Annotated in this window: 55 protein-coding genes and 1 pseudogene (1 of these 56 cut by a window edge); 33 read left to right on the forward strand and 23 right to left on the reverse strand. The window is 69.2% G+C overall.

Translation table 11 applies throughout. The features are described 5' to 3' along the window. The first annotated feature begins 198 nt into the window (after positions 1-198). From ACFQS9_RS10265 to ACFQS9_RS10275, 3 genes are all read left to right on the forward strand, one after another. Positions 199-1041, forward strand: a complete 843-nt coding sequence (locus tag ACFQS9_RS10265; RefSeq protein WP_378404184.1) for an SMP-30/gluconolactonase/LRE family protein — start codon at positions 199-201, stop codon at positions 1039-1041. 115 nt (positions 1042-1156) lie between these two features. Then, entirely contained in the window at positions 1157-1684 is a 528-nt protein-coding gene (locus ACFQS9_RS10270) for a peptidase (RefSeq protein ID WP_378404185.1), read from the forward strand. A 283-nt stretch (positions 1685-1967) separates the two neighbouring features. Then, the gene (locus tag ACFQS9_RS10275) at positions 1968-2672 is read left to right on the forward strand and encodes a TMEM165/GDT1 family protein (protein WP_378404187.1); all 705 of its coding nucleotides are present in this window, start codon (positions 1968-1970) and stop codon (positions 2670-2672) included. A gap of 13 nt (positions 2673-2685) precedes the next feature. Here ACFQS9_RS10275 and ACFQS9_RS10280 read toward each other — a convergent pair whose 3' ends face one another. Continuing rightward, entirely contained in the window at positions 2686-3417 is a 732-nt protein-coding gene (locus ACFQS9_RS10280) for a hypothetical protein (protein WP_378404189.1), read from the reverse strand. Between the two features lie 425 nt (positions 3418-3842). Between ACFQS9_RS10280 and ACFQS9_RS10285 the strand changes: the two genes are divergently transcribed. Next, positions 3843-4889 (forward strand): FecCD family ABC transporter permease, encoded by a 1047-nt coding sequence (locus ACFQS9_RS10285; RefSeq protein WP_378404596.1) that lies wholly within the window; start codon positions 3843-3845, stop codon positions 4887-4889. Further along, the gene (locus ACFQS9_RS10290; RefSeq protein ID WP_378404192.1) at positions 4886-5683 is read left to right on the forward strand and encodes an ABC transporter ATP-binding protein; all 798 of its coding nucleotides are present in this window, start codon (positions 4886-4888) and stop codon (positions 5681-5683) included. Before ACFQS9_RS10285 ends, ACFQS9_RS10290 begins: the two co-directional genes overlap by 4 nt. Positions 5684-5694: 11 nt before the next feature. On the opposite strand, the gene ACFQS9_RS10295 is transcribed toward ACFQS9_RS10290, so the two are convergent. Then, complete coding sequence (locus tag ACFQS9_RS10295) at positions 5695-6747, reverse strand: ABC transporter substrate-binding protein (RefSeq protein WP_378404194.1); 1053 nt, start codon at positions 6745-6747, stop codon at positions 5695-5697. Positions 6748-6976: 229 nt separating this feature from the next. Here ACFQS9_RS10295 and ACFQS9_RS10300 point away from each other — a divergent pair, with 229 nt between their 5' ends. Beyond that, positions 6977-7324: a TraR/DksA family transcriptional regulator gene (locus tag ACFQS9_RS10300; protein ID WP_378404196.1), complete on the forward strand. Its 348-nt coding sequence runs from the start codon at positions 6977-6979 to the stop codon at positions 7322-7324. Positions 7325-7507: 183 nt separating this feature from the next. Here the strand turns inward: ACFQS9_RS10300 and ACFQS9_RS10305 are convergent, their stop codons facing one another. Further along, positions 7508-7861 carry a hypothetical protein gene (locus ACFQS9_RS10305; RefSeq protein ID WP_378404198.1) on the reverse strand — a complete coding sequence of 118 codons (354 nt, stop codon included), beginning with the start codon at positions 7859-7861 and terminating at the stop codon, positions 7508-7510. A 1085-nt stretch (positions 7862-8946) separates the two neighbouring features. Here ACFQS9_RS10305 and ACFQS9_RS10310 point away from each other — a divergent pair. Continuing rightward, positions 8947-9714: an SDR family NAD(P)-dependent oxidoreductase gene (locus ACFQS9_RS10310; RefSeq protein ID WP_378404200.1), complete on the forward strand. Its 768-nt coding sequence runs from the start codon at positions 8947-8949 to the stop codon at positions 9712-9714. 235 nt (positions 9715-9949) lie between these two features. Here ACFQS9_RS10310 and ACFQS9_RS10315 read toward each other — a convergent pair whose 3' ends face one another. Both ACFQS9_RS10315 and ACFQS9_RS10320 read right to left on the reverse strand, forming a co-directional pair. Beyond that, entirely contained in the window at positions 9950-10627 is a 678-nt protein-coding gene (locus ACFQS9_RS10315) for a hypothetical protein (RefSeq protein ID WP_378404202.1), read from the reverse strand. Positions 10628-10962: 335 nt separating this feature from the next. After that, positions 10963-12525, reverse strand: a complete 1563-nt coding sequence (locus tag ACFQS9_RS10320) for a TM0106 family RecB-like putative nuclease (protein ID WP_378404598.1) — start codon at positions 12523-12525, stop codon at positions 10963-10965. Between the two features lie 281 nt (positions 12526-12806). Here ACFQS9_RS10320 and ACFQS9_RS10325 point away from each other — a divergent pair, with 281 nt between their 5' ends. Genes ACFQS9_RS10325 through ACFQS9_RS10350 form a run of 6 tightly spaced genes read left to right on the forward strand, consistent with a single transcriptional unit; the run spans position 12807 to position 16587 of the window. Next, positions 12807-13424: a DUF6474 family protein gene (locus tag ACFQS9_RS10325; RefSeq protein ID WP_378404204.1), complete on the forward strand. Its 618-nt coding sequence runs from the start codon at positions 12807-12809 to the stop codon at positions 13422-13424. A 22-nt stretch (positions 13425-13446) separates the two neighbouring features. After that, entirely contained in the window at positions 13447-13980 is a 534-nt protein-coding gene (locus ACFQS9_RS10330) for a hypothetical protein (RefSeq protein WP_378404206.1), read from the forward strand. A gap of 55 nt (positions 13981-14035) precedes the next feature. Then, a complete protein-coding gene (locus ACFQS9_RS10335; protein ID WP_378404208.1) occupies positions 14036-14698 on the forward strand; it encodes a YcnI family copper-binding membrane protein in 663 nt (220 codons plus the stop codon). A gap of 29 nt (positions 14699-14727) precedes the next feature. Further along, positions 14728-15222, forward strand: a complete 495-nt coding sequence (locus ACFQS9_RS10340; protein WP_378404600.1) for a copper resistance CopC family protein — start codon at positions 14728-14730, stop codon at positions 15220-15222. Between the two features lie 5 nt (positions 15223-15227). Next, positions 15228-16190 carry a CopD family protein gene (locus tag ACFQS9_RS10345; RefSeq protein ID WP_378404210.1) on the forward strand — a complete coding sequence of 321 codons (963 nt, stop codon included), beginning with the start codon at positions 15228-15230 and terminating at the stop codon, positions 16188-16190. 37 nt (positions 16191-16227) lie between these two features. Further along, the gene (locus tag ACFQS9_RS10350; protein ID WP_378404212.1) at positions 16228-16587 is read left to right on the forward strand and encodes an MmcQ/YjbR family DNA-binding protein; all 360 of its coding nucleotides are present in this window, start codon (positions 16228-16230) and stop codon (positions 16585-16587) included. 19 nt (positions 16588-16606) lie between these two features. On the opposite strand, the gene ACFQS9_RS10355 is transcribed toward ACFQS9_RS10350, so the two are convergent. Continuing rightward, positions 16607-17533, reverse strand: coding sequence for a LysR family transcriptional regulator (locus tag ACFQS9_RS10355; protein ID WP_378404602.1), 927 nt, complete (start codon positions 17531-17533; stop codon positions 16607-16609). Between the two features lie 292 nt (positions 17534-17825). Between ACFQS9_RS10355 and ACFQS9_RS10360 the strand changes: the two genes are divergently transcribed. Then, positions 17826-18893, forward strand: a complete 1068-nt coding sequence (locus ACFQS9_RS10360; protein WP_378404214.1) for an FUSC family protein — start codon at positions 17826-17828, stop codon at positions 18891-18893. Positions 18894-18917: 24 nt separating this feature from the next. On the opposite strand, the gene ACFQS9_RS10365 is transcribed toward ACFQS9_RS10360, so the two are convergent. The 4 genes from ACFQS9_RS10365 to ACFQS9_RS10380 form a co-directional block, all read right to left on the reverse strand. Further along, on the reverse strand, positions 18918-20552 hold the full coding sequence (locus tag ACFQS9_RS10365; RefSeq protein WP_378404216.1) for a DHA2 family efflux MFS transporter permease subunit: 1635 nt from the start codon (positions 20550-20552) through the stop codon (positions 18918-18920). Between the two features lie 144 nt (positions 20553-20696). Beyond that, positions 20697-21140 (reverse strand): SRPBCC family protein, encoded by a 444-nt coding sequence (locus ACFQS9_RS10370; protein ID WP_378404218.1) that lies wholly within the window; start codon positions 21138-21140, stop codon positions 20697-20699. Positions 21141-21144: 4 nt separating this feature from the next. After that, positions 21145-22698 carry a succinic semialdehyde dehydrogenase gene (locus ACFQS9_RS10375; protein ID WP_378404219.1) on the reverse strand — a complete coding sequence of 518 codons (1554 nt, stop codon included), beginning with the start codon at positions 22696-22698 and terminating at the stop codon, positions 21145-21147. A 91-nt stretch (positions 22699-22789) separates the two neighbouring features. Further along, on the reverse strand, positions 22790-23641 hold the full coding sequence (locus ACFQS9_RS10380) for a class I SAM-dependent methyltransferase (protein ID WP_378404221.1): 852 nt from the start codon (positions 23639-23641) through the stop codon (positions 22790-22792). A gap of 47 nt (positions 23642-23688) precedes the next feature. On the opposite strand from ACFQS9_RS10380, the gene ACFQS9_RS10385 reads away from it, so the two are divergent. Next, positions 23689-24285: a helix-turn-helix domain-containing protein gene (locus ACFQS9_RS10385; RefSeq protein ID WP_378404223.1), complete on the forward strand. Its 597-nt coding sequence runs from the start codon at positions 23689-23691 to the stop codon at positions 24283-24285. 22 nt (positions 24286-24307) lie between these two features. Further along, positions 24308-25810: an adenylate/guanylate cyclase domain-containing protein gene (locus ACFQS9_RS10390; protein WP_378404225.1), complete on the forward strand. Its 1503-nt coding sequence runs from the start codon at positions 24308-24310 to the stop codon at positions 25808-25810. Between the two features lie 10 nt (positions 25811-25820). Here the strand turns inward: ACFQS9_RS10390 and ACFQS9_RS10395 are convergent, their stop codons facing one another. Genes ACFQS9_RS10395 through ACFQS9_RS10405 form a run of 3 tightly spaced genes read right to left on the reverse strand, consistent with a single transcriptional unit; the run spans position 25821 to position 28063 of the window. Further along, on the reverse strand, positions 25821-26102 hold the full coding sequence (locus ACFQS9_RS10395; protein ID WP_378404227.1) for a transposase: 282 nt from the start codon (positions 26100-26102) through the stop codon (positions 25821-25823). Between the two features lie 6 nt (positions 26103-26108). Continuing rightward, positions 26109-26849 carry a DUF8176 domain-containing protein gene (locus ACFQS9_RS10400; protein WP_378404229.1) on the reverse strand — a complete coding sequence of 247 codons (741 nt, stop codon included), beginning with the start codon at positions 26847-26849 and terminating at the stop codon, positions 26109-26111. Between the two features lie 44 nt (positions 26850-26893). After that, positions 26894-28063, reverse strand: a complete 1170-nt coding sequence (locus ACFQS9_RS10405; protein ID WP_378404231.1) for an insoluble domain protein — start codon at positions 28061-28063, stop codon at positions 26894-26896. Between the two features lie 507 nt (positions 28064-28570). On the opposite strand from ACFQS9_RS10405, the gene ACFQS9_RS10410 reads away from it, so the two are divergent. From ACFQS9_RS10410 to rraA, 3 genes are all read left to right on the forward strand, one after another. After that, positions 28571-28969 (forward strand): DUF5313 family protein, encoded by a 399-nt coding sequence (locus ACFQS9_RS10410; RefSeq protein WP_378404605.1) that lies wholly within the window; start codon positions 28571-28573, stop codon positions 28967-28969. 402 nt (positions 28970-29371) lie between these two features. Continuing rightward, positions 29372-30826: an RNA-guided endonuclease TnpB family protein gene (locus tag ACFQS9_RS10415; RefSeq protein WP_378404233.1), complete on the forward strand. Its 1455-nt coding sequence runs from the start codon at positions 29372-29374 to the stop codon at positions 30824-30826. A gap of 94 nt (positions 30827-30920) precedes the next feature. After that, positions 30921-31400: a ribonuclease E activity regulator RraA gene (gene rraA, locus ACFQS9_RS10420; RefSeq protein ID WP_378404235.1), complete on the forward strand. Its 480-nt coding sequence runs from the start codon at positions 30921-30923 to the stop codon at positions 31398-31400. A gap of 123 nt (positions 31401-31523) precedes the next feature. On the opposite strand, the pseudogene ACFQS9_RS10425 reads toward rraA, so the two are convergent. The 3 genes and pseudogenes from ACFQS9_RS10425 to ACFQS9_RS10435 all read right to left on the reverse strand — a co-directional run. Then, positions 31524-31943 (reverse strand): annotated as a pseudogene (locus ACFQS9_RS10425) (L,D-transpeptidase); the annotation flags it as partial. A 147-nt stretch (positions 31944-32090) separates the two neighbouring features. Then, on the reverse strand, positions 32091-33482 hold the full coding sequence (locus tag ACFQS9_RS10430) for a CitMHS family transporter (RefSeq protein WP_378404237.1): 1392 nt from the start codon (positions 33480-33482) through the stop codon (positions 32091-32093). An 86-nt stretch (positions 33483-33568) separates the two neighbouring features. Beyond that, a complete protein-coding gene (locus tag ACFQS9_RS10435; protein WP_378404239.1) occupies positions 33569-34537 on the reverse strand; it encodes a Bug family tripartite tricarboxylate transporter substrate binding protein in 969 nt (322 codons plus the stop codon). A gap of 200 nt (positions 34538-34737) precedes the next feature. Here ACFQS9_RS10435 and ACFQS9_RS10440 point away from each other — a divergent pair, with 200 nt between their 5' ends. Together ACFQS9_RS10440 and ACFQS9_RS10445 are read left to right on the forward strand one after the other, a co-directional pair. Then, positions 34738-36342 (forward strand): sensor histidine kinase, encoded by a 1605-nt coding sequence (locus tag ACFQS9_RS10440; RefSeq protein WP_378404240.1) that lies wholly within the window; start codon positions 34738-34740, stop codon positions 36340-36342. Further along, entirely contained in the window at positions 36339-37004 is a 666-nt protein-coding gene (locus ACFQS9_RS10445) for a response regulator (RefSeq protein ID WP_378404242.1), read from the forward strand. The genes ACFQS9_RS10440 and ACFQS9_RS10445 overlap by 4 nt, the downstream gene beginning before the upstream one ends. A 9-nt stretch (positions 37005-37013) precedes the next feature. Here ACFQS9_RS10445 and ACFQS9_RS10450 read toward each other — a convergent pair whose 3' ends face one another. Continuing rightward, on the reverse strand, positions 37014-37604 hold the full coding sequence (locus ACFQS9_RS10450) for a TetR/AcrR family transcriptional regulator (protein ID WP_378404244.1): 591 nt from the start codon (positions 37602-37604) through the stop codon (positions 37014-37016). 99 nt (positions 37605-37703) lie between these two features. Here ACFQS9_RS10450 and ACFQS9_RS10455 point away from each other — a divergent pair, with 99 nt between their 5' ends. From ACFQS9_RS10455 to ACFQS9_RS10480, 6 genes are all read left to right on the forward strand, one after another. Next, entirely contained in the window at positions 37704-38111 is a 408-nt protein-coding gene (locus ACFQS9_RS10455) for a VOC family protein (protein WP_378404246.1), read from the forward strand. Positions 38112-38354: 243 nt separating this feature from the next. Further along, complete coding sequence (locus tag ACFQS9_RS10460; protein ID WP_378404248.1) at positions 38355-39146, forward strand: phosphatidylethanolamine N-methyltransferase family domain-containing protein; 792 nt, start codon at positions 38355-38357, stop codon at positions 39144-39146. Positions 39147-39398: 252 nt separating this feature from the next. Beyond that, positions 39399-39839 carry a type II toxin-antitoxin system RatA family toxin gene (locus ACFQS9_RS10465; RefSeq protein WP_378404250.1) on the forward strand — a complete coding sequence of 147 codons (441 nt, stop codon included), beginning with the start codon at positions 39399-39401 and terminating at the stop codon, positions 39837-39839. Continuing rightward, complete coding sequence (locus tag ACFQS9_RS10470) at positions 39836-40108, forward strand: phosphopantetheine-binding protein (RefSeq protein WP_378404252.1); 273 nt, start codon at positions 39836-39838, stop codon at positions 40106-40108. Before ACFQS9_RS10465 ends, ACFQS9_RS10470 begins: the two co-directional genes overlap by 4 nt. Next, entirely contained in the window at positions 40108-40776 is a 669-nt protein-coding gene (locus ACFQS9_RS10475) for an isochorismatase family protein (protein WP_378404254.1), read from the forward strand. The genes ACFQS9_RS10470 and ACFQS9_RS10475 overlap by 1 nt, the downstream gene beginning before the upstream one ends. A gap of 32 nt (positions 40777-40808) precedes the next feature. Further along, a complete protein-coding gene (locus tag ACFQS9_RS10480) occupies positions 40809-42326 on the forward strand; it encodes an FAD-dependent monooxygenase (protein WP_378404607.1) in 1518 nt (505 codons plus the stop codon). A gap of 49 nt (positions 42327-42375) precedes the next feature. On the opposite strand, the gene ACFQS9_RS10485 is transcribed toward ACFQS9_RS10480, so the two are convergent. From ACFQS9_RS10485 to ACFQS9_RS10505, 5 genes are all read right to left on the reverse strand, one after another. Then, positions 42376-42951 (reverse strand): dihydrofolate reductase family protein, encoded by a 576-nt coding sequence (locus ACFQS9_RS10485; RefSeq protein WP_378404256.1) that lies wholly within the window; start codon positions 42949-42951, stop codon positions 42376-42378. Positions 42952-43079: 128 nt separating this feature from the next. Further along, positions 43080-43949 carry an SDR family NAD(P)-dependent oxidoreductase gene (locus ACFQS9_RS10490; protein WP_378404258.1) on the reverse strand — a complete coding sequence of 290 codons (870 nt, stop codon included), beginning with the start codon at positions 43947-43949 and terminating at the stop codon, positions 43080-43082. A 31-nt stretch (positions 43950-43980) separates the two neighbouring features. Further along, entirely contained in the window at positions 43981-44802 is an 822-nt protein-coding gene (locus ACFQS9_RS10495; protein WP_378404260.1) for an alpha/beta fold hydrolase, read from the reverse strand. A gap of 120 nt (positions 44803-44922) precedes the next feature. Further along, on the reverse strand, positions 44923-46164 hold the full coding sequence (locus ACFQS9_RS10500) for an aspartate aminotransferase family protein (RefSeq protein ID WP_378404262.1): 1242 nt from the start codon (positions 46162-46164) through the stop codon (positions 44923-44925). Next, the gene (locus ACFQS9_RS10505) at positions 46161-47231 is read right to left on the reverse strand and encodes an SDR family oxidoreductase (RefSeq protein ID WP_378404609.1); all 1071 of its coding nucleotides are present in this window, start codon (positions 47229-47231) and stop codon (positions 46161-46163) included. Before ACFQS9_RS10505 ends, ACFQS9_RS10500 begins: the two co-directional genes overlap by 4 nt. A gap of 325 nt (positions 47232-47556) precedes the next feature. On the opposite strand from ACFQS9_RS10505, the gene ACFQS9_RS10510 reads away from it, so the two are divergent. The 4 genes from ACFQS9_RS10510 to ACFQS9_RS10525 all read left to right on the forward strand — a co-directional run bounded on the left by ACFQS9_RS10510 (position 47557) and on the right by ACFQS9_RS10525 (position 51986). Further along, a complete protein-coding gene (locus tag ACFQS9_RS10510; protein ID WP_378404264.1) occupies positions 47557-48390 on the forward strand; it encodes a thioesterase II family protein in 834 nt (277 codons plus the stop codon). An 86-nt stretch (positions 48391-48476) separates the two neighbouring features. After that, positions 48477-49520, forward strand: coding sequence for an isochorismate synthase (locus ACFQS9_RS10515; RefSeq protein WP_378404266.1), 1044 nt, complete (start codon positions 48477-48479; stop codon positions 49518-49520). Next, positions 49480-50307 carry an SDR family oxidoreductase gene (locus tag ACFQS9_RS10520; RefSeq protein WP_378404268.1) on the forward strand — a complete coding sequence of 276 codons (828 nt, stop codon included), beginning with the start codon at positions 49480-49482 and terminating at the stop codon, positions 50305-50307. The genes ACFQS9_RS10515 and ACFQS9_RS10520 overlap by 41 nt, the downstream gene beginning before the upstream one ends. A 29-nt stretch (positions 50308-50336) precedes the next feature. After that, a complete protein-coding gene (locus tag ACFQS9_RS10525) occupies positions 50337-51986 on the forward strand; it encodes a (2,3-dihydroxybenzoyl)adenylate synthase (protein ID WP_378404270.1) in 1650 nt (549 codons plus the stop codon). 32 nt (positions 51987-52018) lie between these two features. On the opposite strand, the gene ACFQS9_RS10530 is transcribed toward ACFQS9_RS10525, so the two are convergent. Next, on the reverse strand, positions 52019-52243 hold the full coding sequence (locus ACFQS9_RS10530) for an RNA-binding S4 domain-containing protein (RefSeq protein ID WP_378404271.1): 225 nt from the start codon (positions 52241-52243) through the stop codon (positions 52019-52021). Between the two features lie 47 nt (positions 52244-52290). Here ACFQS9_RS10530 and lysX point away from each other — a divergent pair, with 47 nt between their 5' ends. Next, complete coding sequence (gene lysX / locus ACFQS9_RS10535; protein WP_378404273.1) at positions 52291-55647, forward strand: bifunctional lysylphosphatidylglycerol synthetase/lysine--tRNA ligase LysX; 3357 nt, start codon at positions 52291-52293, stop codon at positions 55645-55647. Continuing rightward, positions 55644-55759, forward strand: partial view of a DUF998 domain-containing protein gene (locus ACFQS9_RS10540; RefSeq protein ID WP_378404275.1) — the 5' end (the start) only. It continues 571 nt past the right edge of the window; 116 of the gene's 687 nt are visible here — the first part of the coding sequence; its start codon is at positions 55644-55646; its stop codon lies off the right edge, out of view. The genes lysX and ACFQS9_RS10540 overlap by 4 nt, the downstream gene beginning before the upstream one ends.

Below are 55759 nucleotides of genomic sequence, written 5' to 3' on the forward strand. Positions count from 1 at the left end.
TCAACTGGAACGACGTCGCCGCCCGCTTCGACCGCGCCCGCACCCAGACCGCCGGCCTGATCGTCTAAGCGGCCTCACCGAAGGTGCGCGATCCGTACCCCGACCGGGGTGAAGATCACGCACAGTCCGACCCTTCCGCCGCGCCCGATCATCGGGCGCGGCGGAGTCGTTTCCGGCAATCGGTCGTATCGTTGAGGGATGGACACCCTCGTCGAGGGTCTGACCTTTCCCGATGGGGCACGCTGGCACGACCGGCACCTGTGGTTCTCGGACACCCATGCCGGTGAGGTGTTGGCGTACGACCCGGTGACGGGCTCGCTCAACACCGTGGCCGAGGTTCCCGGCCGACCCGCCGGCCTGGGTTTTCTCCCCGACGGTCGGCTCCTGATCGTCTCCACCCGCGACCTGCTGGTGCTGCGGCGCGAATCGGACGGCACCCTGGTCGTGCACGCCGACCTCTCCGGCGTCGCCACCTGGTACCTGCGCGACATGTGCGTCGACCGGCTCGGCCGCGCCTACGTCGGCAACGACGGTGACGACAGCGATCCCCCGCGGCCGCCCCGCCCGGCCGACCTGGCGATGATCGAACCCGACGGCACCGTCCACGACGTCGCGACGTCGATGATGCTGGCCGGGGGCATGGTGGTGACCTCCGACGGGGGCACTCTCATCGTCGCGGAGACCCGGTCGACCCCGGGACGGCTGACCGGGTTCACGATCGAGCCCGATGGCAGCCTCGAACAACGGCGGGTGATCGCCGAGTTCGACGCCGCCGTTCACCCCGACGGACTCACGATCGACGCCGAGGACGGGGTCTGGGTGGCCTCCCCGTTCGGTGACGAGGTCTTCCGTGTCGACGCGGAGGGCGTCATCACGGACCGCTTGCCCGCACCGCACCCCTATTCGCTCGCACTGGGCGGCGCGGACGGCCGTGACCTGTTCGTCTGCACCTCCGGAACGTGGATACCGGAGGAGGCCGAGGAAGACCGCAGCGGCGCTGTGAGTCGCATCCGGGTGCGGGTCCCCGCCGCCCAGGCCTAGCGCATTCCCCCAGTTCGCTGGCACTCGATCCCGCTTGTCTGCCAGCCGGGTTCGGCGCATCCTGGAGTTGTCTCGGGAGGTCCTCCCGGGCCCCGTCGCGCGGAAGGAGACGGACATGACCCCGCACGGGCACATCGGCGTCTCGCCCTTCCATGCCGCGGGGGCCCTGCGCGGATTCATCATCTCCGGTCGTTGGCCGGACACCACCAAGGAATGGGCCCAGCTCCTGGTGCTCGCCGTGCGAATCGCCTGTGTCCCCGGATTACTACCCACCTCAACGGTTTTCGGGGCGCACGAGGATCTCCCCGAGGATCCGGAACCCGGCACCGTGGGACTGGTCGTCGCGGAAGGTCCGGTCTTGGGTGAATCTGCCGTCACGCCGGGATGTTTCGCGGAGCATCAACCCCCCGCCCTGCTGGTGTTGCATCCGCCGTCGGAGACGATGCCCTCCTTGCCGGAGTGCGCGGGTGCGGCCTCCGGCTGCCTGTTGTTACCGGGTGTCCCGCACCTGGGGTTGGACCACCGGGCCGCCTGGGTGGAGGCGGACGCGGACGGCACCGTGACGTCGATGGTCAGCCGGATGAGCCTCGATCCGAACACGGACCCCGACACCGCCGTTTTGGCCATGCTGCTGACCGCCTGAGGCGAACCGGAAGAACAAAGTTCGGCCTCCCAAACTTGTTGTGCGCTTTGCGATCTCGCGAGACTCGGGTACTCTTACGCTTAGCGAAGGGGAGTAGCCCCCAATCGAGCAGTCGACATACTGGTCAGCATCGGGAAATTGATGCGCCCGGCTGCCCGAACCGGCGCCGTCGTATACACGGCAGGCACCGGTGGGCGAGACCTTCGGCTGTCGACGTCCACACGTCGACGGCCGGAGGAACGTTCCCAACATCCTCCGAAACCAGATATCGGAGGAGGTCCGCATGCTCGCCGCGTTGCTGCTCAGCTTCGGCGTCATTTTCGTCGCCGAGCTCGGCGACAAGTCCCAGCTCATGGCGATGACCTTCGCCCTGCGCTACAAGTGGTGGGTCGTGATCGGCGGCATCACCGTCGCCACCACCGTCGTGCACCTGGTCTCCGTCGGCGTCGGCCACTCCCTGGGCGCGGCCATCCCCACGAACCTGATCAGCATCATCGGCGGCATCGCCTTCGTGATCTTCGGCCTGTGGACCCTGCGCGGCGACAGCCTCAGCGAGGACGAACAGAACAAGGCCGCCCGCGTCGGCACCTCGGCGTTCCTCGCGGTCGCCTCGGCCTTCTTCCTCGCCGAGCTCGGCGACAAGACCATGCTCGCCACCGTCACCCTGGCCGCGGACAACGACTGGGTCGGCGTCTGGATCGGCTCGACGGTCGGCATGGTCGCGGCCGATGCCCTCGCCATCGTGGTCGGCGCCGTCCTCGGCAAGCACCTGCCCGAGCGGCTCATCGCGGTCGGCGCCGCCATCCTGTTCTTCGTCTTCGGCGTGATGATGCTGCTCGAGGGCCTGTTCCCCGGGACCGCGGCCGGCCCGATCGCCGGCGGCGTGCTCCTGGCTGTCGCGGCGCTGGCCGGTGTCGTGCACTGGGCGCGGTCCCGCACCGCCGCCGCCGTACCGGTCGAGGAGACCCGCGAGCCCCTCGACCAGTAGGCGCGACCAGCGGTCAGGAACCGGTGCTCCCGGTACCACCCATCGGGGTGACCCGGGTATTCCCTGTCGCCAACCAGTCCTCCGACGCCGGGACTCCGGTGCCGGTGACCGTGACCCCGCTTGGGTTGTCAAGGCCGTACCCGCTCGCGCGATAACGCAAGTGGACCGACACATAACCGGACATGAAAGATATCTCCCCGGCTACCCCGGTGTACTCGCGAGACTTCGGGACAGCCCAGCCACCGACAGGCGGGGTGACGGTGACATCCCCGGTGACGGGATCTACCGCAACGGTCGAGTCCAGTGCCCAATGCGTGGATCCCTCCGGATACCAGCCGGGCTTCCCAGCGGAAACCGTGGCGTCCATGAATTCGAAGCCCCTCGGAGGGTGGTGGGTGACGCTCGAAACTACGACGTCCGGCACGGCCGGTTGGTACCCCCCCTCCCCGGCACTGCTGCTCGCATAGAAGGACACCACCTCACCCGATTTGACGTCCTTGGGACCGGTATAACTCATTCGGAGGTCGCCGGCCATCCCCTGGTCCGTGAAGGCATTTCTGTAGCACGGCCCCCCCGATGGCGTCCACTCGATGGTGCACGGAGGCCACAGATTTTGCTGTATCTCGTCCTCCCACCACGACTGCCCGGCCGCAGTTCCCGCACCCATCGTGATGCCGCTCGCGGCAATGGTCAGCGCCGCAAGTACCGACCCACCCGCGCGCACCAGCTGTCCAGCAATTGCCATTGACAAGATCTCCTTCGATCGCGGAGCGCCGACGAGCCCAGTGCCCACCCCGCCCCGTAGCCCGCCAAGAGTAAGGGGTGCGACGGGCACCCAGCATCGGAACCGCGATGCCACTTTGCGCAGGTCAAAGCGTTAAACACTGTCACGAACGCTCCGCCACCCGCGCGGGCACCACTCCCGAGTGCCGGGGAGCCGATCGACTGATCCGGCAGCCGGGATATGGTCGGCGCGGCCGTTCGTGCGGTCACGATCGGCGAGGGAACCCGGTGCGAATCCGGGACTGACGCGCAACGGTGACGGTCGCGACGACCGAAGTCCGATTGCTCACCGATCGGTTGGTGAAGTGCCGGCCCCGCGACTGGGCCCTGGACCAGGAGTTCCTCCCCATGCGCCTCCCCCTCCGGCCGGCCGCCGCCCGCGCCCCCATGACGGCGACCGTGAGCGCGACGAGGTTCGATTCCAAGCCGCTTTTCGCCGGGTTGTTGGCGAGCGGATTCGTGCTGCTCGCCCTCTCCATCGCGATCGCCATCACGTTCGGCCCGGCCAGCCTCTCCGTCGGCGACGTGTACGCGGTGGTCCTCGAGCACTGGGGCCTCGGGACGTCCGGGGTCAGCCGGATCAAGGACGGCATCGTCTGGGAGCTGCGGCTCCCGCGGACCCTCCTCGCCGCGATCTGCGGCGCCGGCCTGGCCCTGTGCGGCGCGATCATGCAGTCGCTGCTGCGCAACCCGCTCGCCGATCCGTTCGTGCTGGGCATCTCCTCCGGCGCCTCGACGGGCGCGGTCCTGGTGCTGGTGCTCGGGATCGGGGCAGGCTCCATCTCGCTGTCGATGGGCGCCTTCACCGGCGCCGTGCTGTCCTTCACCCTGGTCATGCTGCTCGCGGCGGGGGCGGGCGGCGGCACGGCTCGGGTGATCCTGGCCGGTGTCGCGGGCACCCAGCTGTTCTCGGCGCTGACCTCCTTCATCGTGATCTCCTCCGCCGACGCCGAGCAGACCCGGGGCGTGCTGTTCTGGCTGCTCGGCTCGCTCAGCGGGGCCGACTGGTCCGACGTGACGTTGTGCGGTGCCGCCACCGTGCTGGGGATCGTCGTCTGCCTCGCCCACGCCTCCGCCATGGACGCGTTCACCTTCGGCAACTCCGCCGCCGCCTCCCTCGGGGTCTCGGTGCGGCGGGTCCGGATCACCCTGCTCACCGTGACCGCGCTGATCACCGCGGCACTGGTCAGCGCGGCCGGGGCGATCGGCTTCGTCGGGCTGGTGCTGCCGCATGCCGCCCGGTTCCTGGTCGGTGCCCGGCACAGCCGCCTGCTGCCCGCGACGGCGCTGACCGGCGCGATCTTCATGGTCTGGGTGGACGCCATCGCGCGCACCCTGTTCGCACCTCAGGAGGTCCCCGTCGGCGTGGTCACCGCCCTCATCGGCGTCCCCGCGTTCGCCCTCATCCTCTTCCGAATGCGGAGCAGCCAATGAGCTTGCAGGCAAAGAACATCCAGTGGAGCAGGGGCGGGCACCTGGTCCTCGACGGGATCACCGTCGAGCCGGTCGCGGGTGAGACCATCGGGCTGCTCGGACCGAACGGCTCGGGCAAGTCGTCGCTCCTGAGCCTTCTCGCCGGCATCGCGACTCCCGACGTCGGTCGAATCCTCCTCGACGACACCGATATCCGGTCGCTGCGGCGACGGCAGGTCGCGCGACGGGTGGCGACGGTCGATCAGCACGCGGACACCGAGGTCGACATCACGGTGATCGACGTGGTGCGGCTCGGGCGGATCCCACATCGGGGGGTGTTCGGCGGCGACGAGGCCGCGGATGCCCGCGCCGTCGATCGGGCGCTCGCCCACACCGGCATGGCGTCGAACTCACACCGGCTCTGGCACACCCTCTCCGGCGGCGAACGCCAGCGGGCGCAGATCGCGAGGGCCCTGGCCCAGGAGCCGGCGGAGCTGCTGCTCGATGAGCCCACCAACCACCTCGACATCGCGCATCAGCTCGAGATCCTCTCGCTCGTCGCCGAGCTGCCCCTGACCAGCTACATCGCGCTGCACGACCTCAATCTGGCGGCGATGTTCTGCGACCGCGTCGTGGTGCTGGCGCAGGGCCGCATCGTGGCGGCGGGAACACCGGCCGAGGTGATCACCGAGGAGCTGGTCGAGCGGGTCTACCGGGTGCGGGCCACCGTCACCCTCGATGCGGTCGACGGCTATCCGTCGGTCAGTTACCGTCCCGGGTCGACCCGCGCGCGGGAGTCGTCGATCCCCGGCTGACATCCGTTGCGTCAGGCAGGGCCGGCCCGCAACCCGGCCGCCAGTTTCTCCACCGCGCCGACCTCGCGGATCCCGGGATCGAGTTCCGAACCGGTCAGCACGACGTACCGCCGGTTCTGCACGGCGGCGAGCTGCCGAGTCACCGGGTTGGACTCCAGGAAGGCGATCTTCGTCTCCAGCGCATCACCGTCCACGCGCTTGCGGCTCAGGTCTCCGAGCACCAGCACGTCCGGGTTCCGCTCCGCGACCGACTCCCAGTTGATCTCCGGCCAGTCGTCGCGCGAATCGGCGAACACGTTCACCGCTCCGGTCTCGGACGCGAACAATCCCGGCGCGGAGCAGCATCCGGCCATGTACGGGGCCTCGAGGCCGGAGAACCAGAAGGCCACCGTCTGCCCCGCCGCCCCGCCGCGCGCCGTGGCTGTCGCCGCGTCCTTCCGGGACTGCAGCTGCGCGACCAGGTCCGCGCCGCGCTGCTGGACGTCGAAGATCTGCGCGAGCTCGCGGATCTCCCGGTACAGGGTGTCGATGGTGAGCGGTCGGTCGCGGGTGACGGTCTCGCCGCTGATCGTGGTGTCCGTGCACACGGACGGCGACTGGTAGGTGGGGACGCCGAGCTGAGCGAACCGGGCGCGGTCGGCGACCACCGCCGGGGTGAAGGTGTGCGCGCTGGCGGACGTCACCAGGTCCGGCTCCGTGTCCAGGACGGTCTCGAGCGACGGGTCGTTGTCGGCTAGCCGGGGCACGGAGGCGTTGTCGGCCGCGAGGTCCTCGAGCACCGGGTCGAACCAGGTGGAGGTGCCCACCATCCGATCGGCGAGCCCGAGCGAGAGCAGGATCTCGGTCGAGCTCTGGTACAGCGAGACCGCGCGACGCGGCGCCGCGTCGAACGTGACCGTCGCACCGCAGTTCTCCAGGGTCAGCGGGTAGCTGGTGGGGCCGACCGCTGCGGATTCGATGGGCTGGGACGAAGCGGCGTCGGTCGACCCCGAACATCCCGTGACCAGGGCCGCGATGAGCAGGGTGGACACGACAAGCGCGCGCGGGGCCGGTGCTGTGGGCACGGACAACGTCCTTCGAAAGGGGGCTCTCTCGCGAAGCCCGTCGACAGGGGGCGACATCGTGGACGATGCCCGTCCGCGAGCGATCGGACTCGGGGCGTACCCCACACCGTTGCGCGTCAGTTCCGGATTCACACCGGATTCCCTCGCCGGACCGGCCGACTCTAACAGCCCCGTACAGATCGCTGCCGCAGCACGGAAGCAACGCTTCCGCCGCGGTGTTGTACCGGACATGACCGAGTCCACCGCTGCCACCGCCCGCGACCGGATCGCGGCGGAGCAGGCCGCGACCGAGCGCCGGATCGAATCGCTGAACGCCCGATTGAACGACATCCTCGACGGGTCGGAGCTGACCTCGAACGACGACGAACACGATCCGGAGGGCTCGACGATCGCGTTCGAACGGGCCCAGGTCGCCTCGCTGCTCGGGGACGCGCGGCAGGAGCTCGACGACCTCGAAGCCGCCCGGCGGCGTGTCGACGACGGCAGCTACGGGATCTGCGTGAAGTGCGGGCGACCCATCGGCACCGAGCGGCTCGACGTGCTGCCCGCGGTGTTGCGCTGCATCGACTGCTCCTGACACCCGGCGGCCGCCGACGCAACTCCGTCGCGATGGGAATCGTGGTGGTGGTCGCGAGGACCCGACAATCGGTACGGGAACCGCCCGCCCATGGGATAAGTGAGCGGGCGGCGCCGAACTCGATCTGGTTCTGCGATGGCGGCCGCTGCCGCAGCCCAGCCATCAGCGGAGTGATCCGCTTAGCTACCCCACCTGGAGTTCACCGGGAAAGGCGACATCCGGATCGATCCCCTGCAACCACGCCATGAAGATCTCCTTCTTGGTCGGCCAGGGGTCGGGGCAGCGCTCCGGAGCGCAGCCGATAAAGATGTCGTCCTCGTCGATCGACCCGGCGCTGACACCCCCAAACAGCAGCGCGGCGAAGCCGAGCTCCTCTACGGAGCCGACCGCGGCGCCCGGGAGGTCCTCGACGGAACCGGTAACACCGGCCGGGGGTTCCGCGGCCGTTGCCGTGCCCCCACCGAGGGCCAGTCCGCCGCCGAGCAGAGCGGTCGCAAAGAGGACAGACGCACCGCGGCGCGCCAGGGTTCGAGACATGAAGCTCCTTTCAAAATCCACGCGCGGTTATCTGGCACTCGCGACCACACTCGTCGGGCGACGACTCCTCATGACACGCTGAACCCGAACCAGCTCAGCGCGCCATCTCGGATACAGGGCCCGTTATCCAGGAACCTGGAAGTGTCATGGCAGGGACGTGGGTTCACAGCTTGGTTGATCAAGGCGATGAATCCCGGCGCGACATCGGCTGAGGAGAAGAAGAGCTCTTGTGACCCGGCCTCGACGGCCATCTCGGCGGAACCCGCCCCAGCCGGGGCCTCCGCGGCCGACGCCGTGCCCCCGCCGAAGCCCACAACCCCTCCCAGTACGGCCGCGGCGACAAGGACGGACGCGCCACGGCGCGCCAGAGTTCGAGACATGTGCAGATTCCTTCGTTCGAAGTAGTGATGACTGGGGCGGCCACCCCCGATCGGATGTCCCCGACCGCGGGGCCACTAGGGCGGACGCCTGCCTATCCGATGTTTACGACGGGGGTACGGCGGAACCCGGAGTGAGCTTGCTGAACCAGTCAGCCCAGGCGAGCGAACCGAACCCACTGAAATCCGATGGACAGTCGAGCGCACATCCAATCCATGCATTGCCGGGCTCTACGGAACCACCCGCTACCAGCACGGAATCCACCCCGATGAGTGCGTAAAGGAGGCCGAACTCGATCACGGCGGAGCCCCCGGGGTAGGACAGGGAAGATTCCTCTGCGGATGCCGTGCCTCCGCCGAGACCCAGACCACCGCCGAGCAGGGCCGCGGCGACGAGAACGGACGCGCCACGTCGCGCCAGAGTTCGAGACATGAAGATTCCTTCGATCGAGTGTGATGACGGGACGGCCACACCCATCGGACGCCCCCCGACCGCGCCAGAATAGGGGCGGTCGCGCGCCCGCACTGCCGAATTCGAGAATCGGCATCTTCGCAGGTCAAACGTTATACACAACGCCCGCGGACGGCCGGATCGGCAAGACCGGAGCACCGTTCGGTGAACCGTCGTTAACCAGACTCATATCGGGGCGCTATCGTTCAGGTCACTACCGGTCGGCCAACGGTGGCCGCCAGAAAAGGGGATCGACTGTGGAAATCCAGGGAACCGCGGCACTGGTCACCGGAGCTGCCTCCGGCCTCGGCGCTGCCACCGCCAAGCGCTTCGCGGACGCGGGCGCCACCGTCTTCGGGCTGGACCTGGCCCAGTCCATCGAGCGCGCGGGCGACAGCGTGCCGGCCGGCGTCACCCTCATCCCCACCGATGTGACCAGCGGCGACGAGGTTCAGGCCGCCGTCGACCAGATCGTCGCCTCCGGTGTGCCGCTGCGCACCGTCGTGAACTGCGCGGGCGTCGGCTGGGCCGGCCGCATCCTGTCCAAGAACGGCCCGCACGACCTGGAGCTGTTCCGCACGGTCATCACCGTCAACCTCCTCGGCACCTTCAACGTGATGCGCCTGGCCGCCGACGCGATCGCCAAGACCGACGCCGTCGACGAGTCCGGCCAGCGCGGCGTGGTCATCAACACCGCCTCGGTCGCGGCGTTCGAGGGCCAGATCGGCCAGATCGCCTACTCCGCCTCCAAGGGCGGCGTGCACGGCATGACCGTCCCCGCCGCTCGCGACCTGGCGCAGTTCGGCATCCGCGTCAACACGATCGCCCCCGGCATCATCGACACCCCGATGCTCGCCGGCGTCACCGACGAGTACCGCAAGGGCCTCGAGGCCGGCGTGCCGTTCCCGTCCCGGCTCGGCAACCCCTCCGAGTACGCGCAGCTCGCGCAGATGATCGTCGAGCACGACTACCTCAACGGCGAGACGATCCGGATGGACGGCGCGCTGCGGATGGCCCCGCGGTAGGAATGCGCAAGCGCAGTGGTGCGGTTGCGGGAGGCCATGGGGCTGTTGCGTTCTAGATGACGGGTCCGTGAGAGCCGTGCTGGGGTGGGTCGGGTTCCGATGGTTGGTGACCGACCCACCCCAGCTACGTTCCCCGCTCCGGCGAGGCTGGTGAGGATCTCCGGGCCAAATCGACTACGCGAACCGATGCTCCTCGACCGGCCCACCGAAAACGGCCGTCGGAGTGGCGAAGACGTCAGGAACCGTAACCCACGCTCCCGGTGCCCTCACCCCCGAGCACGTGAGTTTCCGCAGTGACCAGCGAGCCTTCGGCGGCGGGCGCACCTATGCCGGTGAAGGTGATACCGCTGGTGCTGCCGAGAGCCCGATCGGGGGCCCGATACATGAAGTCGAAGTACACCCTGTCGGTGCTGTCCGCAGCACCGACTTCGGTGTCGTACGGCCGCAGCTTCCAGCCTCCGGCGGGGGCGGTGACGGTGACGTCGCCGGTGATCTCGTCGATGTCGACGGCCTTGTTCAATTCGACCGCGACTGTTTCCCCGGGCAGCCACCCATGCACCGTCACACCGACGAAGTCGAAGCCCTTCGGCGGGCGGAAGGTGATGTCGGTCACGCCGACGCCGTCTGGGCCCGCACCGACGAACGCGGCGTCGTCCGCCCAGATACTCCCCTGAAAGGCGAACTGATTGCCCGGCCACATTTCCTTGGGAGTGTGGAAACTGATGCGATAGTCGCCGAGGCTAGCCGACTGGTGGTCAACATTGCGGTAGCAGGGATCAGGGTCATTCGGATGTTGTTCCCATCCGCTGCAGATGGGCCACGTGTTCGACTGGATCTCGTCGACCCACCACGGTGCCGCGGCGGCGGTGTCAACGTCCGAGGACTGCGCGCCTGCGCTGCCCACCCCCACCATGACCCCACCCGTGACAACCCCACCGACCACGATCGCGACGGCACCGATCATCGACGCACCCCGACGCACAATTTTCCTGCCCACGAAGGCACTCCCCGTTCTCCGAACGATGATGGGCACCCAACCGTTTGGACACCCCCGACGGCGGCACATTAGCGCCCACCGCCCCCACCTACACCGGATATCGAAGAATCACATACTCGCAGCTCAAGCGTCTAACGCAACCCTTTCGCATCCTCGGTGACCCCATCGACCCCGCAACGAAGATCGCCCTCCCCACCATCAGGGAGTTCTGCACACGGCGGGGCCGGGGCCACCCCGGAGCCCTCGTTCGACTACAGGTCCGCGGCCAGCGGGACCTCGGCCTCGGCGCGGTCGGTCATCCACTCCCGCAACACCCGCGTCGCCTGGACGTCGTCCTCGTTGTAGACGAACAGCCGCTCCCGCTGCCCGAGATCCGGCTCGTGGTCGTAGCCGACCGCCTCGCGATACCAGCTCATCGACGCCTCGCCGCCCGCGTCCGCGTCCCGCCAATGGAATCCGGCAACCGGCGCAATCTTCTTGAGCCCCTTGCCGTTCGGACAGATGAACTGCTCACTGACCGCCTGGTAGATGTCCACCCACTCGGGGCCGTCGATGAACGCACGGATCTGCGCGACCGTCGGGATGCCCGGCATCCCCGCGAACCGGGTCGCCGAGTCGAGCAGCCACTTGTCTTCGGCCGCACGCGAATAGCAGTAGGCCGCGAAGGTCTTCCCGTCGGCGACGGTCGCCTCCCGGACCCCCATCAGCCAGCCCCAGAACTCCGCGAAGGACCTGCCCTCGTCGGGGGTCGGCAGCGGGTCCCAGGTGACGAACGGCCGGTACGGCCGGGTGACGCCGTCCGCGGTCAGCAGCGTGCCCCACAGGTACGCGCCGTGCTCCTGATAGCTCTCCATGTCCACGTCGACCTCGACGTCGGCCCGGCGCACCGTGACCTCGGGCTGCCTGCGCACCAGCGGGATCCCGCCCAGCCAGGCCTTCGCGATCACCACCACGTCCTCGAACCCGTTGCCCTGCCACTCCTCCGGCGCCGGCCCGTCCCAGGCCGCCAGGTCGTCGATGGTGTAGACCCCGGCCGCGCGCAGTGCCTCGGCCCGCGAGCCCGTCGCCACCAGGCTGACGTCCCGCGCCGCCGTCAGGTTCTCCTTGCACCGCGACCACCAGGGGCAGGACCGGCACTCGCCGATCTGCGAGGGGGAGGTGAAGCGGTCCCCCCGCGCCACGGCCAGGCGGTCGGTGAACCGCTCGTCGTACACGTCCATCACGGTGGCCAGGTCGTGCACGAGGATGCGCTCGCCGCCGTACCCGATGGCGCCGCCGAGCATCGACGGGCTCGCGATGCCCTGCGTCTGCAGCATCCGGTGCAGGTGCGCGAGGCGGAGCTGATCGCGGAGCTGGGCGCGCACCTTTCGGTCCGGGTCGACAACCGGCGCCCACTCGTCCAGGCCGGAGGTGATCGCGCCGCTCCCGGGGTCGGTGACCTTGTGGTTCACCACGATGACCGGGATGTATCCGCCGCGCTCGGCGTCCCGGATCAACAGCTCGGCCCGCCCGCGCCTGCCGGTGTCGAACTCGAGCGGCAGCACCGCGCCCCAGACCCGGTCCACGCCCTCGGCACACGCCCGCAGCGTCGCGGCCGCCCGCTCGCGCGACGGGCCGGCCGGATCGATCAGCACCCAGCTGTGACCGCCGGGTGCCATCAACCTCCGGAGCATGGCCTCCCGGTGCGCCTGGGCCGATTCCCGGCGCTGCTGCACGCCGATGTCCTCCGGCACCGACGCGATCAGCTCCGGATACGCCGAATCGAGATGGACCCGGTGCCGGCACGACGTCAACGTCCTGGGATCGATGAGCACCGGCCGAGCGCCGTTTCGGCTCGGCTCGGCTGGCTGCTGCGGATCCCGCGGGTCCTGCGAATGGTTCACGATGTGGAGATTATGGTCCGTCGTGCCGACAACCCGCACCGCGCCACCGTGCGCGGAGCCTGCGGAGCGACCCGCCCGGGCCCGAGCGGAGCCGGCGGGGCGACCAGGGCCGGTCCGCGCCGGACTCGCCGCCCACCCCCCGTCCGGTCGCGGATAGGCTGTCGGAGACGGGTGTGCCGAAGCTCGAGCGCCAAGAATGAGGGGCCTTACGCATGGGTTTGTTCAGGAAACGTAAGACACGCGCGACCCGGCGTGCCGAGGCCAAGGCCCTCAAGCACAAGGCGAAGGTGGAGGCGAAGCTCGGCGCCCGCAACGACCGCAAGAAGATGCGCGCCGAGGCAAAGTCCGCGAAGAAGGTCGAGAAGGCACAGCTCGCGACGCTGAAGGCCCAGGAGAAGGCCGCCACCCGCGGCCGGATGAGCGTCGGCCAGGTCCGCAAGTACCTCGGCATCGCCCGGCTGCTGACCCCGGTGCTCGCCCCGCTCGTCTACCGTGGCGCGACGATGCTGCGCGCGCAGCTCGACCAGCAGCGCGCCAACAAGATGGGCATCGCCGCCGAGGAGCTCGGCACCTACACCGGGCACGGCGCCCAGCTCAGCGCCCGGATCGCCGGCGCCGAACGATCGGCCAACGCCATCACCGCCCAGTTCCCCGACGCCGAGACCACCCGGTTCACCGCCGCCGTCCTCGGCCGCTTGGCCGAGCTCAGCACGGCCGTGCGCGCCTCCGAGCAGATGCCTGCCGCGCGCCGCAGGTCCGCCCATCACGCGATCTCGGCCGAGCTCGACGGAGTCGAGGCCGACCTGCTCGCCCGCCTCGGCGTCCGCTGACGCCAGGCGCAACCGTTCCCCGATGCCGACCCCCCGCCCCGACCACACCGCCCGCATGCGCGGCGCGGCGGTCGGGGCGCTCACCGCGGCGCTCACCGTGGCGGGCCACGGGGTCGCGGGCGGTGGATACCCGACCTCCTCGGCGCTGACGCTGCTGGTGCTGTGCTGCGCCGCGGTCGGCGCACTCACCGGCAGCCTGCGCGGCGGCCGCATCGCGCTGCTCGGCGCACTGGCGGCCGGGCAGCTCATCGGACACCTCGCGCTGTCCGCGGCGCTGACCGCGCACCAGGCGCACGGCCCGGAGCTCTCGCCCCGCGGGCTGACCATGCTCGGCGCACATGCGGCCGCGACCATGATGTGCGCGGCACTGATCCTGTCCGCGGAGGCACTGTACGGACCGCTCACCCGCGTCGTTCGGGCCGTGCTGCGTCAGTGGAATCCCCTGCCGCGCACCGACTTCTCACACCGGACCGCGCCGGCCACCGGGACCCCGACGGCCGCGCTGCGCGACTTCAGCATCTCGAGACGAGGACCGCCCGCGGCGGCGTTCGCCTGAGCCGGCCCCGGCGACCCGGGCCCGCCCCCACCCCTCGAGAGAAACGAAAACCCACATGCCCAACCACATTTCGCGTGCCCTCATCACGGTCGGCGCCGCGGGCGGCGTCCTGCTGCTCGGCACCGGCATCGCGTCCGCACACGTCTCCGTCAGCGCCCCCGGCGCCGAGCAGGGCGGCTACACCGTCCTGACCTTCAAGGTGCCCACCGAATCCGAGACCGCGGGGACCACGAAGCTGACGGTGACGCTGCCGAACCTGAAGTCGGCGCGCACCGAGCCGATGCCCGGCTGGACCTCGCAGGTCACCAAGGACCCCGCCTCCGGCGAGGCCACCTCCGTCACCTGGACCGCCGATCCCGGCGTGAGCGTCGGCCCCGGCCAGTTCCAGCAGTTCGCGCTGTCCGCCGGGCCGCTGCCCGAGCAGGACGAGGTGTCCTTCGTCGCGGCCCAGACCTACAGCGACGGTCAGGTCGTGAACTGGGACCAGCAGCTCGGCGCCGACGGCAGCGAGCCCGAGAAGCCGGCGCCCGCCCTGGCGCTGGCCCCCGCGTCCGAGTCCGAGGACGGCAGCCACGGCGCCGCGACCGCCTCCGACACGACCACCGACAACGACAACGTCGACACCACCGCCCGGTGGCTCGGCGGGATCGGCCTGGTGCTCGGCGCCCTCGGCGCCGCGCTCGGCGTCGCTGCGACCGTCCGCGGTCGGCGCTCGTGAGCGCCCGGGTTCGCGTCCTCGTCGTGACGATGGTCGCGGCGGTGGCGGCGCTGCTCGGCGCGGGCGTCGCCGGGGCACACGCGACGGCGACCGGTTCCACCCCGGCGGACGGTTCGTCCGTCGCGGCGGGCCCGGACCAGGCCGTCATCACGTTCAACGAGCCGATGCAGTCCAGCTTCGCCACGCTCACCGTGGTCGGCCCGGACGGCAACCTGTGGTCGAAGGGCGCTCCCACCGTGCAGGGCACCACGGTCAGCGTCCCGCTCGGTGAGCTCGGGCCCACCGGGGTCTACACGATCGCGTACCGGGTCACGTCCGCGGACGGCCATCCCGTCAGCGGGACCCGCACCTTCACCCTCACCGAGGAGGGCTCGGGGACTCCCGGCCCGAAGCCGGGCGGCAACTCCGCCGCCGAGGACGGCGACTCGGACGGGCTGCCGATGTGGCCGTTCATCGTCGCGGGCGTGCTGGTGTTCGGCGGCGGCCTGGCGTTCGCGCTGCGCCGTCCCAGCGGCAAGAGCTGACCTCGGTGGCCTCGGCGGGCGTGCGGCGGCGGTGGCGGGTCTCGCCGCGATGGCTGCTGTTCGCCGCGCCCGCCGGCCTCGCCGGGGTCGGCACGGCCTGGCCGCTGGCGACCCCTGACGGGCCCGACCCGTCGAGCCTGATCCGGGTGCTCGCCATCCTCCTGGGTTCGACGGTCCTCGGACTCACCGCGCTCGAGTGGCTGCAGCGATCCGACCCACGGCCGGTGGTCGCCCGGGCCGAGTTGTGGCGGCCGATCGCGGCGCTGGCCGGGGCCTGGACCCTGGCCGAGCTCGCCCTGGTGGTCGCCGCGGCCGCGGCGACCACGGAGACCGGGGCGGGCACGCTGTCCTCGACCGCGTTCGGCCGTTTTCTCGGCGACGTGAGCGCGGGCCAGATCGGCGGCGCCACCGTGGCGTGCACGGCCGCGATCGCGGTGATCGCCGCGCTGGCGTTCCGGCGGCGCGCGGACTGGCCGATCACCTCCGTCGCGGTACTCGCCGCCGTCGCGCTCGCGGCGCGTCCCGTCACCGGTCACATGTCGGCGCAGGCCTTCGGTGCGTTGCTGGGCGCCGCGCACGCACTGTCCGCCGCGCTGTGGCTCGGACCGCTCGTCGCCATGGCGTTGCTGCTGCGGGCCCGGGGCGCGTGGGCCACCCTGCTGCCCCGCTACTCCGACCTCGCCACGCGCTGCGTCGCCGTGCTGGCGGTGACCGGGCTGATCGACGCCGCGGTCAAGCTCGGCGACCTGGGCGCGCTGATCGGCACGGGCTACGGGCGGATCGTGCTGGCCAAGGCCGCTGCGCTGCTCGCGCTCGGGGCGCTCGGCTGGTGGTGGCGCCGGACCTGGGTGTCCGCGGCGGGCGCGCACCGGGTGCAGGCCGACGACTCGCTGCGTCGCGCCGTGCTCGAGGTGCTCGCGATGGCCGTCGCGTTCGGGCTGGCCGCCGCGCTGGCCACCACCGCCTGAACCGGCGGGTGTCGGCCGGCGGGGCTATAACTGCCCCATGCCCTCCGAGCAGGATGTACGCACGCTGATGCTGGCCCTCCCCGAGGCGGAGGAGATCGTCGTCGACAACTGGGGCAACCAGCCGACCTTCCGGGTGCGCAAGAAGATGTTCGGCCTCGTCGGGTACGGCGCCCCGACGGCCTGCCTCAAGGCCACCCGCGACGATCAGGCCGCGCTGATCCAGGAGGACCCCGACACCTTCCTGGTGGCGCCGTTCTTCGGGCGCTGGGGCTGGATCGACGTCGTCCTCGACCGGGTGGATCCGCAGATCCTGGCCGAGCTGGTCGAGGAGGCCTGGCGCCTGACCGCGCCGAAGCGCGTGGTCGCCGCCTACGACCGGGAACGCGGGGAGCGCTGAGCGCGCCGCGGCGTGACCGTCAACCGCCCGCCCGGATCGACGGAATCCCGAACGCGTTGTCGATGCCCGCGCGGCGCGCCGTCGTCACCAAGGCCCGGGCCAGCACCGAGCCGGGCTCGATCGCGCTGGTGACGAGCGCGATCCGGGCGGTGACGGACGGATTGTCCAGGCGCAGCACCCGCGCACCGGCGGGTGGGCGCAGGGTGCGGATCCAGGTGTGCGGAACAATGGTCGCCCACCGTCCGGTGCCGACGTGCGCGAACAGAGCCACGACGGAGTCCGTCTCCAAACGCGGTGAGACCGAGAGGCCCCGCGTGGCCAACGCGTCGTCGACGAGCCGGCGGCCCCGCATTCCGGCGTTCAGCAGGCACATCGGGAGCTGGAGTGCGTCCGGCCAGCTGATGGCGTCCGTCTGGCCGGTGAGCAGCTCGCTGCCGGCCACGAGGACCTGCTGCTCCTCGTACAGCGGGATCACCTCGAGGTCGGCCGTGTCCTGCCGGTCCGGGTAGACGATCCCCGCGTCCAGCTCGAAACGGCGGATGCGTTCGGCGATGTCGGCCGAACGCAAGCTCGTCTCGAGCTGCACGCGCACCAACGGGTGCTCGGCACAGAACGGATCCGTGAGCAGGGCAACGGTGCTCGCCGCGGCCGGGATCACCCCGAGCCGGAGCTCGCCGGTGAGCCCGGCCTGCAGTGCCGCGACCTCCTGCTTGAGCGCATCGTGATCGGCGAGGATGCGCCGCGCCCACAGCACGAGCCGCTCGCCTTCGGGTGTCAGACCCTCGAACTTCTGCCCGCGGCGGACCAGCGGGACCTTCAGCTCGTGTTCGAGCTTGCGGATGGCCTCGGACAGCGCCGGTTGGGACACGTGGCAGGCGGCGGCGGCGCGGGCGAAGTGGCGTTCCCGGGCGAGTGCGACGAAGTACTCGAGCTGGCGGAACAACATGACCCATTCGACCACGCCCGATCCCGCCCGTGGTGCCGGTGATAGGCGCGGCCGATCACGTCGTCGGCATTTCCGCTTTGACCGGTGGGCGCCCGGTCGGGCAGCCTCTTCGTGGGCCGGATCAATCGCGGACGACGGAAGCCGGAGGGTCGTCCATCCTCGTGGTGACATCAATCTTGCTGCTGTGCATGGATTTTGGCCGAGTCTTGGCTTCGGCCGGTGGGCGGGCTCCGATGCCGCGGCGCCTCGCCGTCCACACCCCCTGCCCATCACCGACGATCGGAGAGCCGCCATGCACGGTGTCCGGGCACACGTGCGGCGCCTCGCCGTCGTCGGACCCGCAGTGAACGACCACCGGCACGCGCTGCGGGTCGCGGTCGGGCTGGCCGTCCCCGGCCTCGCGCTGGTGGTCAGCGGACACCCCGACCTGATCATCTACGCCGTCTTCGGCGCCGTCACCGGCATGTACGGTCGCGCGGAAGCGCACCGGCGCCGAATCGAGCATCAGGCGCAGGCGGCGGCGATCCTCGTCGCCGGCGTGGCCACGGGCGTCGCGCTGTCCGGCGTGCACGCCGGACCATGGGTCCTGGTGGTCGCGACGGTCGTGTTCGCCACCGTCGGATCGGTGGTGACCGATCATCTCGCGCTCAAACCCGAGGGGCCCTTCTTCGGCATCTTCGCGCTCGGCGCCGTCGCCGCGGTCCCGGCCGGCCGGGTCGCGCCCTGGGCCGCGGTGTCGATCTGCGCGGCAACGGCGCTGCTGTGCCTGCTGATCAGCTTCGCCGGCTCCTACCGAGGGCGTCTGCGCGACCCCGATGCCGTCTCCCCGGCGAGGGCCGCGACGCGACCTCGACCGTCGGACACGCTCGTCCATGCCGCCCGCTACGCGTCGGCCATCACGATCGCCGGCATCGGCGGCCTGTTCCTGGGGATCGACCACGCCAACTGGGCGATGGCCGCGGCCGCGGTGCCGTTGGCCGCGGCCGATCCGGTCAGCCGCGTCCACCGGGGTCTCCACCGCATCGTGGGCACGTTCGCCGGCCTCGCCGTCACCGCGGTGCTGCTGCTCCCCCGTCCGTCCGAGACGCTGCTGGGCATCTGCGTGATGGCCCTGCTGTTTCCCACCGAACTGTTCATGGCGCGCCACTACGCGCTCGCTCTGGGGTTCTTCACCCCGCTGATCATGGTGATGACGGATCTCGCCGCCCCCGGCGAACCGTGGGCGCTGCTCGCCGACCGCGGCATCGACACCGTGATCGGCGTCGGCGCCGGCATCGCGGTCGCCCTGATCATCCGCGGGCCAGGGCGCGGGCAGGACTCGGATCAGAACATCAAAGTCGCCGTGTACCCGGCCGCGTGAGCCGGGCTGCCGGTACCCCTGCCCCTACTCCCGGCGGGTGCGCGCGTTCAACGCCGTCGCGCTGACCAGTCCCAACGCGAGGAAGCCCGAGGCGACGAACAGGGCGGTGCGGGTCGCGTCGCCGAATCCCTCCGACAGCGCCGCGGTCACCTCGGGCCCGGACGGGCCGAGCTTGCCCTCGTCGCCCTGCTCGCGGATCCCCGAGATGGTGCCGCCCGCCGAGTCCCTGGTCGCCGTGACCAGCTGTTCCTGCACCGGCGGCGGCACCGCCGTGACCGGCTCGAGGCTGTCGGCGAGGTTCTGCGCCAACGAGATCGAGAGCACCGCGCCCAGCACCGCGGAACCGAGCGCGGCACCGAGCTGGCGCACGGTGCTCTGCGTCGCCGAGCCCTGGCCCGACTTCTCCGCCGGGATGTCGGCGAGCACGGTCCCGGTCAGCTGCGCCGACGCGAGACCCAGGCCGGCGCCGTACACCGCCAGCAGCACGGCGAGCAGCCACGGCGACACCGTGGCCGAGATGAACAGCGCCACCACGGCCACGCCCACCGCCTCGAGCGCGAGGCCGAGGATCACCGTCTTCGGCGCGCCGATCGCGCCGGCGACGTGCCGGGCCGCGGCGCCGGAGCCGAAGGCGCCCAGCGCCATCGCGGCCAGCACCAGGCCCGCGCCCATCGTGGTCAGGCCGAGCGCGTTCACGAGGAACAGCGGGAGCACCAGCAGCAGGCCGAACTCGCCGATCGCCACGGTCAGCGCGGTCAGGTTGCCCCAGCTGAACGTCGGGACCGAGAACAGGCTCAGGTCGAGGATCGCGGAGCGGTGGCTGCCGCGGGCCCGGTGCCGCTCCCAGACCACGAACAAGACGAGGGCGGCGAGGCCGATCGCGCCGACGACCGGGACCACCGACACCGGTGCGTCCGCGGGCCATTCGATCCCGAACACGCTGAACGGGGCGATCGGTGTCCACCAGCCGAGGCTCTGCCCCTCGATCAGCGCGAAGATGACACCGCCGAAGCCGATCGCGCTGAGCAGCAGCCCGTCCACGTCGAGGCCGGGCTCGGTGATGGTGGCCTTGGTCTCGCGGACCGCGTACAGGGCGCCGGCGATCACCGCGAGGCCGATCGGGATGTTCACCAGGAAGATCCACGGCCAGGTGAAGTAGGTGGTGAGCCAGCCGCCGAGCAACGGGCCGACCGCCGCCATGCCCGAGATCACCGCTCCCCACACGGCGAACGCCACGATCCGGTCCTTGCCGCGGAAGGTCGCGTTCACGCTGGAGAGGGTCGTCGGGAGCACGAAGGCGCCACCCACACCCTGGATGACGCGGGCGATGATGAGCGAGGTCGCGCTGGTGGCGAGCGCGGCGAACGCGCTGCCCAACAGGAACACCAGCACGCCGAGAATGAACATGCGGCGGCGGCCGAGCCGGTCGCCGAGCCGCCCCGCGGTGAGCAGCAGCGCTGCGAACACCACCGAGTAGACGCTGTTGACCCACTGGGCGTCGGTCAGGTCGAGATCGAGGTCGGTGATGATCACCGGCAGCGCGACGCCGACGATGGTGCCGTCCACCACGATCATGGACAGTCCCGCGGCGAGCACCCCGAGCCCGATCCAGGCGCGACGGTCGGCCCTCGGCTCCACGTCGGTCGACTCGGCGGTCATCGGGTGCCCCTTCCACGTGAACAACGGGCGCCGAACGGCGCCACCGCGATTCCATCACCGCCGCCGCTCCATGTCGCCGCGAAATGCCGAGGGCGCGCCGAGTTTCCTACTTTCGATGGATTGCCGCGGCGGGACCGCGGTCGGCTAACCCTCCAGGAACGCCTTCATCCGCTCCAGCGTGGTCTGCATCCCCGCCTGCATCAGCGCGTCCCGGTCACGACCGAGCACTTTCGAGCGCTGCACGAACCGCACCCACAGCGCGGGCGTCCCGTAGAGCTCCCTGGTCTCGGTGAGCCGGGTGCCGGTGCCGTTCGGCTCGATGAGGTAGCTCCAGCGCGCCTTCGGCTCGTCCGCCTCGAACGAGAACCGTTCGCCCGGAACCACATCGACCACCGTGCAGTGCGTGGTCCAGCGCACCACACCGTGCCGGTTGCTACCCGTGAAGGTCGCACCGACGGTCACCGGCTCACCGCCGGTCCACCGGCCGCCGGTGTTCTCCGGGCTGAACCGGCCCATGCCGGCGATGTCGGTGACCAAACCCCACACCGCCGACGGCGTGGCCTCGATGAGGACGCTCGCGCGATCCATCCGCTCAGCGTCCGGGGACGTACTGCAGCACCTTGATGAACGGCGCCAGCACCTTTGCCCACACCTTCGGCGGAAGTCCGCGGGGCCCACCGAGATTCAGCACGCGCGTGGTCGCGATGGTCTGCGACTCGGTGTACTTGAGCAGGCCCTCGGGACCGTGCCTGCGGCCGACGCCGGACACACCCATGCCACCCATCGGCGCCGCGGTGCTGCCCCAGGCGGGCGCGTAACCCTCGTCGACGTTGACGGTGCCCGCGCGGACCCGGGCGGCGATGGCCTCACCCTCGGCCTTGGTGCCCGCCCAGACACTGGCGTTGAGGCCGTACTCGGTGTCGTTGGCCAGCCGGATCGCCTCGTTCACGTCGGCGACCGGATAGATCGACACGAGGGGGCCGAAGGTCTCGTTGCGGGCGCACTCCATCTCGTCGGTGACGCCGGTGAGCACGGTCGGCTCGTAGAACAGGGGGCCCAGGTCGGGGCGCGCCTTGCCGCCGGCGACCACGGTGGCGCCCTTGACGACGGCGTCGTCGACGTGGCCTGAGACGGTCTTGACCTGCGCCTCGGAGACGAGGCTGCCCATCTCGATGCCGAACTCGTAGCCGGGGCCCAGGGTCATGTTCCGGACGCGCTCGCCGAAGAGCTTGGTGAACTCGTCGGCGACCGGCTGCTCCACGTAGATCCGCTCGATGGAGATGCACAGCTGGCCGGAGTTCGAGTAGCAGGCGCGGACCGCGGCATCGGCCACCTCGCGCAGGTTGGCACCCTTGGTGACGATCATCGGGTTCTTGCCGCCGAGCTCGGCGGAGAAGCCGATCAACCGACGGCCGGCCTGCTCGGCGAGCAACTGGCCGGTGGCGGTGGAGCCCGTGAACATCAGGTACTCGGTGTTCTCGACGATCGCGGTGCCGACCACGGAACCGGGACCGGGGACCACCGCGAACACCTCGCGCGGCAGCCCGGCCTGGTACATCAGGTCGACGCAGGCGAGCGCGCAGTACGGGGTCTGGCTGTCCGGCTTGATCACCACCGCGTTGCCTGCCATCAGGGCGGCGATGGCGTCGGACACCGCGAGGGTCATCGGGTAGTTCCACGGCGAGATGACGCCGACGACGCCCTTCGGGTGGTGGTGCACGACGGTCTTGGTGAGGCCGGGCAGCATGCCCTGGACCCGCTTGGGCTTGAGCGCCTTCGGGGCGAGGCGGGCGTAGTACCGGGCGGTCATGGCGATGTCGAGGACCTCCTCCAGGGCCGCGGCCCTGGACTTGCCGGTCTCCGCCTGCGCCATGTCCATCAGCGCGTCGCGGTTCTCGAGCACCAGCTCGCGGTAGCGGTGGAAGACGCGGGCGCGGTCGTCGGCCGACCGCGCGGCCCACTCCCGCTGGGCCGCCCGGGCGCGCTCGATCGCGGCGACCGCGTCCTCGGCGGTACCGACCGGGACGGTCGTCAGTTCGCGGCCGGTGAAGGCCTCGACGACGGGGCGGGTCGGTCGGCTCGCCGCGTCCGGGATGGCGATGAGGTCGGCGAGCCGCGCGAAGGTCGCGGCGGACGGAGCAGGCATTTCGTACCCCTACTGGTGAGTAGTTCTTGCGGTTACACACAACCTACCTGGTCCGTGTCCGGCGTCACAGGGGCAGTGCGCGCCTCGGCCCTCAGGGGCGACGCGCCGCCCACCCGGTCCGGCTGCCCCGGAGCCTCAGGTCGCTGCGCCGCTCGAGCGAGCCGGGGTGGTCACCCGCCAGGAGCTGGTCGAGTGCGCCGAGATCGTCGGCGGCCAGACTGTCGCCGAGGGAGGCTCGGACGCGCGTGAGGAACGTGTGCGCGTACCGCGCCATGCTCGCCTGCGCGGGACTGACGTCGAAGGCGAAGGTGCGCTGCTCGACGAGGTCGAACCCGGCCGCGGCCAGGTGTGGCCGCCAGTCCGGGTGCGCATTCCAGTTCGCCCGGGCGATTGCCTCGTGGCATCGCGATTCCAGTCCGGGTCGGCCCACACCCACGTCATCGGGCAGGAAGCGCGGCAACGCGTCCATCTCGACGACCGCCAGCAGGCCGCCCGGGTTCAGTGCGTCGTAGATGTCGCGGAGCACCCGGTCCGGGTCGGCAACGTGATGCAACGACAACGCGGCCCAGGCGACGTCGACCGCGCCGACAGCCGGCCACCCTGCGTCGAGATCGGCCTGCACGACGCGCAGCCGGTCGACCAGACCGCCCGCGCGGGCCGACGCCTGGAGGCGCTCGAGCATCACCTCCGATGCGTCGATCGCGATCACCTCGGCCTCGGGGAACCGGCGGGCGAGCGCCAGGGTGCCGGTACCGGTCCCGGCACCGATGTCGGCGACCGCACGCGGGGCGGCGGGGGCGAGCCGCCCCACCCAGTCCGTCACCTCACCCAGGCAAGCTCCGTGGACCTCCGCATCCAGGTCGAGCATGTCCGCGAGGCCCGCCTCGTCGTGGTGGCCGTGATGGCCGTGGGGGTGTCCGTGCTGGTGGGAGTGCTGCGTCATGGCTCCACCCTAGGTGCGTCATGCTCTGTAGGCATACCATCTTGCCTATGACGCAAGAAGTCACCATGGACGCCATGATCCGGCAGCGCATCCGCGGCCTCCGCCTGGCCCGGGGCTGGTCGCTGGACGCCCTCGCGGCACGCTGCTTTCTGAGCCCGTCGACCCTGAGCCGCATCGAGACCGGGCACCGCAGGATCGCCCTCGATCAGCTGGTCCCCATCGCCCGGGCCCTCGGCACCACCCTCGACCAACTGGTCGAGTCGGCCGACGACGAGGACGTGGTGATCCGTCCGCAGCCCGAACACACGCCGGGGGTGACGACCTGGCTCCTCTCCCGCGACCGCGCCCTGCCGGGTGTGACCGTGGCGAAGATGCGCATCACCCCGGAGCGACCGACCGGAGCCGATCAGTTGGGGGTGCACCCCGGTCGCGACTGGTTCACCGTCCTGTCCGGCACCGCCCGACTGCACCTGGGCGAGCGGACACTGCTGGTCCAGGCAGGCGAGGCGGCCGAGTTCTCGACGATGGTCCCGCACGCCATCGGGGCGCACGAGGGTCCGGTGGAGATTCTCACCATCTTCGACCGCGACGGGGAACGCGCCCACCTGCACGGCCCGGACGACGCTCGGCACCCGCAGCGGTAGGACTGACGACTAACCTGGACTCATGGACCCACCGGGGACCAGGTACGTCGAGCGCGACGGTCACGCGCTGGCCTACCAGGTCGTGGGCGAGGGCGGCGTCGATGTGGTCCTGTACCTCGAGATCGGCCTGCACCCGGACCTGATGTGGACCGACCCGCACATCAACAACCTGTTCGAGCGCGGTGCCACCTTCAGCCGCGGCGCGTGTTTCCAGCGCCGCGGGTTCGGCCTGTCCGACCCCGTCGATCAGGTCCCCACCCTCGAGCAGCAGGCCGACGACGTCCTCGCGGTGATGGACGCGATCGGCATGCGCCGTGCGACCTTGGTCGGCATCGGCAGCACCTGCGGCGCCCTGGTGCTGCTGGCCGCCCGCGCGCCAGAGCGGGTGACCGGCCTGGTGCTGCAACAACCGTTCATCGAGGGCATGCTCCGCGAGGGCCCGGACATTCCGCACGGCTGGGATCCCGACACCCTGGCGCGCTATGTCGCGGGGTGGCGGGCCGTCTACGAGAACTGGGGGTCGGGCCGGCTCATGTCCATGTGGGATCCCAGCCAGGACTCGCCCTTCAACCGGCGCCTGCTGGCGCTGCTCGAGCGCAGCTCGGCGTCCCCCTCGACCGCCCGCGCGCACCTCGAGTGGCTGCTGCGGATCGACTGCTCCGACGCCCTGCCCTCCGTCCAGTGCACCACGCGCGTGCTCCATCCGGCGGCGAGCTCGATGCCCGAGGGGGTCTCGCGGTACGTCGCGGACACGATCCCGCACGGCACGCTGCACATGCTCGCCCCCGCCGCGCCCGGCTCGTCACTCGGCGAGGCCTGGGTACCGATCATGGACCACATCGAACGGGTCGCCACCGGCTCCGGCCGGCCCGTCGACGCCGACCGGTACCTCGCCTCGGTGCTGTTCACCGACGTCGTGGGGTCAACCGAGATGCTCGCCCGGATCGGCGACCACCCGTACCGCGACCTGCGCGCGACCCACGAACGCCAGGTCCGCAACGAAGTCGAACTCGCCGGCGGCCGCCTCGTGAACGTCGCCGGCGACGGCACTCTCAGCGTGTTCGACGGCCCGGCCGCAGCGGTCCAGTGCGCGCGCATCATCAGCCACCAGGCCGCGGAGCTGGGTCTCGCGGTGCGCGCGGGCGTGCACACCGGCGAGGTCGAGGGGATCGGCGCCGAACTGACCGGGATGACCGTGCACATCGGCGCCCGGATCGGTGCCGCGGCCGGACCGGGCGAGGTGCTGGTTTCGCGGGCCGTGCGGGACCTGGTGGTCGGGTCTGGGCTCTCCTTCGTCGACCGTGGACCGCACGAACTCAAGGGCGTCCCCGGCCGATGGTGGCTGTACGCGCTCACCGCCCCGGACACCACAACGGACGTAGCGTCCTGCCCCGTGACGCGAAAACACCTGGACCTCAGCATGATCGACCGTGCCGTCCTGAGAACGGCGCGCCGAGCTCCACAGGTGCTCCGGGCCGCGGTCGGGATGGCCAATGCCCGTCAGCGGCGCCGATCGCTGCCGTGAGCCATCCGGGTCAGGTTCCGAGCGAAATCCGTTCGCTCAGTTCCCGATTTGCCTGCCTGAGCCGACGGATCTCGCTCTCGAGATCCCGAACCCGCTGAGGAAGGTCTTCCTCCGACACGACCCGCGGCCGGCCCAACTCGTCGTTGACCCAACGCACCACGGTGTTCACGTGCGCGCCCACGTCATCGGCGATGGCGGCGCAGCATTCCAACCGGGACCGATACTGGTCGCGGGTCTGCCGATAGGTCGTGACCGCCCAGGTGCGGGTCGAATCCGTGTAACCGCGACTCATGTCGGGTCACTTCCCCTCTCGAAGTGTGATGGAGGTGATGGCGGCACCGGTCGGCGACCCCGGGTCCTCCGCGGTGGTGAAGGTGTGCCGGTAGTGATTGGCACTGTTGTCGGGCCTGCGGTCGAACACGTCGACCGCGTACCTGCCCTCGCCGGTCCGATTCACCAGAACGCAATGCGTTGTGCCGACGGGGATCTGGGCGATCCCCTGCCCGATCTGCTCCGCGCTGGCGACGAGCGCATTGGGCGCGACGAAGGTGCGGGCACGGGCGCCGTCGCGGGCCACGTAGTAGGCATCCTCGAAGCCGGCGATCGCGGCGGCGCCGCGGTCCGACGAATCGGACGAGATCACCTCACCGTCGGCGAATCCGGCGCACCACGCCGGATCCTCGGACTCGGCGGCCGCGCCGGTCGGGGTCGCCGGCGAGGCAGCGGCCTCCGACGACCCCCGATCGGCCAGCAGCAGCGCGGTCGCGGCGCCGCCTGCGACGAGCACCGCCACGACGGCGGCCAACACCAGGTCGAACCGGTGTCGCCGCAGCCATCCCGGCGGGGACTGCGGCGGCACCCATCCGGTGTCCACGACCGGCGGCGCACCGTCCTGCGGCTTGTCGAACCAGGAACCGGCGGCATCGGTGTCGGAGGTGACCGCCTTCGGCCCCGCGATCGGGACCCACGGGGGCGGGCGACGCTGGTCGGACGGCGAATCGCCGAACCCACCGCCCGTCGGCGGCTGTCGTGTGCCCACGGTGTCGGACCTCCTGTTGCGGATGCGCTGGCTGCCGGCCGACCCTAGACGGCCAGGCCGTCCCGGCCGGCGGCCAGCGCCTCACCGACCATGCCGGCGACCGGACCGAATGCGTGGTTCAGCTCCACCGCGGCGGCGTCGAGCCCGGCGATGACCTGCTCGCCACCCGGCTGGGCGAGGGTGGCCTCGCGGGCCGCGACCGCCTGGCCGGTGACCTGCTCCGCGAGTTGCGGGGCCGCGACGACCGCGTCGACGACTGCCGTGGCCGCGGCGGGCTGCTCGATGGCGAGCCGGGCGTACTCCTCGCCGGCCCGCAGCTTCAGCGCCGCGGCATCGGGCTCGGTGACACTCGGCAGAACGAACTCGGTCGGGGTGCCGAGGCTGTCGCCCGCGCCGAACGCGGTGCCGGTCAGACCACCGGCCACGCCACCGATGACGGCGCCCGCCGCTGCTGCGGGGATTCCCGCTGCGGCGGCACCGATTGCGGCTCCCGCGGCGGTGCCGGCGACGCCGGTCGGAATGGAGGCGAGGCCTGGAATCGGGTTCGGGAGCATCAAACCAACGCCCGCACCCTGGATGCCACCGATGGTGCCGCCGACGAGGCCGCCGACAGTCGCAGCAGGGACACCGAGGGCGAGGGCACCCGTTACTGCACCGGAAGCGGCGCCGCCGACGGTGGCCGCGGCGATCCGGTCACTGCGCTCGGCGTCCACACCGATCGACTTCCAGAAGGTGTTGACCTGGGCCTCGATCACCGAGGAGGTGTTGTTCGTCCGGTTGAGGTACTCGTCGGAGAGCCAGTTCGGCTGATCGGAGACGAAGTCACCGATCCGCAGCCGCTCCTTCGGCGCCTCGATGGGGGCCACCACCTCGACCGCGACGGGCAGGTGCAGCTCCTGGATCTGAACCGGCGCGACGGGCTCGGTGTACTCGGTGTACTCGTAGGTGGGCACCGGCCGGGTGGGCACCTCCGCGTACTCGGCCGGCGGGGCGATCCAGTAGGTCTTCGGCTCGTCGACGACGGGCTCGGCCTCCTGCACGGGCTCCGGCGCGGATTCCGCGACCACGCCCGGCTGCTCGGCCTCCGGCACCATCACGCCCGGCTGGGCGAAAGCCGGTCCCGCACAGGTGATCGCGATCGCCAGCGGTATCACACCCACCGCCGTCGCGCGCTCGGTGCGAGCGCGATGACGGGCGCCACTGTGGTGCTTCATGGGTCTCCTTCGATGTTTCGTGGTGGTGGCACCACCACGTGAGGTCGCGGTGGAGCCGACACAATCCGAGGCCGCCGTGAACCGCGCGCGGCGCGGTCGTCGGCGTGGCCGAGGTTGGATGACTTGGTTCTTGGGTCAGCGAAGAGGAGACGGGCCCCGTCGGCCGAGGGCGCGACGAGTGGGCGCCACAAGGCGCGGGACGCTGTAGATGACCTGATCCGGCGCAAGGCGCGGGACGATTCCCCCGAAGTGCATATTCCCCCCGGAATACGTTTGCCGGCTCCGACGCGGAGCCGGTCGTGCTGCGGTGTTGCCGCCGGCGTCGGTACTACCGGCCGCCGGAACTCCCGGATGGGAGCAAATCAGGAATTTAGGACACGTACCGGTCGGTCTGCAAGTTCCGCTCTCGCCATCGTGACTCGAAACACCGTGGTCCGCACCTCCGGAGCGGGCCGGTGCGGCGACGAGCGGGCGTTCGGGCCGGTCACGGTGCCCTACCCTATGACCATGCCGGACCAGCGCAAACCCTCCTTCACGCAGTACCTCGGCTACCTGTTCGGCCGGACCCTGCCCGACTCCATGCAGGACTGGGTACGCAACGACCTGGTGGGCCCCGGCGCCTCGGTGCGCTACGTGCTGCGTTTCACAGTGCCGCTCATCCCGCTGTTCCTGGCGTTCTATCTGCTCATCCCCGGCGAGCGGTGGATTCCGCTGGCGATGATGGCTCTGCTGCTGTTCCCGGTCCTGTATTTCGCGATCGCGCTGATGAACATCTACCGCAGGCACCGACTGCTCGCCCACGGCCTCGACCCGGAACTGCTCAACGAGAAGGCGCAGCGTCGGGCGGACAGCACCCGCGACGACTATGAGCAGCGCCACGGTCGCGGCGGGCCCGCGGCGAACTAGACGGCATGGGCTGGCTACATAATCCTCAATCCGCATCGGGATCACGCTCGATATCTAGGCCCGCGAATCCGCTCCAGCCGCCCCATTCCGTGCTGCGATAGCTAAACCCCGCTTATCGGACTGCCAACGTGTTCGATACCGACACGCGCGTCACCACCGCGGGTCGTTTGATCAACAGGAAGCGGCGTCGAGGATGCCGGTCAAGGACGCCGCCCCCTCTGCCCTCTTGACAAACCGATTCCACATCGGCACGTCTCCAAACGGTGAGTCGTCGGGTCCGGCTCACCTAGCGTGCCCTCGTGGCACCGTCCGTGCCCAGTCTGGTAAGTCTCCGGCCTGCTGGCGTTTGTGTCCACGCCTGGAGTCGTCATCGTGTCGGTGGTCGCCTGCACACTGCGGGGTGTGGTGCGGCACACGACGTTCCGATACTGCCTCGACCCGACGGTCGAGCAGCAGGCGGTGCTGGCCCGGCATGCCGGGGCGGCGCGGTTCGCGTTCAACCAATCCCTGCGCGCGGTCACGACGGCGCTGTCCTGTCGTCGCACCGATCCCAATGTGGTGGTGCCGTGGTCGGGGTTCGACCTGATCAACGCGTTCAACGCCTGGAAGAAGACCGCGGACGCCGGCCGGGTGTTCGTCGTCGATGCCGACGGGGTCGCGGAGATCCGGGTGACCGGCCTGACGTGGCGCACCGAGGTATGTCAGCAGGTGTTCGAGGAGGCTGCCGTGGACTGCGGCCGCGCCCTCGCCGCGTGGTCGGCCTCCCGGACCGGGGCACGGAGGGGCCGGAAGGTCGGGTTCCCGCGGTTCAAGAAGAAGAATGGTGGACCGCCGTCGTTCCGGCTGCGCAACAAGCAGCGGATAAGCGGCAGGTCTGCGATCCGGGTCGGTGACACCCGGCTGCGGTCGGTCACCCTGCCCAGTATCGGGGCGGTTCGGGTGCACGACGACACCCGCCGGCTGCGCCGGCTGCTAAGCAAGGGGCGGGGGAAGATCCTGTTCGCCACCGTCGGCTTCCGGGGCGGACGGTGGTGGGTCAGCCTGAACGTCGAGGCCACCGAACTGCACCCAGCACACCACCACCCGACCCGTGCCGAACAGGACCGGGGTGGCTGGGTCGGGATCGACCGCGGACTGTCAGCGTTCGCTGTTGCCGCCACCGCCGACGGCCGTGAGGTAGCCCGCATCAAAGATCCACCGAAAGCCCTCGCCGCGGGGATGCGCCGTCAGCGGCGCCTCGCCAAAGCCGTCTCCCGAAAGGAGAAAGGATCACACAACAGCAAAGCTGCCGTCGCCCGACTGGGGCGGCACCACCGCAAGGTTCGCGACATTCGCTGGCATTTTCTGCATGAGGTGTCGAACGCACTGGTCAAGACCCACGACCGGATCGCGCTCGAGGACCTGCATGTGACTGGGATGCTGGCCAATCATCGGCTCGCCCGCGCGATCTCCGACGCCGCCTGGGCGGAGTTCGCCCGCATGCTGCGCTACAAACAGGCCTGGCGACATGGTGATATCGCCGTCGTCGACAGGTGGTTCCCCTCGAGCAAAACCTGCTCGACCTGCGGCACCGTCAGCACCGGCCTGACGCTGTCGGATCGGGTGTTCGTCTGCCCGAGGGGACACCGACTCGATCGTGATCACAATGCCGCGATCAACCTCGCCGCCTGGGCCGAGAACCAACACCACGGTCACGATCACGATCGCCGTGAGGGGTTTGCCCGGGCCCGGGACCCCCAAGCAGGAGGCCCGGTCATCAACGCCCGCCGACAGGACGGCCCTGGCCCACACCCTCGTGTGGGTGAAACCAGCCTGGAAGACGCGGGAACCGACGCTCACCCCACACCAGGGACCTGAGCCGACGACGCCCGAGAAGGGCGGTGCCTCACAGGAACGAATCGTGAGACACGCTTTAGGGTGGATGCGTTCAACAACACGAAGGGAAGAACAGATGACTGAGCAGGTAGCGACCGCAGATCTGGCCGACGAGATCGGCCCCGACATCCGCAGCTGTGACACTCAGTTCATCCAGTTCGGTGGCCGCGCAGTGTTTTCCGGCCGCATCACCACCATCAAGTGCTTCCAGGACAACCTGCTGGTGAAGCAGACCCTGGGCGAGCCCGGCAACGGCGGCGTGCTCGTGGTCGACGGAGACGCGAGCGTGCACACCGCGCTGGTCGGCGACATCATCGGCGGCAAGGGCGTCGCCAACGGCTGGGCCGGCGTGATCGTCAACGGCGCGGTCCGCGACTCGGCGATCCTGCGCACGCTGGAGATCGGCATCAAGGCCCTCGGCACCAACCCGCGCAAGAGCACCCAGACCGGCTCCGGCGAGAAGAACGTGCCGGTCGAGTTCGGCGGCGTCACCTTCAATCCCGGCGAGATGGTCTACAGCGACGACGACGGTGTCGTCGTCCGCGCGGAGGCGTAACCCCCCCAACCCCGAGTGCGCACCTGCCGGAGCATCCGCCGAGTGCGCGACGCGATAGGTGCACACTCGGCGGGTGCGCGCGGAGATCTGCACACCCGGCAGGGGCGCGGTGGGCTGGTCGTTTCAATCGACCACGGTGACCAGATCGCCGATCTGGACGTTCTCGTAGAACCACCGCGCGTTCTCGGTGCCCAGGTTGATGCACCCGTGGCTGACGTTCGCGAACCCCTGCGAGTCGACCGACCACGGCGCAGCGTGCACGAAGATGCCGCCCCACGTGATGCGGACCGCGTACTCGACATACAGCCGATACCCCTCGGGCGCGTCGATGGGCACGCCGTAGGTCGACGAGTCCATCACCATGTCGCGGAACTTCTCCAGCACCCGGAAGGTCCCCAGCGGGGTCTCGTAACCGGGCTTACCCATCGAGGCCGGCATGGTCCGCACCGGTTGGCCGTCAATGCTGACCGTGAACTGGTACGTCGAGACGTTCACGACGGCGGTCGTGTCTGCGGCCGCGACGGCCGCGCCGCCGAACTCGAACAACATCATCGCCGCGACGCCGAGAAATACCCGGGAACCCAGCCGTGTCTTCTTCCGCATGGCCGCCACCCCTTCGAGACGACGCGGGCAAGCGCTCTTCCCAGTTAAGCACTCCGGGACCGAGCGGAACAGGCCCGATGTCGCGGATCAGCCGAACGGGATCTGCCCGAGCAGGACGCCGACGACGAGCATCGTCAGCGAGACGACCGTCGCACGCCACAGCACCTTCTTGTGATGGTCGGCGAGCCCGACGCCGGCCAGCGTGACCAGGAGCAGGATCGCCGGGACCAGCGGACTCTGCATGTGGACGGCCTGGCCGGTGATGGAGGCGCGCGCCATCTCCACCGGCTCGATCCCGTACGTGGCGGCCGTTTCCGACAGCACCGGCAGGATGCCGAAATAGAAGGCGTCGTTGGTCATGAAGAACGTGAACGGGATGCTCAGCACGCCGGTGATGACGGCGAGGTATGGGCCGAGCGAGGGCGGGATGATCCCCATCAGCCAGCTCGCCATCGACTCGACCATCCCGGTGCCCTGGAACACGCCCGTCAGCACGGCCGCCGCGAACACCATCGCGACCACGGACACGATGCTCGACGAATGCCGGGCGATCGCCTCACCCTGCTCCTTGACCTGCGGGAAGTTCACGGCCAGCGCGATCGACGCGGCGATCATGAAGAGCACGGGGATCGGCAGGATGTCGATCACCAGCACGGTCAGCAGGGTGATCGTCAGGGCGGCGTTGAACCACAACAGCTTCGGTCGCAGGGTCGGGCGGTTCGGGTCGAGCCCGTCGATGAAGCGACCGGTCACCTCGTCGTCGCCCGCGTCGGCTCCACCTCCCCCCGCACCGGTGCTCGCGGCGCCGGAGCCGCTGCCGCCGCTGCTCGCGCCGACCAGCACCCGCTCCGACTCGAAGACCAGCGCGCCGATCCGGCGACGCTCCATGACACCCAGGTGCAGTGCGAACAGCAGCACAATGATCAGCCCGGCGACCAGGGACGGGATCATCGGAACGAAGACGTCCGAGGGCGAGACTCCGAGGGCCGTCGCGGCGCGCACGGTCGGACCACCCCACGGCAGGATGTTCATCGTCGCGTTGGCCAGGCCCGCCACCACGGTGAGCACCACGGGGCTGACCCCCAGCTTCAGATACAGCGGGAGCAGCGCCGAGGTGACGATGATGAACGTCGTCGACCCGTCTCCGTCGAGGGAGACCACCAGCGCGAGCACCGCGGTGCCGACCACCAGGCGGGCCGGGTCGTTGCGGACCAGGCGCAGGATGAACGAGACCAGTGGATCGAAGAGCCCGACGTCGATCATGATCCCGAAGAAGATGATCGCGAAGAAGAGCAGGGCCGCGGTGGGCGCGAGGCTCTTGATCCCGTCGGTGATCATGTCGCCGATGCCCAGGCCGGCGCCCGCGGCGACACCGAACGCGACGGGGACGAGGATCAGGCCGACGACGGGCGTGGCCCGTTTCGACAGGATCAGATACATGAACAGGCCCACCATCAGGAAGCCGAGTGCGACCAGCATTGTGTTCTCCTCATTTCGGGTGGGCCGAGTCTCGGCCGCGAGCGTGGGTGGTCGGCCGGTGTGCGCCGGCGAGCGTTGTGCAGATGTCAGCTGGCGGGTCCGCCGAGCGCCCGCGCGACGCGGGCCTCCTGCTCGACGAGGAAGTCGGCGAAGGCGTCGCCGGTGAGATAGGCATCCGACCACCCGTTGCGCGCGAGCACGTCCCGCCAGCGCGGATCGGATCGCAGCGCGTCCACCAGCCCGATGACGTCCTCGGTGTCCGACGCGGAGAGACCGGGCGGAGCCACGATTCCCCGCCAGTTGGTCAGTTCGACGTCGACGCCCTGCTCACGCAGGGTCGGGGCATCGACGGCCGGTGATCGAGCACCGGTGGCAACCGCGAGAACCCGCACCGCACCCGAGCGGATCTGATCCAGGTACTCGCTGATTCCCGTTGTCGCAGCGACGACTTCGCCGGTGAGCAGCGCCGGAAGCAGTTCCCCGCCGCCGTCGTACCGCCGGTAGTCCAGGTTCGCCCGGCCGACGCCGGCGGCGTCGGCGAGCTCGAGCGCGAGCATCCCGTCGGGCCCGCCCTCGGCCGAGCCACCGCCGATCGAGACAGCGGCCGGGTCGTCGGACCAGTGGTGCAGCAGCTCGCGCACCGACCTGTACGGCGACGCCGCGGGCACCAGCACCGCCTCCGGCTCCTCGACCAGCCGCGCGATCGGGGTGATGTCGGCGAGCGAGTACTCCGACGGCAGCGTGTGCAACGTGCCGACCAGTCCGAGGCCCATCATGAGCAGCAGGTCCGGGTTGCCGGACTCACGGGCGACGCGCGAGAGCCCGACGATCCCGCCCGATCCCGGGATGTTGAAGACCTCTACGTCGGCGATCCCCGCGTCGCGCAGGACGGCGGCGGCGCTGCGCGCAGTGAGGTCGTATCCACCGCCCGCCAATGACGGCACCGCGATGCGCACGCTCGGACCTCCGGATTCGGGGGTGACGGCCGCGCAGCCGACCAGGCATGCGGCGAGCACCGCACCCGCGAGCCGGGCGGCCCATCGTGATGCCTTCATCACCCCTCCTTCCCTTCGGTCGACGCCTCGTGCTGGCGTATGACCTGATTCTGGAACGAGAGTGTGATCGGCGTCACCATTGAGTACGCAGATTCATTTGTGGTCATTGTGGTCACGGTCCGCCGGCAGCGGGATCGGTCGAGTTGGTGCCGGCGAGCAGTAGTGTCGGCCCAGCGAGGAGAAGGAGGGCCATTCCGGCGATGACACGCAGGGGAAAGGCGAGCCTGGCTCGGCAGCTGCTCGTGCTCCAGCTGCTCATCATCCTCGGCGTCCTCACCGGCGTCGTCGCAGTCTCGCTCGCGCAGTCGGCGCAGTCGTTCCAGCGCGAGGAGAGCAGGCACGCGCTGTCCGCGGCCGAGACGTTGGCCGCCAACCCGACCGTCCACGAACTGCTCCCCCAGGCGCAGCCGCGGCTGCGATCCGCGCTGCCGGTGGTCGCCGAGTCGGTGCGTTCGGTCTCGGGCTCGTCGCACGTCAAGCTCGCCGACGCGAACGGCACGGTGGTCACCTCGACGGACCCGGACCTCGTCGGGCAGCCCCTGGAGCTGGGCGGCTCGACGGCGCTCGGGGGCCGAGCATGGACCGGCCTGCTGGACACGGCCGACGGCCGCACCCTCGAGGCGCACGTCCCCGTGATCGGGCCCGACGGCGAGCTCGTCGGGGTCGCCGTGGTCGGGCAGGACTACCCCTCGATGTGGCAGCGCCTCCAGCAGGCCGTGCCGAATCTTCTTGTCTACCTTGGTGTCGCAACGTTGGTGGGCGCGGTCGGCTCGCTCCTGCTGTCCCGGCGGGTCAAGCGACAGACGCTGGGCATGGAGCCGCGCGAGATCGTCGAACTCGCCGAGCACCGCGATGCCATGCTGCACGGGCTCAAGGAGGGCGTGCTGGCGGTCGATCTCGAGGATCGCGTCACCGTGGTCAGCGACAGCGCCCGGCGGCTGCTCGGCCTGCCCGACGACGCGGTCGGGCGCCACCTCGACGACCTGCCGATCGAGCCCCGGCTGCGCCAGGTGCTGGGCGAATCCCAGCCCGGCGCAGATCAACTGGTGCTCGTCGGCGACCGGATCCTCGCGCTCAACCGGATGCCGATCCTGTCCAGGGGCACCCCGATCGGCTCGGTCACCACCCTCCGCGATCGCACCGAACTCTCCGCGCTGGAGGAGGAACTGGGCGCCAGCAAGACGAGTTCCGACGCGTTGCGCCTGCACATCCACGAGTTCAACAACCAGCTGCACACCATCTCGGGACTGGTGCAGCTGGGCGAGTACGACGAGGTGGTGCGGTTCGTCGAGGGGCTCACCGTCGCGCAGACCCGCCGACAGGACGAGGTGACCGATCGGGTCGCCGACCCCGGTCTCGCCGCCCTGCTGATAGCGAAGTCCGCTGTGGCCGAGCAGATATCGGTCGCGGTAAGGGTGGACGCGGCATCCGACCTGGGCCGGGTCGACGACGAGCTGTCCCGCGACCTCACCACCGTGGTCGGGAACCTGGTCGACAACGCCGTGGAGGCAGTGGGCGGGGAGGCGGACCACCAGCGCCGCGTCGTCACCGTACTCATCACGGAAACCCTTGACCGCGTGGATGTTCGGGTCACCGATCGCGGGCCCGGGGTCGGCGAGGCGGGCGACCGGGTCTTCGAACAGGGCTGGAGCAGCAAGACGCCAAGCGGTGGTCCCGGTCGCGGCTTCGGGCTCGCACTGGTCCGGTGGACCTGCCGGCGCCGCGGCGGAGACGTGACGGTGCAGTCCGGACCGGAGGGCGCTACGTTCACCGCGGAGCTGCGCAAGGAGGCCGGGCGGACATGATCAGGGTGCTGGTGATCGACGACGACTTCATGGTCGCGAAGGTGCACAGCGGATTCGTCACACGCACAGAGGGATTCGAGGTGTGCGGCGTCGCGCACTCGGCGGACGAGGGCCTCGCGTTGGCCCGGGACCTGCAGCCGGATCTCGCCCTGCTCGACGTGCACCTGCCCGGCACCTCCGGCCTCGACCTGATCGGGCCGCTGCGACAGGCGGCTCCGGACCTCGACGTGCTCGTGATCACCTCCGAGCGGGAGGCGGACTCCGTCAAACGCGCGCTCCGCAGCGGCGTCGTGCACTACCTGATGAAGCCGTTCTCCTACGAGACGCTGCGCGAACGCCTCGAGCACTATCGGCGCACCTACCGGCAGCTCGACGAGCGCGACGAGGCGGGCCAGGCGGACGTGGACCAGGTGTTCGGCATCACCAGCGCGCGGACGAGCCTGCCCAAGGGCCTGAGTGCGGAGACCCTGCGGCTGGTCGAGGACGTGTTGCGCAGCTGCGAGGGCGACCTGTCCGCGAACGAGGCCGCCGCGCGGCTCGGCCTGTCCCGGGTGAGCGCGCGCCGGTACCTCGAGTACCTGAGCGAGCACGGGAAGGCGCGCGCAAGCCTGCGCTACGGAGAGGTCGGCAGGCCGGAGCGCCGGTACTCCTGGCAGCAGTGACCGCCGGGGTCAGCCGTGGCGCAGGGAGCCCAGCAGACGGTCGAGCGTCGCCAGCGCCGAGATCCGGTCCCGATCGGGTGCCTCCGACTCCGCCACCCAGAGCACCGCCTCGTTCATCGCACCGGACAGCAGGTGTGCGGCCGGCGCGGCGAGTCCGGGAGCGATCGTGCCCTCCGCCTGCAACTCGCCGAGCACCTCCTGCAGCAGCCGGCCCGAGTTGGCCGCGTCGAGCTCCCGCCAGCGTTGCCAGCCGAGCACGGCCGGTGCGTCGATCAACATGATCCGATGGACCCGGCGGTCCGAGCCGGCCCGGACGAACTCGTGGCAGCCCTCGACGAGCGCGTCCCACAGCGTCCCAGCCCCGGCCGCGGCGTCACTCACACGCTCCGCGACCTCGCGCTGCACCTGTTCCACCACGGCGTCGAACAGTCCGGCCTTACTGCCGAAATGGTGGTAGACCGCACCTCGCGTGAGCCCGGATTGCCGTGCGACGTCGTCGAGTCCCACCGCGCCGTACCCGCGGTCGGCGAACATCTCAGCGGCGACCGCGAGCAGGGCTCGTGTCGTCGTCGCGGTCTGCTCCTTCTTCGACGGACTCAATCCGACCCCTTCGGTGACCCATTGATACAGACGCAGTGTATGCGTATGGTGGTTCAGACACATACATTGCGTACGTATCTAACTTGAGGGGAGGCCTTCATGGCCGACACGAGCTTCTACCCGGTGATCTGCACGGATGCCGTCGGCGAATCGGCGGACTTCTTCCGGCGCTGGTTCGACTTCGAGTCGACGTTCGAATCCGATTGGTACGTAAGCCTTCGACGCGAACCCGGCGTCGAGCTCGCGATCCTCGACCACACCCACGAGACCATCCCCGACGGGTACCGCTCGCGCGCGCAGGGCCTGATCCTCAATTTCGAGGTCGACGATGTGGACGCCGAGTACGAGCGCCTCGTGACGCTCGGACGCCACCCCGCGGTGCTCGACATCCGCACGGAGGACTTCGGGCAGCGGCACTTCATCATCGCCGCCCCCGGTGGCGTCCTGATCGACGTCATCACCCCGACCGCACCCACCGCCGAGTTCGAGCAGCAGTACGCCCAGTAGGGCCCGGCCTGCGTTCAGTTTCGACCGTCGACGGTGAGCGGGGCGCGCCTCCGAATGGCGCGTCCCGCCTCGTCTTCGTGGCCAAACCAAGCCATTGCCAGGGCCTGTCGCGGGAGCACCGATCGCTCGATAGCGCAGCGGACAGCGACGAGACGTGGTAGAACGTGTTCCAGTTTGAGCGTCGCATCCGGCGGCGCCGCCTCGACGTGGCCGAGCCGGCCGCTCGCACGATGAAGGACCTCGATGCACTGGTACACCGGGAACACGGTCTACGACACCGTCCTGACGATCGCCTTCGCCTTCGCCGCATTCGTGATCGTCGGCGGCTTCTTCGCCCAGAGTTCGTACGGCCGATTCAGCTCGACGAACCTCGGGTTCAACCTCAACCCGAAGCTCGGCTGGTGGTTGATGGAGATCCCGGCAACGGTGGTGTTCGCCGTCTTCTTCCTGACCGGCCCGAACCGGTTCGAGCCCACCTCGCTCGTCCTCGCCGGGATCTGGCTGCTGCACTACGCGAACCGCGGCTGGTTCTTCCCGCTCTCGATCAGACAGGTCCCGGGCAAGCGCAGCACCTTCAACGTCTCGGTGATCGGCATGGGCATGCTGGTGACCTGCATGCACGGCTACCTCAACGGCGCCTTCTTCAGCCACGACTACCTGGGCCAGTACGGGACCGCGTGGCTGACCGATCCCCGCTTCCTGATCGGCGTGGTCATCTACCTGTCCGGGTTCGCGTTGCTGGTCTCGTCCGAGTCGATCGTGCGCAACCTGCGCGACAAGAAGAACCCGGGCGCGACCGAGTACAAGATCCCGTACGGCGGCGGGTTCCGGTTCGTCACCAGCCCGGCGTACCTCGGCGAGCTGATCGCCTGGGCCGGTTTCGCGCTGCTGACGTGGTCGCTGGCGGGCGTCGTCATCTTCCTGATCACCGCGGGCAACCTGATTCCCCGGGCCATCGCCACCCACAAGTGGTACCGCGAGAAATTCGACGACTACCCGACCGACCGCAAGGCACTGGTGCCCTACCTGGCCTGACCCGTATCCAAAGTTCGGGAGCTTGCTCGAAAACTGAACCATAACTGCATATTTGGCGTGAAGCCCTGCTGTCGGCAGTTCCCGGGCACGGTGGGTGACTCATCCCAAGGGATGAGGAAGGGCACCCGTGCCGGTGGTCCGAGCCACCTCTGTCGGTGATGGAATCCCGGCCTCCGACCGCGCAGGCTTGGAGGTGTTCACCGAACGGGAGCGACGACTCTCGTCGACACCCCGGAGAAAGCAGACGGATTCATGCCGAACGTACTCATCAGCCGGACCATCACCGCCTCCACGCCCGAAGCGGTCTTCGCGCAGCTGCGCGACATCGAAAAGCTCCCGCAACGGTCCTCGATGGTGCGAAGCGTGGAAATGACCACCGCCACCGACGGTTCCATCAACAGCGAATGGGAGGTGCTGTTCCGCGGCGGAATCATGCGCTGGACCGAAGCCGACGACTTCGACGACCGGCATTTGCGCTACGGGTTCCGCCAACTCCACGGCGACCTCGCCTCGTTCGAGGGCTATTGGCAGGTCAGCGGCGCTGGCAACAACGTGCTCGTCGAGGTGTACACCGAGTTCGACCTGGGCATGCCCAGCCTCGCCGAGATGCTCAACCCGGTTGCCGCTCGGGCACTCGAGGACGCGATGGATGAACTCCTCACCGCCCTGACCGAGTCTCGGAGGACGGCATGACCATAACCCTCACCCCAGACCGCGTCATCGCAGACATTGCGGACATCCTCGAAATCGGCCCCGCCGAACTATCCGACGATTCGAACCTACTGGACTTCGGAATGGACTCGATCCGGCTGATCAGCCTGGTCGAACGATGGCGAGCACTCGACGCCCGCGCGGACATCGCCGCGTTGGCCACCGTCTACCTGCTGTCCGACTGGCTCGCGGTCATCGCCGGTGGATCATCCGAAAGCGCCCCGGCACCAGCACAAACAAGGGCACGATAGTGGCACTCCCGAAGTCGGTTGCATACGACATCCCGGCCAGCGGGCCCGTCAACCGCGCCCGCTGGGAAGTCGACCCCGCGGCAGCCGTGCTTCTGATCCACGACATGCAGGAGTACTTCATCCGCGCATTCGACCGAGACTCGGATCCGGTGGCCGCCGTGATCTCGAACATCACATCGCTGCGAAGGGCCGCACATTCGGCGGGTGTGCCGGTGGTGTATTCCGCGCAGCCGGGAGATCAATCACCGGGACAACGCGCGCTCCTCACGGACTTCTGGGGAGCCGGGCTGTCCGGCGAGCCGGCCGACACCGCGATCGTCGACGCACTCGCACCCGCGCCGCAGGACGTGACCCTCACCAAATGGCGGTACAGCGCGTTCGCCAAGACCGACCTGCTCCAACAGATGCGGCGCTGGGGGCGCAATCAGCTGATCGTCACCGGCGTGTACGCCCACATCGGCTGCCTTGCAACGACAATGGACGCCTTCATGCACGACATCCAGCCCTTCCTGGCCTTCGACGGCGTTGCCGACTTCAGCGAAGCCGACCACATCGCGGCGATGACATACATCGCCGGTCGGTGCGGCGCTGTGCATTCCGCCGAGCGGATCGTCGCGATGATCGACCGACGCGGGGCTTCGTCAGATCAACCCGAAAGGGCGGCATAGACCATGTGGGACTGCAGAATTGGGAGGCCGGTATGTCAGTCACGATCGTAGGAGCGGGTCCCACCGGTCTGACGCTGGCCTGTGGCCTACTGATGCGGGGCGTCGAGGTCCGGATTGTGGACGCGGCCCCCGGACCGACAACCACGTCGCGGGCGATCGGACTGCAACCGCGCGGGGCAGAGGTGCTTCGCCGGATCGGGGCACTGGGGACCCTGCCCGAGGAGGCACTCGCGATGCAGCGAATGTGTATCAACACGGATCGGCGCGAGGTCCTGTCGTTCGACGTGGACGAGATCTTTCACCAAGCCGGCTACGGCCCGCTCATGTTGGTGTCCCAGGCGCCCATCGAGGCCTCCTTGCGCAGGCGGTTCGCGCAGCTAGGGGGTGTGATCGAGTGGGCAACCGCCGTCGTGGCTGCCTCACAGGATTCGACCGGAACCTGGGTCGAACTCAGTTCCGGAGAACGACTCCGCAGCGATTGGCTGGTCGGCTGCGACGGGGCTCACAGCATTGTGCGCAGGTCCGCGGACATTGAGTTCCGGGGCACAGCTCGAGTTGAACGATTCTGGATGGCCGACGCGTATGTGAACACCTCGGCCGATCACGGCACCTACTCGATGTGGATGCACAACGAGGGAGTGGTACACGCCTTTCCGCTGCCCAGCGCCGGCCGGCAGGATTTGTGGCGGTTGGCCGCCGACGCGCCCCTCGACCGGACGTCCGAGCCATCCGAACAAGAAGTTCTCGAGTTTCTGGGCGGCGCCGTCACGCGCCGCACCCAGATGACCGACCTTTCCTTCAAGAGTGTGCAGTGGGCCACGAGCTTCCGCATCCGTCAGCGGCTTGCCGATCGGTATCGCCGCGGCCGAATGCTGATAGCCGGGGATGCCGCACATATCCACAGCCCGATCGGGGGCCAAGGCATGAACACCGGTATCGGCGATGCGGAGAACCTGGCATGGAAGCTTGCCCTCGTTTCTTCCGGACGGGCGAGCGAGGCACTGCTCGATACGTACGCGGCCGAGCGACGCCCAGTCGCGCGAGCGTCCGTTGCGGCAACGGGCGCCGCCACTCGCGCCACCCTGTCGCGCAACCCTCTCGCCGACTGGCTGCGAACCGGAGTGCTCTCACTGTTGGCGGGACGCAGGTTCGTTCAGGATCGAATTGCATCGTCCGTGTCCCAGATGAGCGTCAGCTATCGGCGCGGCCCACTCGGCTCCCGGCGGGTTGTCGACCGGGGACCGATCCCCGGAGATCGCGTGCCGAATCTGCGGCTGGGCGGCGGGGGCGCGCTGCATGATGTTCTCGATGGCCGCTGGGCGGTTGTGGCGACGGATGCCGACACGGCCGAGCGGTACGCCGACAGGGCGCGCACCCGGCTTGGTCAGGGCGCGGTCGTGCCGTTGACGCCGATGGAGAACCGGATCCCCGCCTCGTCAGAGGTGATGCTGGTCCGCCCCGACGGCCACTTGGCAGTTCGCACTTCGCGACCGCCCGAGGTCCTCGATCGCTGGCTTCAGAGGATGCTCGAGAACGGAACGACGCGATAGCCGAGGCAACCGCGGCAGATCCGGCGCGCCCGATCTGCCGCGGTGTTGCTCAGCGCACGACGTCGTAGACGAGCTTGGCCACTCCGTTGGAGTAGGTCGCGGAATCGCGCAGGCGCAGCTGCTGCTTGTCCCGGTCGGCCCTGTTGAACAGGCTCTTACCCTCGCCCAGCAGCACCGGGAACACCAGCAGGTTGTACCGGTCGATCAGATCGGCGTCCGACAGACGCCGGGCCAGCTCGGCGCTGCCGTGGATGAAGATGGCGCCACCCTCGCTCTGCTTCAGCGAGGCGATGTCCTCGATCGACCGCAGAATCGTGGTCGGACCCCAGCCCTCGAGTACTGCATCGTCGGTGAGGCTGGTCGACACCACGTACTTGGGAAGTTCCTTGTACGCGGCGTGATCGGCGGAGTCGCGCCAGAACGGGGCGAACGCCTCATAGCTGCGCCGGCCGAACATCAGCGCGGTCGTCTCGGCGAGTTCTTCGCCCTTGAGCGAGTAGGCCTCGGGTACGAACTCCGTGTCCATCACCCAGCCGCCGCTGCGGTGCCCCTCCTCCTTGCCACCCGGTGAGTCCACGACGCCGTCGAGCGACATGAAGCCGGTGTAGACGAGTTCACGTGTCAAAATTCCTCCTGAGATCCGAAAGCGGAGACCGCTCGTGACTGCCCTGGAACTGATCGCCCGGGTGGACTGTATCCGGGGTGCCCGGGTCCAGACCACCCGGTCGATCATCGGGGAGCACCGCTGACCGATCAGCCGGGCCAGGTGAATTCGGGGTCGGTGATGTAGTCCTGGCGGCGGGCGTCGAGTGCCATGGCGACCATCTGGTGCGCGCCCGGGCCGATGATCTTGCGCAGCGGCGGGTTCGGGTCGCTCACCAGGTCGAGCAGGCCGGCGGCGGCGACTTCCGGTGCGGCTTCCACCCATTCGCCCTCGGCGGCCGGTTCGGCCGGCTCGCTCGAGGCTTCGGTCGACGGCAGAGCCGCCATGTCCGGGTAGTCCCGCATGCCGAGAATGGACTCGCGGACAGCCGAGTACACCGGGATGCCCTCGGCGAACTTCATGCTCGACTTGGCCCAGTCGGTGTCGAAGCCGCCCATCTGGGCGAGGGTGACCTTGATGCCGAAGGGGCGCAACTCGTCGGCGAGGGAGGCGCTGAAGCCCTCCAGGGCCCACTTGCTGGCGTTGTACATGCTGAACAGTGGCAGGGAGCCGACCGCGCCGACCGTCGAGATCTGCACGATGTGACCGGAGGCCTGCGCGCGCAGGTGGGGTAGCGCGGCCTGCGAAACCCACAGGGCGCCGTAGAAATTGGTGTCCATCTGGTCGCGGATCTGGGTTTCGGTCAGCTCCTCGAGCGCGCCGACGAGACCGTAGCCCGCATTGTTGACAAGCACGTCGACGCGGCCGGTGACGTCGAAAGCCTTGGCCACCGTGGCGAATACCTGATCGCGGTCGCGCACGTCCAGTGGCAGCACCGTGAGTCGCTCGTCGGTGAGGTCGGACATGGTGTGCGGATCGCGGGCGGTCGCGACAACGGTGTCGCCGGAGGCCAGCGCCGCCACGGTGAACGCTCGGCCAAGACCGCGATTGGCGCCGGTGATGAACCAAGTTCTGGACAACGGAGTTCCTTTCGTGTGGATCGGAAGTTCTTCAGGCCGATGCTTCCATGACCGTTTCGCGGATGGCCTCGGCGACCGCGCGGAAGTCCTTGCGGAGGATCTTGGAGTGGTTGCTCGGGACCTTCGCGCTCACCGTGATGTTCGGATTGCGGGCGAGCACCGGGTCGAGCGATGCGCGCACGGCCTCCATCTCCTCCTGACCGCCACCGAGATTCGCACCCGTGGCGAGCACGTATCGCACCGGGTCGACGACCCGGTCGAGCACCGGTGCGATGGCGGCGACCAGCTCGTTGATCTCGATATTGACCTCGGCGTGCTCATCGGCGCTCATCCGCGCGGCCATGCCCAGCGGGCGGGCAAGCGGGAGGATGAAGCGCATGCGGCGGAACAGCTTTCGGATTCGTTCGCGACCTTCCTCGCCGGTCAGGCCGTAGGGCATCGCACCGTCCACGCACACCACACCCAGGGGGCGGCCGGGGTTTCGTTCGGCCCAGTGCACCGCGGTCGTCGCACCGTAGGACCAGCCCACCAGGATCGGCCGGCCGGTCACCCCGCGGGCGGCCAGGACGGCGTCGACATCACGCACACACGCCTCGAAGGAGTAGTCGGCCGAGGTCCTCGACTTGCCCCGGGCCCGTTCGTCGAAGGTGATGTGCCGGAAGCCGCTTCCGAGTTCGGCGATCACCGGCCGCCAGTGCGACTGGTCGGCGTAGGCGCCGTTGAGGTAGACGATGGTCGGGCCGGTGCCGCCGGTGTCGGTCACCGCGAGCGCGGTGTCGTCGACGGTGACCATTCCTGTCCAGGCCGAACTGGTCGAGGCCGGAACGGCGCTGCCGGTGTGTGCGCGGGTCATAGACGCTCCTCCACTTCTGGAACGAGACGTTGCGTCTCGTTGATGGGTAAGACTCTGCATCATGTCGACCCGCTTGTCAAGACGAGACGTATCGTCTTGTTTGAATCTTGGTCGTGACCCCTAGGACACTGTGCCGGAAACCTCGATCAAGGCCTTTTCGAACGCTGCGACAACCGCACGTTCTTCAGCTCGCGTGATGACGGCGGGTGGTGTCAGCCGAAGGACGCCGTGATTGTTGAGCGAGTGGTTCACGATCACCCCGTGCGAGAGGAGCACTGAGCCCACCTCTGCGACAAGATCCGGACGCTCGAATTCGATCCCGATCAGCAGGCCACGTCCCCTGACCTCGCGAACCAAGGAGTCCATCCACGGCCGGCAAGCCTCCCGGAGGCCGGTGAGCATCCTGGTGCCGACTTCCTCCGCGTGCTCCGGAATTCGGTCTGCCACAAGTGTGTTCACCGTCGCGATGACCGCCGCCGATGCCAATGGGGACCCACCGAAGGTCGAAGTATGCAGTGTCGGATCGTCGCCGATGGGCCGAAACACCTCGTCGGTGGCCAGCACCGCCGCGACGGGCACCACGCCGCCCGACAGCGCCTTTCCGACGAGCAGAATGTCGGGGCGGGACACCTCGGGCTGGTGGGCCCACATCGACCCGCAGCGACCGAGCCCGGTCTGGATCTCATCGACTATGAGCAGCGCCCCGAACTGTGCGCAGAGGTCGGCGACCGCGCTCAGATAGCCGGGCGGAGGTATCACGACGCCTCCCTCGCCCTGGATCGGCTCCACGAACAACGCTCCCCTGCCTGCACACTGCCGAAGCTGCTGCTCGAGCGCGGTCAGGTCGCCGAAGTCGATGACGTCCACGTCGAACAACGGACGGAAGATCGACTGGTAGCGATCGTTGGCGGTCACGGACAGGGCACCCAGGGTCTTGCCGTGAAATCCACGTCGCATGGTCATGAGTGCGGTCTTGCCGTTGGCTCTCGCGAGCTTGATCGCGAGTTCGGTCGCCTCCGCGCCGGAATTGGTGAAGAACACCTTGTCGAGGCCCTCGGGAGCGATGCCACACAGTGCTCTCGCAGCCCCCGCGTGAAGGGGATCCAGCAACAACCGGGTGGCGAGGGGATTCGTGTGCAGCTGCCGGGACACCGCCTCCACCACGGCCGGGTGCGTATGCCCCAGGAGAAAGACCGCGTACCCCCCGCAGTCGATCAGTTCGCGTCCGTCAGAGGTCCGCACGATCGCGCCGTGTGCCTCGATCTCCACCGGCACCGACATGAACTCGGCGAGGCGGGCGCGGCCGGCCCCCAGGTACCCGCGGTAGTCGTCCACCACCTGGCGTCGGTCCACGTGATTCATGCGGCGACCCGGCACTTGACCTTCGCGGGCACAAAATAGCGCTCCACGGTGCGTTCCACTGCTTGCCTGGCAAGTGAACCGGGCGCCATCACACCGTGAAACAGGCCCGACCCGAGGTCCGAGCGGAAGCGATCGGCCGTGTGCACCGAACTCAATGCCACCATGTTCTCGAAGAGCAGCATGTTCCGCGTTCCAAACGTGTCCCGGAACGCCGGAAGGATCAGGCGCTGAACCGTATCCAGCGGGAGAAAGGGAACATCCACGGGCGCGAATCCGTACTCGCTGCGCACGTCAACCGCGGCTTTCATGATCTCCGATACCGTGAGGGACTCGCTCCCCGCCGTCAGCCAGTAGGTGCCACCGTCGAGGTCCTGATCGAGCACACGGCAGAGAGCGGCAGCCAAAATATCCTGCGGCACGAAGTCGATCGGGGTGTCGTCCTCCAAGACCGACACGGGAAGCATCCCCTTCACCCAGGCGCCGATGAAGGTGTGCAGCCCCTGCCGACGAGCAATCGCCCCCGTCGATGAATCCCCGATGATCAGGGACGGACGCAGAATCACGTGGTTCAGGCCGCTGTCCCGGACAGCCTGCTCGCCCGCAACCTTGCTCAGCAGGTAGGCGTCGCGCCCGGCAGCGCAGGTCGTTCCGGTGACCCGGCGCGCGGCGTGCCGCCGCGCCACGAACGACGAGCTCACGTGAACGAAGTCCGCACCGGCGCTCCGGGCCAAGCCGAGGACATTCCGTGTGCCCTGCGCGTTGACGGCCTCGAACCCGCCTCTGCCCGCATTGAAGTCGACCACGGCCGCGAGGTGAACCACCCGGCCGATGCGATCCGCCACCTCGGCGTACCGATCGCCCAGTCCCAAGCCGGCGACCGATGTATCGCCCCGCACCCAGGTCACGTTCTCCTGCGCGGCACCCGGCTGACGCCGGTAGAGCGCGAACACCGGGCGGTCGGTGATCAGCTCCAGCAGAGCCGAACCGAGCACCCCGGTCGCGCCGGTGACGAGTACCGCCGGCAGGTCCGTACTTCCGGGAGGATGTCTGCGAACTGTTCCATACATAAGGGTCGACCTCTCCAAAGTCCATTCTCGGGTAATCCGTTGTCTTCGAGTCTCGCCCGGTCAGCCGATCTGCCGCGTCCCCCTTCGGACTGGCAAGCGCCACCCAAGGGCGGGGTCCGTTCCACACGCATGTGTGAGGTCGTTCCTGGGCCGACTCCGAACGCGGTGGCCTCATCCCAAGGGGTGGGGAAAGGCACCCTTCTCGTGGGTGTGCACCACCACTTCCGGTGATGGTTTCCCGGCCGCCGACAGCGCACGCTTGGAGGTGTCCAGGAGACGGGAGCACAACGACTCTCGTCGACGCTCCGAGAAAGCAGTGCAATTCATGAACGAAGATCCGAACTTCGACAGCGAATGGCTGAAGGTGTTCCACCCCGCCGATCGCCCCGATCGGTTGATGATCTGGTTTCCGCACGGCGGCGCGTCCGCCACGAGCGCTTTTCAACTGTCGAAGCTGCTGTCGGGGCGGGTACCGATCGCCGCGGTGCAGTATCCGGGCCGGGCGAATCGGGCTGCCGAACCCCATGCCGAGTCGTTCGTCGAGATCGCCGACCACGTCGTCGACGCGCTCCGCGACACCCCCGTGCGTTCGGTGTCCCTGATCGGCCACTGCATGGGCGCGATCGTGGCGTTCGAGGTCGCCCGGCGTCTGGAGCGGGAGTCGAACGTCACCGTAGAACGCCTCATCGTGTCGGGCTCGGTGGCTCCGAATCTATTGGCGAAGAACGCAGTTGCCTCTACCGACCACCATGTCCGCTCCGATGTCCACGCGCTGGGCGGGACCGATGCGCGAATTCTCGCCGACGACACGCTGCTCGACGTGTACCTCCCCGCTCTCCGAGCCGACTATCGGGCGCGGGACGGCTACCGGTACCTGGCGGGTCAGCCATTGACGTGCCCGATCACCGCCATGGTCGGCGACGTCGACCCGCTGATCCGACTCGACCATGGAGTCGCCGCGTGGGAGCAGTACACAACCGGAGGGTTCGAACTGCACACGTTCGACGGGGGCCACTTCTACTTCATCGACCGGATCGCCGCCGTCGCACAGCTACTCGCCGAGACATGGCGACGGCAACCGCCGTTCACATCCAGCACCTCTGACGAACAACGCGATCGAGAAGCGATGGGAGGCAATCAGTGCCAACGAACGACCTGAACCGACGAGCCCGGCACGCCGACGAGCCCCGGGATCCCTGCGTCTTCATACTGTCGCGACCCCACGGGAAGGTCGTCGCGCGAGGCGTGCGCCGCCGATTCGACGACACCGACAGCGCAATCTCGGCCCTCCGCGACGGCACGACTCGGATCATCGCGGGCGCGTTGCCCTTCGACCACAGCAACCGCTGTGCCCTCATCGAACCCTCGGCCGTTTCCCGGAATTCGCCACTCCCCGGTCGCACGCCGGCCACCAGGGGGACACTGCGGATCCGCTCGTCGGAACCCACCCCCGACGAGCACGCGCGGCGCGTCGGCAAAGCGGTCGCGATGATCCGGTCCGGCGAACTGGAAAAGGTGGTGCTCGCCCGGCGATTGGTTCTCGAGTCGACTGTTCCCATCGACCCGATCGACGTCCTCGACCGCCTGGTCAGGCGCGACCACGCATCGAACGGCTACCTGGTGGACCTGTCGACATCGCACACCGCAGGCCCGGTGCTCGTCGGATCGAGCCCCGAGGTCCTGATCCGCCGGTCGGGCCGAACCGTCAGCTGCTTCCCCTTGGCCGGATCGGCCCCACGCAGCTCGGACCCTCTGAAGGATCGCGCGCACGCGCGGATGCTGAGGGGATCCGGAAAGGACCTTCGCGAACACGCATTCGTCGTCGATTCGGTGCGTGCCGCCCTGGCCGAGCTGTGCGTCAACCTGCAGATACCTGCGGGTCCGGACGTGATCGCCACACCCCAGATGTGGCATCTCGGCACCGCCATCAGCGGAGAACTGCGCGACCCCGAACTCACCGCCCTGGACCTCGCGCGACAGATGCACCCGACACCCGCGGTGTGTGGCACGCCGAGGACCGCCGCGCAGGGAGCCATCGCGGATATCGAGGGCGATCGAGGCCTATACGCCGGGGCCGTCGGCTGGTGCGATGCCGCCGGTGACGGCGAATGGATGGTCACCATTCGATGCGCCGAGATCAGCGCGGACGGCCGGACACTGGTCGCGTTCGCTGGGGGTGGCATCGTGGCCGACTCGGACCCCACCCAAGAGCTGGCCGAGACGACCGCGAAGTTCGGCACCATCCTCGATGCGCTCGACGCGCGGGGGCTCGAGCGCCGCCGTGCCTAGCGGAATCGAGGGCTGCGCTGTGGTGACGGGCGCCGCGAACGGTATCGGCCGGGCCATCGCGTTGCGCCTCGCGGCCGGCGGGCGTCGGCTGGCCCTGATCGACCAGGACCGTGACGGCCTCGACCGGGTACTCGAGTCCTTGAATGGCCGTGGGGATCCGGCGGATCAGGCCTCCACGGCCCATGTCGCGGACGTCACCGACAGCCGTCAGGTCAGCGACGCCATCGAGGACATCGAGCGCGTCAACGGGCCCATCGAGGCCCTGGCGCACGCCGTGGGTGTCCTGCAGACCGGGGCGATCCTCGATGCGGATCCCGCCGTCAGCCGCCACACCTTCGACGTCAACGTGATGGGGGTCCTCAACGTGGCGAGGTGCGCCGGGCTCAAGATGCGTACTCGGAGGTCGGGCGCGATGGTGATCGTCGGCTCGAACGCGGCGGGCGTGCCACGGGCGAACATGGGCATCTACGGCGCCTCGAAGGCGGCCGCCGAGATGCTGACCCGAGTGATCGGACTCGAACTCGCGGGCTGCCAGGTCCGGGCGAACATGGTCGCTCCGGGATCAACCGACACGGGCATGCTGGCGGCGATGTATCCGGACAGGGACGCGATGATCAGGGCATCCATCGACGGCGATCCGGCGGCTTTCCGGCCGGGAATTCCCTTGGGCCGTATCGCTGATCCCGATGACATTGCGGGAGTGGTGGAGTTTCTGCTGTCCTCCGACGCCCGACACATCACCATGCAGACCGTCTACGTCGACGGTGGGGCGGCACTACACGCATGAGCCCGTTGCGCACACCCTTGGAGGACGACATGCTCCCAACCCATCTCGCGGCATCGGCGGGAACAGATGGCGTCGTGCCATATCCCGAGCACTGTGCGCGCCGCTACCGATCGGCGGGCTATTGGCGTGACGAGACGCTGCAGGAGTTCGTGATTCGCCGATCCGACCGATTCGGTGACCGCACGGCGTTGCGGGGGCTCGATCATCACGGTCGAGAACTGACCCTGACCTACCGCGACCTGGCGGCGCGGACTGCCCGGGTTGCGGCCGGATTCGCCCATCATGGGATCGTCGCGGGCGATCGGGTTGTGGTCCAGTTGCCCAATCAGATCGAGTTCATCGAGGCCGTCCTCGCACTCTTCCGGCTGGGCGCGGTTCCGGTTTTCGCACTACCCGCCCACCGGCGCGAGGTGGCCCACTTCGTCGAGTTGAGCACCGCAGCGGCGTATCTGGTTCCAGCGGTGCACGCCGGCTTCGACTACCGCGAACAGGCCAGGGAGATCCGGCGCTCCGCATCGGCCCCCCTCCTCGTCGTCGTCGCAGGAGAGCCCGCGGAGTTCGTGTCGTTCGACAGCCTGCGCACACATCCGCCCGCGGCGGATTTCCCTGCCGTCCAGCCGGGCGATGTCGCACTGCTGCAATTGTCCGGCGGCACAACAGGTGTGCCGAAACTGATTCCGCGCACACACGCCGACTACCTGTACTCGATCACGGCCTCGACCGAGATCTGCCGGATCGACACGGACACCGTCATGATGATCACCTTGCCCGCTGCGCACAATTTCCCGATGAGTTCGCCAGGATGGCTGGGCGCGCTGCACGCCGGCGGCCAGGTCGTGCTTGCCCCAGATCCGTTCCCCAGCACTGTGTTCGGACTGATCGAGCAGTTCGCGGTGACAATGACCGCGCTCGTCCCGCCCCTGGCGGTTGCCTGGCTGTCCGCACCCAGCGCCGCCGCCCACGACCTGTCGTCCCTGCGGGTCCTGCAGATCGGCGGCGCGAAGCTGGATGCTCAATTGGCGCGACGGATAATCGCGGAACTCGGGTGCACATTGCAGCAGGTCTTCGGGATGTCGGAGGGCCTCGTGAACTACACCAGGCTCGACGATCCCGAAGAGACGATCGTGACCACCCAGGGCCGCCCGATCAGCGCTGATGACGAACTGCGGATCGTCGACGACGACGGCATGCCGGTCAGGCGCGGTGAGTCCGGCCACCTCCAGACGCGGGGCCCGTACACGATCAGGGGCTATTACCGAGCTCCGGAACACAACGCCATCGCGTTCACCGAGGACGGGTACTACCGCACCGGCGACATCGTTCGGCTCACCCCGGCCGGCTACCTCGTGGTGGAGGGCCGCGCCAAGGACCAGATCAACCGGTGTGGTGAAAAGTTTGCCGCCGCGGAGGTCGAGCAGGTGCTCCTCGGTCATCCCGACGTCCGTGACGCCGCCGTGATCTCGGTACCCGACCTACACCTGGGCGAACGGAGCTGCGCCTTCCTCGTGTCGTCGGGCGGTGAGCACGACGCTCCCTCCGCGATCGACATCCGAAGATTCGTTCGCGGTTGCGGGCTCGCCGCGTACAAGGTCCCGGACCAGATCGAATTCCTGACCGCGCTGCCGACGACCCCGGTCGGCAAGGTCGACAAGCGAGCGCTTCGGGATCGGATCGAGTGAACCGGTTGGGAAACAGGATCTGCCCCGCGCCGTCACTCCTCGCGCGACACCCGCACGCTGATCCCGCCGAGCTCCACCACGTCGCCCTCGCGCAGCTGACGGCCCCGCCGGACCTCTTCCTCGCCGTTCACGCTGACCAGCCCGTCGGCGATGACGGCCTTGGCGTCGGCGCCCGATTCGATCAGGTTCGCCAGCTTGAGAAACTGGCCGAGGCGGATCGACTCGTCGCGGATCGGTACATCTTCGGGCGCGGGCACATGTTCATCATCCCCCACGCGGCGAGAGAACCCTTCACACTGGGTAGATGACGCCGATCACCACGACCGAATCGTCACTCCAGCCGGGTCATCCGGCACCGAAGACGCTGGGCAGACCGACCAATGCGCGACTGCGGCAGGTGCCTCACATCGCCGGTCTCGTGATCGGCGTCTACGCAACCCTGGTCTTCCTGTGGAGCATCTCGCCGGTGCTGCGGTATTTCGTCAGGGTGCCGCGCGAATACGTCGACAACTATTACTTCGACGCGCCGGACACCAGCATCTCCTGGGCTCTGGTGCTGGGGCTGCTCGCCGCGGCGCTGGCCAGCCGCAAGCGGATCGCGTGGTGGTTGCTCACCATCTACCTGGTCCTGATCGCCCTCAGCAACCTGGCCGTGGCCATCGCCGACCGCAACATCAACGCCGCGGTGGCCCTGGTCGTGCACCTCGCGGTGATCGGCGTGCTCATCGCCGCGCGCTCGGAGTTCTATACGAGGGTCCGGCGCGGGGCGGGGTGGAAGGCGCTCGGCGTGCTGATCATCGGCCTCGCCGTCGGCACCCTGCTCGGCTGGGCCATGGTCGAGTTGTTCCCGGGAACCCTCCCGTCGGATCAGCGGTTCTTCTGGTCCCTCAACCGGGTCGCCGGCGTCGTCGTCGTGGACAACGAGCAGTTCGACGGACGCACACACGGTTTCGTGAACACGCTGCTCGGGCTGTTCGGCGCCCTCGCGCTGCTGGCGGCGGTGATCACCCTGTTCCGGTCGCAGCGGTCCTCGAACGCGCTCACCGGCAGCGACGAGTCGGCGCTGCGCGGGCTGCTCGCCCGCTCGGGTGCCGAGGACTCGCTCGGCTACTTCGCCACCCGCCGCGACAAGGCGGTGGTCTTCGCGCCCAGCGGCAAGGCGGCCGTCACCTACCGGGTCGAGCTCGGTGTCTGCCTGGCCAGCGGCGACCCCATCGGGGACGAGGAGGCGTGGCCGCACGCCGTGGACGCATGGTTGGACCTGGCCTCCACCTACGGGTGGACCCCCGCCGCGATGGGTGCCAGCGAGCTCGGCGCCACCGCCTACGCACGTGCCGGACTGACCGTCCTCCAGCTCGGCGACGAAGCGATCCTGCACACCCGCGAGTTCAACCTGGGCGGCCGGGAGATGCGTCAGGTCCGCCAGGCGGTCAATCGAGTTCGCAAGCAGGGCATCACCGTTCGGATGCGACGTCACCGTGACATCCCACCGGAGGAGATGGCTCGGGTGATCGCCAGAGCGGACGCCTGGCGCGACACCGAGACCGAGCGCGGCTTCTCGATGGCCCTCGGGCGACTCGGTGATCCCGCCGACGGCGACTGCCTGCTGGTGGAGGCGGTCGACGAGGCGGGCCCGAACGGGGAGGGCGCGGCCGACGGCGAGGTCCTCGGCATGCTCTCGCTGGTGCCGTGGGGTCCGACCGGGGTCTCGCTCGACCTGATGCGCCGGAACCCGAAGGCCCCCAACGGTGTCGTCGAGCTGATGGTGACCGAACTCGCCACCGGCGCGGACCGGTTCGGCGTCAACAAGGTGTCGCTGAACTTCGCCGTGTTCCGGTCGGTCTTCGAGGAGGGCGCCCGCATCGGCGCCGGTCCGGTGCTGCGCGTGTGGCGGTCGATCCTGGTGTTCTTCTCCAAGTGGTGGCAGCTCGAGGCGCTGTACCGCTCCAATGTGAAGTACCAACCGGATTGGGCACCGCGCTACCTGTGCTTCTCCGACAGTCGGGTGCTGCCCAAGGTGGGCATGGCCTCCGCGGTGGCGGAGGGCTTCGTCACGCTGCCGCGGTTCGGGCGCCGCGACATCAGCAAGCACACCGGCACCCACGTCGCGGTGCCGCAGGCGGTGGCGGCGGCCGGGCTGCTGCATTCGGACGGCAGTGCACCCGACGACGTCACCGCACCCGCCATCGAGAGTCCCGGGCCCCGTCGCCCGGAGCAGGTCCGGGTCCGGATGGACAAGCTGGACCGGATGTCCGAGGCGGGCATCGACCCGTACCCGGTGGCCTACCCGCCGACCCACACCGTCGCCACGGCCGCCTCCTCCCCGGAGGGCACCCGGGTCCGGATCGCCGGGCGGCTCATGCGGATCCGCGCCTACGGCGGCGTCGCGTTCGCCGAGGTCCGGGACTGGTCCGGCGACCTGCAGGTGCTGTTCGACCGCACCACCGTCGGCGACCGGCTCGACGAGTTCACCGCCGATTTCGACCTCGGCGACCTCATCGAGGTGAGCGGCACCATCGGGCGCAGCCGCAAGGGCGAGCTGTCCCTGCTCGCGACCGAATGGCGGATGAACGGCAAGTGCCTGCACCCGCTGCCGGACAAGTGGAAGGGCCTGTCCGACCCGGAGACCCGGGTGCGCCAGCGCTACCTGGACCTCGCCATCAACGCCGAGGCCCGCGACCTGCTCACCGCCCGCAGCGCGGTGGTGAAGTCGCTGCGGGACTCGCTCACCTCGCGCTCCTTCCTGGAGGTCGAGACCCCGATCCTGCAGCAGGTGCACGGCGGCGCCAACGCGGCGCCGTTCCTCACCCACATCAACGCCTACAACCTGGACCTGTACCTGCGCATCGCGCCGGAGCTCTACCTCAAGCGGCTGTGTGTGGCGGGCATGGAGCGGGTCTTCGAGATCGGCCGGGTGTTCCGGAACGAGGGTGTGGACTTCAAGCACAATCCCGAGTTCACGATTCTGGAGGCGTACGAGGCGCACAGCGACTACGAACGCATGATGGTGCTGTGCCGGGAGCTGATCCAGGCGGCGGCGGTGGCGGCGCACGGCCGGGAGATCGTGCTGCGCCCCGGGCCGGACGGCGAACCGGTGGAGATCGACATCTCCGGCGACTGGCCGGTCAAGACCATGCACGGCGCCGTCGCGGAGAAGCTGGGGGTGGAGGTGACCCCCGAGACCCCCATCGAGGAGCTGCGGCGGCTCTGCGACGAGAACGGGATCCCGCACCAGTCCGACTGGGACGCGGGCGCGGTCGCACAGGAGATGTACGAGCACCTCGTGGAGGACCAGACCGAGTTCCCCACCTTCTACACGAACTTCCCCACCTCGATGTCGCCGCTGACGCGGCCGCACCCCACCATCCCCGGCGTCGCCGCGAAGTGGGATCTGGTGGCCTGGGGCGTCGAGCTGGGCACCGCGTACAGCGAGCTCACCGACCCGGTGGACCAGCGGCAGCGTCTCACCGAACAGTCCCTGCTCGCGGCCGGCGGCGACGAGGAAGCGATGGAGCTGGACGAGGACTTCCTGCAGGCCCTCGAACACGCGATGCCGCCGACCGGCGGGATCGGGATGGGTGTGGACCGGATCGTCATGCTCATCACCGGCGGCAGCATCCGGGAATCGCTCGCCTTCCCCCTGGCCAAGCCGAAGCAGTGATTCCGGCGGCGCCGCGGGCGCAGCGGCGGACCAGGATCGCGACGCTGACGCTGCTCGTGGTCGGTGCGGTCCTCTACTCGTCGTGGCTGCTCGAACTGGTGCTCCCGACCGG

The organism is Rhodococcus daqingensis (assembly GCF_042665615.1).
GTDB classification, from domain to species: domain Bacteria; phylum Actinomycetota; class Actinomycetes; order Mycobacteriales; family Mycobacteriaceae; genus Rhodococcus_G; species Rhodococcus_G daqingensis.

Bases quoted from the DNA above. Each gene is read 5' to 3' on its own strand.
- ACFQS9_RS10265 (WP_378404184.1), top strand. From the start codon at position 199: ATGGACACCCTCGTCGAGGGTCTGACCTTTCCCGATGGGGCACGCTGG.
- ACFQS9_RS10270 (WP_378404185.1), top strand. From the start codon at position 1,157: ATGACCCCGCACGGGCACATCGGCGTCTCGCCCTTCCATGCCGCGGGG.
- ACFQS9_RS10275 (WP_378404187.1), top strand. From the start codon at position 1,968: ATGCTCGCCGCGTTGCTGCTCAGCTTCGGCGTCATTTTCGTCGCCGAG.
- ACFQS9_RS10280 (WP_378404189.1), bottom strand. From the start codon at position 3,417: ATGGCAATTGCTGGACAGCTGGTGCGCGCGGGTGGGTCGGTACTTGCG.
- ACFQS9_RS10285 (WP_378404596.1), top strand. From the start codon at position 3,843: ATGACGGCGACCGTGAGCGCGACGAGGTTCGATTCCAAGCCGCTTTTC.
- ACFQS9_RS10290 (WP_378404192.1), top strand. From the start codon at position 4,886: ATGAGCTTGCAGGCAAAGAACATCCAGTGGAGCAGGGGCGGGCACCTG.
- ACFQS9_RS10300 (WP_378404196.1), top strand. From the start codon at position 6,977: ATGACCGAGTCCACCGCTGCCACCGCCCGCGACCGGATCGCGGCGGAG.
- ACFQS9_RS10305 (WP_378404198.1), bottom strand. From the start codon at position 7,861: ATGTCTCGAACCCTGGCGCGCCGCGGTGCGTCTGTCCTCTTTGCGACC.
- ACFQS9_RS10315 (WP_378404202.1), bottom strand. From the start codon at position 10,627: ATGGTGGGGGTGGGCAGCGCAGGCGCGCAGTCCTCGGACGTTGACACC.
- ACFQS9_RS10325 (WP_378404204.1), top strand. From the start codon at position 12,807: ATGGGTTTGTTCAGGAAACGTAAGACACGCGCGACCCGGCGTGCCGAG.
- ACFQS9_RS10330 (WP_378404206.1), top strand. From the start codon at position 13,447: ATGCCGACCCCCCGCCCCGACCACACCGCCCGCATGCGCGGCGCGGCG.
- ACFQS9_RS10335 (WP_378404208.1), top strand. From the start codon at position 14,036: ATGCCCAACCACATTTCGCGTGCCCTCATCACGGTCGGCGCCGCGGGC.
- ACFQS9_RS10340 (WP_378404600.1), top strand. From the start codon at position 14,728: ATGGTCGCGGCGGTGGCGGCGCTGCTCGGCGCGGGCGTCGCCGGGGCA.
- ACFQS9_RS10350 (WP_378404212.1), top strand. From the start codon at position 16,228: ATGCCCTCCGAGCAGGATGTACGCACGCTGATGCTGGCCCTCCCCGAG.
- ACFQS9_RS10355 (WP_378404602.1), bottom strand. From the start codon at position 17,533: ATGTTGTTCCGCCAGCTCGAGTACTTCGTCGCACTCGCCCGGGAACGC.
- ACFQS9_RS10360 (WP_378404214.1), top strand. From the start codon at position 17,826: ATGCACGGTGTCCGGGCACACGTGCGGCGCCTCGCCGTCGTCGGACCC.
- ACFQS9_RS10365 (WP_378404216.1), bottom strand. From the start codon at position 20,552: ATGACCGCCGAGTCGACCGACGTGGAGCCGAGGGCCGACCGTCGCGCC.
- ACFQS9_RS10370 (WP_378404218.1), bottom strand. From the start codon at position 21,140: ATGGATCGCGCGAGCGTCCTCATCGAGGCCACGCCGTCGGCGGTGTGG.
- ACFQS9_RS10375 (WP_378404219.1), bottom strand. From the start codon at position 22,698: ATGCCTGCTCCGTCCGCCGCGACCTTCGCGCGGCTCGCCGACCTCATC.
- ACFQS9_RS10380 (WP_378404221.1), bottom strand. From the start codon at position 23,641: ATGACGCAGCACTCCCACCAGCACGGACACCCCCACGGCCATCACGGC.
- ACFQS9_RS10385 (WP_378404223.1), top strand. From the start codon at position 23,689: ATGACGCAAGAAGTCACCATGGACGCCATGATCCGGCAGCGCATCCGC.
- ACFQS9_RS10390 (WP_378404225.1), top strand. From the start codon at position 24,308: ATGGACCCACCGGGGACCAGGTACGTCGAGCGCGACGGTCACGCGCTG.
- ACFQS9_RS10395 (WP_378404227.1), bottom strand. From the start codon at position 26,102: ATGAGTCGCGGTTACACGGATTCGACCCGCACCTGGGCGGTCACGACC.
- ACFQS9_RS10405 (WP_378404231.1), bottom strand. From the start codon at position 28,063: ATGAAGCACCACAGTGGCGCCCGTCATCGCGCTCGCACCGAGCGCGCG.
- ACFQS9_RS10410 (WP_378404605.1), top strand. From the start codon at position 28,571: ATGCCGGACCAGCGCAAACCCTCCTTCACGCAGTACCTCGGCTACCTG.
- rraA (WP_378404235.1), top strand. From the start codon at position 30,921: ATGACTGAGCAGGTAGCGACCGCAGATCTGGCCGACGAGATCGGCCCC.
- ACFQS9_RS10430 (WP_378404237.1), bottom strand. From the start codon at position 33,482: ATGCTGGTCGCACTCGGCTTCCTGATGGTGGGCCTGTTCATGTATCTG.
- ACFQS9_RS10435 (WP_378404239.1), bottom strand. From the start codon at position 34,537: ATGAAGGCATCACGATGGGCCGCCCGGCTCGCGGGTGCGGTGCTCGCC.
- ACFQS9_RS10440 (WP_378404240.1), top strand. From the start codon at position 34,738: ATGACACGCAGGGGAAAGGCGAGCCTGGCTCGGCAGCTGCTCGTGCTC.
- ACFQS9_RS10445 (WP_378404242.1), top strand. From the start codon at position 36,339: ATGATCAGGGTGCTGGTGATCGACGACGACTTCATGGTCGCGAAGGTG.
- ACFQS9_RS10455 (WP_378404246.1), top strand. From the start codon at position 37,704: ATGGCCGACACGAGCTTCTACCCGGTGATCTGCACGGATGCCGTCGGC.
- ACFQS9_RS10460 (WP_378404248.1), top strand. From the start codon at position 38,355: ATGCACTGGTACACCGGGAACACGGTCTACGACACCGTCCTGACGATC.
- ACFQS9_RS10465 (WP_378404250.1), top strand. From the start codon at position 39,399: ATGCCGAACGTACTCATCAGCCGGACCATCACCGCCTCCACGCCCGAA.
- ACFQS9_RS10470 (WP_378404252.1), top strand. From the start codon at position 39,836: ATGACCATAACCCTCACCCCAGACCGCGTCATCGCAGACATTGCGGAC.
- ACFQS9_RS10480 (WP_378404607.1), top strand. From the start codon at position 40,809: ATGTCAGTCACGATCGTAGGAGCGGGTCCCACCGGTCTGACGCTGGCC.
- ACFQS9_RS10495 (WP_378404260.1), bottom strand. From the start codon at position 44,802: ATGACCCGCGCACACACCGGCAGCGCCGTTCCGGCCTCGACCAGTTCG.
- ACFQS9_RS10500 (WP_378404262.1), bottom strand. From the start codon at position 46,164: ATGAATCACGTGGACCGACGCCAGGTGGTGGACGACTACCGCGGGTAC.
- ACFQS9_RS10505 (WP_378404609.1), bottom strand. From the start codon at position 47,231: ATGTATGGAACAGTTCGCAGACATCCTCCCGGAAGTACGGACCTGCCG.
- ACFQS9_RS10510 (WP_378404264.1), top strand. From the start codon at position 47,557: ATGAACGAAGATCCGAACTTCGACAGCGAATGGCTGAAGGTGTTCCAC.
- ACFQS9_RS10520 (WP_378404268.1), top strand. From the start codon at position 49,480: ATGCGCTCGACGCGCGGGGGCTCGAGCGCCGCCGTGCCTAGCGGAATC.
- ACFQS9_RS10525 (WP_378404270.1), top strand. From the start codon at position 50,337: ATGCTCCCAACCCATCTCGCGGCATCGGCGGGAACAGATGGCGTCGTG.
- lysX (WP_378404273.1), top strand. From the start codon at position 52,291: ATGACGCCGATCACCACGACCGAATCGTCACTCCAGCCGGGTCATCCG.